This is a genomic window from Pseudescherichia sp., assembly GCF_032052675.1.
GTDB lineage: Bacteria > Pseudomonadota > Gammaproteobacteria > Enterobacterales > Enterobacteriaceae > Pseudescherichia.
The window spans coordinates 1-57,671 of sequence record NZ_DAMBWA010000007.1; the positions used below are offsets into that span (position 1 = coordinate 1).

Genomic DNA, 57,671 nt, shown 5'->3' on the forward strand with positions numbered 1-57,671 from the left:
ACCTGCGACCAATTGATTAAAAGTCAACTGCTCTACCAACTGAGCTAACGACCCACTATTTTACTGCTTTTAGCGCTGCTTCCAGGCTGTTTGATATCCCGTGGCAACGGCGGCATATATTACTGATTTATGAAGACGGCGCAACTAAAATTTCGAGCGAGATCACTTAACTGCTTATGATTCACCCGACAAGACCAGAAATAGAGCGATATCTGGTCATGCCGCATTCATTACATGGCACTGAGTTTTTTCTGTGCCTGTTTTGCACCATCGGTGCCGGGATATTTGCTTACAACCTGCTGATAAACCGCTTTGGCTTTAGCAGTATCCCCTTTCTCCTGCATGATCACCCCGACCTTGAACATCGCGTCCGGCGCCTTGGGTGATTTCGGATAGTTTTTGACGACGGAAGCAAAATAGAATGCCGCATCGTCTTTTTTACCCTTGTTGTAGTTCAACTGACCCAGCCAGTAGTTCGCATTGGGAACGTAGGTGGAGTCCGGGTAATTTTTAACAAAGCTACTGAACGCGGCGATAGCGTCGTCCTGGCGGGATTTATCCTGCACCAGCGCGATAGCAGCGTTGTAGTCAGTATTGGCATCGCCGCTCTGTACCGGCGTGCTGGGGGCAGCCGCTGCCCCTGCTGCGGGTGCAGGTGTCGCGGTGGCTGCTCCACCCTGATCGCCTGCCGCGGGCTGCGCTGCTGCCGCACCGCCGCTGCCAAGGCTATCAATCTGCAACAGGATCTGCTTCTGACGCTCAACAACCTGATTGAGCTGATACTGGCTCTCCTGAATCTGACCGCGCAGGGAGTCGATATCGGATTGGTTGTCAGAGAGCTGCTGCTGAAGCTGGGTTAAAAGCTGGCTGTGAGCGTTAGAGATGCGCTCAAGTTGGGTGACCCGGTCTTCAACCGAGCCTGAGCCGACACTACTGATTGGCGCTTGCGCAAAAGCGGCCCAGGGGGCCGCTATGCCAACCAGTAACGACAGACTCAACAGATGATGTCTGAAGTTACTGCTCATGCAATTCTCTTAGTAAACCAGTACGGCGCGACGGTTTTTAGCGTAAGCTGATTCGTCGTGGCCCAGTACTGCAGGTTTCTCTTTACCGTAAGAAACGATGGAGATCTGGTCAGCAGAAACGCCTTTACCCTGCAGGTACATTTTAACGGCGTTAGCACGACGTTCACCCAGGGAGATGTTGTACTCAGGAGTACCACGTTCGTCAGCGTGACCTTCTACGGTGACTTTGTAGGACGGGTTGCTACGCAGGAAGTTAGCGTGCGCATCCAGCATCGCAGCGAAGTCAGAACGGATATCGTACTTGTCCAGATCGAAGTAAACGATGTTGTTCTGCTGCAGCTGCTGCATCTGCAGGCGAGCCTGCTCTTCGGAAGAGGCGTTGCCGCTGCCGTTTGCGTCCATACCAGTGCCGGCACCCAACATGCCTTCGCCGCTCTGGTCGTTGCTTGCGTTCTTGTTAGAAGAACACGCTGCGATTGCCATAACAGGCAGAGCCAGCATCAGCCCTTTCAGCACTTTGTTCAGTTGCATTTCTTTGATTCCTTTAGTAATCAATTAATTATTATTACAGATACGGAGACCAGGCAGGGAATTTGACCTGTCCATCAGTCGCCGGAAGACGCGCTTTGAAACGCCCATCTGTAGAAACCAGATTCAGCACGGATCCCATCCCCTGAGAAGAGCTGTAGATTACCATAGTGCCGTTAGGTGCCAGACTTGGCGTTTCATCCAGGAACGTTGACGTCAAGACTTGTACGCCACCCGCTGCCAGATCTTGTTTGGCAATGTGCTGCTGCCCACCGTTGGAGCTGACCATTACCATAAATTTGCCGTCGCTGCTGACGTCAGCGTCCTGGTTCTGAGAACCTTCCCAGGAGATACGCTGCGGAGCACCGCCGTTAACGTTGACTTTATAAACCTGCGGACGACCTGCCTGGTCAGAGGTAAAGGCCAGGTTCTGGCTATCCGGGAACCAGGTCGGCTCGGTGTTATTGCTACGGCCGTCGGTCACCTGGCGGATCTGACCAGAGCCAATATCCATGACATAGAGGTTCAGGCTACCGGTTTTCGACAGGGCGAACGCGAGCTTAGTACCGTCCGGAGAGAAGGCCGGCGCACCGTTATGGCGCGGGAACGAAGCAACTTGACGCACGGCGCGGTTAGCCAGCGTCTGGATCACCAGCGCAGAACGGCCGCTCTCAAAGGTCACGTAGGCCAGTTTGCTGCCGTCCGGGGACCATGCCGGTGACATCAGCGGCTGCGGTGAACGGTGAACAACGAACTGGTTATAGCCATCGTAGTCAGAGACGCGCAGCTCGTACGGGAACTGGCCGCCGTTGGTCTGGACCACGTAAGCGATACGGGTACGGAACGCACCTTTAATACCGGTCAGCTTCTCAAAGACTTCATCACTGGCAGTATGGCCTGCATAACGCAGCCACTGCTTGTTTACCTTATAAGAGTTCTGAGCCAGTACGGTGCCCGGCGCGCCACCGGTATCTACCAGCTGGTAGGCCACGGTGTAGCTACCGTCCGGGTTAGGCGTAACCTGCCCTACCACTACGGCATCGATACCCAGCGCAGACCAGGCCGCTGGCTGCACTTCCTGAGCACTGCCTGGCTGCTGCGGCAGGCGAGAGCGATCCAGAGGATTAAACTTGCCGCTGTTGCGCAGGTCAGCACTGACGATGCCGCCGATATCTTCAGGCGCAGCGCCAGGCCCCGCCCACTGGAAAGGTACTACGCCAATCGGGCGCGCTGAGTCTACGCCCTGGGTAATCTCAATGCGCACTTCCGCGTGCAGCACTGCCGCCCAAAGCACCAAAAAACCAAACACTACACGTAATGCCTGCTTCATCTCATCTCCCTTATCCGGGCGGTAAACCCGCGATAATTTAGCAGAATGTTAACAAACTAAATATCCAAAATGACCACAGCCAGTGGAAACAGTAGTACCCTTTCCACCTTTACGTGGGGAAAGTGTAACCTAAGGTTTAAAGTCCAGTGGAGCATTTTTAAACACTTCGTAAACGGCCTGGCTCGGCGGTTTCGGGATTTTCGCCTGACGGGCTGCCGCTAATGCAGCCTGACAGAGCGCAGGATCGCCACCTTCGGACTGAATATCCAATAGCAAACCATCCGGGGCCAGTTTTATGCGCAGCGTACAGGTCTTACCCGCATATGACGACGCGTCATAAAACTTAGTTTCGATCGCTGATTTGATCATCCCGGCGTAGTTGCTGATATCCGCACCCGACGCGCCATTGTTTTTAGTACTACCACTTCCAGCCGGGGCTGCATTATTTCCTTTCGCGCCGCCACCGGTTTTCGGCGCATTCTTACCTGAACTCAGGTCACCGAAAAGGTCATCAACGTCTGACGCTGCGGCTTTCTCTGCGGCAGCAGCTTTCTTCGCCGCAGCCGCTTTAGCTGCTGCAGCTTTATCAGCAGCGGCTTTTTCAGCGGCAGCTTTCTTCTCAGCTGCGGCTTTTTCAGCTGCAGCGGCTTTCGCGGCAGCAGCCTTCTCGGCAGCAGCGGCAGCTTTCTCAGCGGCAGCCTTTTCAGCTGCGGCTTTCTTCTCAGCGGCGGCTTTTTCGGCGGCAGCGGCTTTCGCAGCGGCAGCCTTCTCGGCAGCGGCGGCCGCTTTTTCAGCTGCGGCTTTCTCTGCAGCCTGCTTAGCGGCATCGGCCTGGGCTTTCTTCTCTGCGTCCTGCTGCGCTTTCTTCGCCGCGTCGGCTTCGGCTTTCTTCTGCGCATCCGCCGCCGCTTTCTTCGCCGCGTCGGCCGCTACTTTGGCCTCGGCTTCAGCTTTGGCTTTCGCATCCGCTGCGGCTTTTTGTGCCGCCTCTTCTGCTGCCTTCGCCTGGGCATCGGCCTGCGCTTTCGCATCAGCCGCCGCTTTTGCCGCGGCCTCTTCAGCCTGCTTCTGTTTCTCCTGCGCCTGCTTCGCCGCCTCTTCAGCCTGCTTCTGCTGCTGGGCCTGCTCGCGGGCTTGCTCCTGTGCCTGCAAACGCTCTTTTTCCAGCTGCTTCAGGCGCTCCTGCTCGGCGGCCTGCTTTTCACGTAGCTCTTCCGCCTGCTGTTGCGCCTGCTTTTCACGCTGCTCTTCTGCACGCTTCGCGCTCGCCTGCTGCTGCTGCTGACGATTGTACTGCTGCACGACCGCGCCGGGATCAACCATCACGGCGTCAATGGCCGAGCCACCGCCGCCGCCTGCAGAGGCATCTATATGCTCATCAAACGAGCTCCAGATCAGTGCTGCAAACAGAATGACGTGCAGCACCGCTGAAATAATTATTGCCCGTTTAAGCTTGTCGTTTTGTTCGGTTGCCTTTGACACTCTCGGTTCCCAAAAACTGTCTGCCTGCTCAGCAGCGGATTAGATAGGCTGGGTCATTAAGCCAACCGACTTCACACCCGCGCTATGAAGCAGGTTCAGCGCTTTAATTATTTCATCGTAAGGCACTTCTTTCGCGCCACCGATTAAGAAGACCGTTTTCGGATTGGATTGCAGGCGACGTTGCGCTTCGGCAATCACCTGCTCCGGCGGTAGCTGATCCATACGATCTTTTTCCACTACCACGCTGTATTGACCCACGCCGGAAACCTCAATGATAACCGGCGGATCGTCGTTGGAGCTGACGGTTTGCGACTCGGTCGCATCCGGTAGATCCACCTCTACGCTCTGCGTGATAATCGGTGCCGTCGCCATAAAGATCAGCAGCAGCACCAGCAGGACGTCGAGCAACGGGACGATATTGATCTCGGACTTCAGCTCACGACGACCCCGACCGCGTGTTCTGGCCATGGCTTACCCCTTATTGCTCTCGGTGCTGGTAAACGCCTGACGATGCAGAATTGCAGTGAACTCTTCCATAAAGTTGTCGTAGCTCAGCTCAAGCTTATTAACACGCTGGTTCAGACGGTTATAGGCCATAACCGCAGGAATAGCGGCAAACAGACCGATGGCGGTAGCGATCAGCGCTTCCGCGATCCCCGGCGCAACCATCTGTAACGTCGCCTGCTTCACCGCGCCCAGCGCGATAAAGGCGTGCATGATCCCCCACACCGTACCAAACAGGCCGATATACGGGCTGATAGAGCCTACGGTTCCGAGGAACGGGATGTGCGTCTCCAGCGTCTCCAGCTCACGATTCATGGAGATACGCATCGCGCGGGATGCACCTTCCACGATCGCTTCCGGCGCATGGCTGTTTGCCCTGTGCAGGCGGGCAAACTCTTTAAATCCGCTGTAGAAGATCTGCTCTGAGCCAGCCAGATTTTCACGACGGCCCTGGCTCTCCTGATAGAGGCGGGAAAGTTCGATACCGGACCAGAATTTGTCCTCGAACCCTTCGGCTTCACGGGTTGCAGCGTTAAGAATACGCGTTCGCTGAATAATGATTGCCCAGGATGCGATAGAAAAACCAATCAAAATCAACATGATAAGTTTGACCAGAAGGCTTGCCTTCAGGAACAAATCAAGGATGTTCATGTCAGTCACTGCTTAAACTCCGCGACAATAGACTTGGGAAGCGCACGAGGCTTCATTAAGAGTGGATCAACGCAGACAATCAGTACCTCAGCTTCGTTCAGCACATTATTCTCTGCATTGACGATCCGCTGCGTGAAGACCAGAGAGGTTCCACGCATTGATGTAATTTCCGTTTGGACTTCGAGCATGTCGTCGAGTCTGGCGGGCGCAAAATACTCCAGCGTTATCTTGCGGACTACGAATGCTACACGCTCTGCCAACAAAACCTGCTGGCTAAAGTGGTGATGTCGCAGCATCTCCGTGCGTGCTCTTTCGTAAAAAGCGACGTAGCTGGCATGGTAAACCACACCACCGGCATCGGTGTCTTCATAGTAGACTCGAACCGGCCACTTAAATAACCTTGTATTCACTTTACATCCCGGTAATGCAATATAAGTAGAGCGTTCAAACGTTGCTACTATACGCGGGGGAAAGGTGGTTTGGAATGGGTTGAAGTAAACGCAGCGTAAAAATTTATGGGCTTGTGCAAGCCCATATCGTTAACGGACAGTTCTTATTCAAAAGAAGAAAAAGATAAGCCCTGCAGCAAGGACGATATCGGCAATAAGCGGGCAGAAAATGCCCTGCCAATGAACCGCTTTCGGTCGGAACCCTACCCCGTGGATCACGCCTGCGCAGACGGCCCACATAAGTAATAGCCCATGCCAGACGGTCAGGTCACTGGTCTTCGCCGCAAAGCGGCTGGGATCCCAAAACATACAGCCCGCCAGCACCAGCGCCATCAGCAGAGAAAGGGCCCTGAGCGGGCCCTTATCCATTACCGCATAGAGTTTTGCGATAATACTTTCCATCAGGCTTTTTCTTTACCTGCCTGGGTCGCTTCAACGTGTTCCAGCGCCAGGGCGGTAATCACGCCAAATGCACAGGCAAGAAGCGTTCCTAAAATCCATGCGAAATACCACATTGTATGCTCCTTACTTAGTACAGAGAGTGCGTGTTGCTTTCAATATGCTCTTTGGTAATGCGACCGAACATCTTCCAGTAACACCACGCGGAGTAGAGCAGAATAATCGGTACGAACACCGCAGCAACCCAGGTCATCAGGTTCAGCGTCATCTGGCTTGAGGTTGCATCCCACATGGTCAGACTGGCGTTCAGCACGGTGCTGGACGGCATGATGAACGGGAACATCGCAATACCCGCAGTCAGAATGATGCATGCCAGCGTCAGGGACGAGAAGAAGAACGCCCATGCCGATCTGTTCAAACGGCCTGCAACAAAGGTAAACAGCGGCAGTACAACGCCCAGCGCCGGGATTAACCACAGGAGCGGAGTGTTGTTGAAGTTCACCAGCCAGGCACCGGCCTCACGCACGACCTGCTTGGTCAGCGGGTTAGACGCAGCGTGATGATCGATGGCTGAGGTCACCACATAGCCGTCGATACCGAACATGACCCAAACGCCTGCCAGCGCGAAGCAAACCATCGTTACCAGCGCCGCCACCTGAGTCGTCACGCGGGAACGCACGTACACTTCGCCCGCCGTACGCATCTGCAGGTAAGTTGCACCCTGCGTCACGATCATCGCCACGCTCACTACCCCGGCCAGCAGACCAAACGGGTTCAGCAGCTGGAAGAAGTTGCCGGTATAGAAGAGGCGCATGTACTCGTCCATATGGAACGGTACGCCCTGCAGCAGGTTACCGAACGCCACGCCAATCACCAGCGGCGGTACGAAGCTGCCGATAAAGATGCCCCAGTCCCACATATTGCGCCAGCGCGGATCTTCAATCTTCGAGCGGTAGTCAAACCCGACCGGACGGAAGAACAGCGATGCCAGCACCAGGATCATCGCGACATAGAAGCCAGAGAAGGCAGCAGCGTAGACCATCGGCCAGGCAGCAAACAGCGCGCCGCCAGCGGTGATCAGCCACACCTGGTTACCGTCCCAGTGCGGAGCAATGGAGTTGATCATAATACGGCGTTCGGTGTCGTTACGCCCCAGGAAGCGGGTTAGCATCCCCACGCCCATGTCCCAGCCGTCGGTGACCGCAAAACCAATCAGCAGAATGCCAACCAGCAGCCACCAGATAAAACGTAATACTTCATAATCGATCATTTGACGACTCCTGTCTTAGCGTGCCGGCTGAGAAGCAACGGTGGACTGCCCATACTGCGTATCGGTGTCAACGTTGGCCTGCTCGTAGTGATAGCGACCCGTTTTCAGACTGCTCGGTCCGAGACGAGCAAACTTAAACATCAGGAAGACTTCCGCCACCATAAACAGGGTGTAGAGGCCGCAGATAAGGATCATAGAGAACAGCAGATCGCCCGTGGTTAGCGAAGAGTTAGCCACTGCGGTTGGCAGTACCTCACCAATCGCCCACGGCTGACGGCCATACTCGGCAACAAACCAGCCGGTTTCGATAGCGATCCACGGCAGCGGGATACCGTACAGCGCGGCGCGCAGCAGCCAGGATTTGCTGCCGATACGGTTACGGCAAACGGTCCAGAAGGAGATGGCGAAGATCAGCAGCATCAGCACGCCACAGGCAACCATGATACGGAACGCAAAGTAGAGCGGCGCGACGCGTGGAATAGAGTCCTGCGTAGCCTGCTTGATCTGGTCTTCGGTCGCATCGGTGACGTTAGGCGTATAGCGCTTCAGCAGCATGCCGTAGCCGAGGTCTTTCTTCATGCTGTTGAACTGGTCGCGTACGTTCTGGTCGGTGGAGCCGGCGCGCAGCTCTTCCAGCAGCTGGTAAGCCTTCATCCCGTTACGAATACGCTCTTCATGCTGCACCATCAGATCTTTCAGACCGATAACCGGTGTATCAACGGAGCGTGTGGCGATAATGCCCAGCGCATACGGGATCTGGATAGCGAAGTTGTTCTCCTGCTTGTCCTGATCCGGAATACCAAACAGGGTAAACGCCGCCGGTGCCGGCTGTGTCTCCCACTCGGCTTCAATCGCAGCCAGTTTGGTTTTCTGCACGTCACCCATCTCATAGCCAGACTCATCGCCCAGTACGATAACAGAGAGCACGGCGGCCATGCCGAAGCTGGCAGCGATAGCAAAGGAGCGCTTGGCGAACGCCATATCGCGGCCGCGCAGCAGATAGTAGGAGCTGATGCCAAGAATGAACATCGCGCCGCAGGTGTAGCCTGCCGCCACGGTGTGGACGAACTTCACCTGGGCAACGGGGTTAAGCACCAGCTCAGAGAAGCTCACCATCTCCATACGCATGGTTTCGAAGTTGAAATCCGACGCGATAGGGTTCTGCATCCAGCCGTTTGCCACGAGGATCCACAGAGCCGAGAGGTTAGAACCCAGCGCCACCAGCCAGGTCACCGCCATATGCTGCACTTTGCCCAGGCGATCCCAGCCAAAGAAGAACAGGCCAACGAAGGTGGACTCAAGGAAGAACGCCATCAGGCCTTCGATGGCCAGCGGTGCACCGAAGATATCGCCTACGTAGTGTGAGTAATAGGACCAGTTAGTCCCGAACTGGAACTCCATGGTCAGACCGGTGGCCACGCCCAGCGCAAAGTTGATACCAAACAACTTGCCCCAGAACTTGGTCATATCTTTATAGATCTGTTTGCCGGACAGAACGTAGACCGTTTCCATAATTGCCAACAGGAACGCCATACCGAGCGTTAAAGGAACAAAAAGGAAGTGGTACATCGCGGTTAAGGCAAACTGCAAGCGTGACAGTTCGACTATATCTAACATCATGACTCCTTGCGCATCGCATGAAGACTTCGAGAGCAAACCCCGTTAGAGAGGGTCTACACACATGCCCCAATACAAAATTATCTATTGCTTTTCACTGCTGCTGCCACGTAAAAAGAGCCAGCCGCAGCGAAAAGTTACAGACAGGTTAATAAAAAGCCCAAATTGATCTCGCGATATATTACGCCGCAAATCCCTTACAATAAATAGGATTTTAATAAACCTTTTTTACGTTTTTCGACGGGGATCAATTTATCGCCAGTTTACAACTTTTCGACCATTTTGATCAGCGACAATTTAACGATTTTTAGAAATTTTTTCCATGTTTTAAATATTGATCTAAATCAATTTTTACCTCATTTGTTAAGAATGTATCTTTGTCGCTCTCACGGTGACAAATATGTTAAAAATATGTTCCAATAAAAATTGGATCGTTAAAAGGTATGCCGTATAGCCGCAGACTCGTATCGGTAACTATGCCTTAATAACGTGCTTTGCACGTCCACTCCATTTTAAAGATAACTGACTCTTAAGTTTAATCAATATTTATCCCTTCCCAGAAAAATGTCTCCTACATACTTGGATGCCGCTCACGCTTTATCATTTATATTTATAAAAGTAATTATCAATTAAATATCAAACCACAATAGAAATAAAATATAACTCATTGTTTAATATGTATTTTTAAAGTAAATAGAGTTAAATCAATCTTTTATAGCAAGATCTTTTGAAAATAGATCAATTGCCTCTTGCCTCCCCTCCCCTCACACTTAGACCTATTCTATAGCCGTTGTAATTTTAATCCTGCCTGGCTTTCATCATAGCGACAAATTAATAGAGGATGCCCATGAAAAAATCAACGCTCGTTATTGGCGTAATTGGAGCCGACTGCCATGCCGTTGGCAACAAGGTTCTGGATCGCGTTTTTACTGCCTGCGACTTTCGGGTGATCAACCTGGGCGTAATGGTCAGTCAGGATGAGTACATTGACGCCGCTATCGAAACCGGGGCCGATGCGATTGTGGTCTCCTCTATTTACGGTCACGGCGATATTGACTGCCTGGGCTTACGTGAGCGCTGCATCGAGCGTGGGGTAGGAGAAATTTTACTTTATGTCGGCGGCAATTTGGTTGTCGGTAAACATGACTTTGCTGAAGTAGAAAGCACATTTAAAGCGATGGGCTTCGATCGCGTTTTTTCCCCAAGTCACGATCTGGCGGATGTTTGTCAATTAATTGCTAAAGATATTAACAATAAATTAACCAATTTCCGCTCACAGTCGGAAGAGGTTGTGTGATGCGTACGGTATCCGTCGATATTGGCTCGACCTGGACCAAGGCTGCGCTTTTTGAAGTTGCAGGTGATCATACCCTCAGGCTTCTTAACCAGGCCGTCACGCCAACTACTACTCATCATCTTGCCGAAGGTTTTTTCACCTGCCTGCATCATTTGCTGAATGTCTCAAATGCCAGGCCGCTGCTCAGGCGCGGCGACGTTACGCTGAAATACTCCTCCTCCGCGAAAGGCGGGCTGGCCGTCGCCGCTATGGGGTTGGTGCCCTCCATTACGCTTGAAGCCGCGAAGGTCACCGCCCATTCGGCAGGAGCAAAAATCGCCCACTATTATGCCTACAAGCTGACGCCGCAGGATATTCGTCAGCTTGAGGCTTCGCCACCCGATATCCTGCTGTTCGCCGGAGGAACCGATGGCGGAGAGACGCGCTATGGTCTGGACAACGCCCGGCTGCTCGCTGCGTCTGAACTGGACTGTGCCATTGTCTACGCTGGCAACCGCGACATTCAGTATGAGATCCAGCAGCTGCTGGCGCATAAACAGCTGACGGTGGTGGACAATATCCTCCCCGAGCTGGATTCGCCCAACCCGCTACCCGCTCGCCAGGCGATCTGCGACATCTTCCTTTCACACATCGTCAAAGGAAAAGGACTGGATGCCATCGTGGATGAAACTGGCGAGGCCCCCCTGCCTACGCCGTGGACGGTCTTTGAGCTGGTTAAGCTAATGAGCCAGCATGATGATGCCTGGCAGGCGTTCATGCTGATTGATATGGGAGGGGCAACCACCGATGTTTACTCCGCCTGCGCCAACACCCTCTCTCCGGATACCGTTCTCCACGGCCTGCCTGAACCCGGCGTAAAACGTACCGTTGAGGGTGACCTGGGGATGCGCGTCTCTGCGGCGGTAGTTGGCGAAAGCACCAGAGCGCTAATCGACACGCTTTTTGCCTCGCAGCCCGAGCAGCACGCTGCGTTTTACCGCTATCTCAACAAGCTCGTTGCCAACCCTGGATCCCTGCCTGCCTGCCCGCAAGAGCATCGTTTCGACGCCTTACTGGCCGGGCTATGCGTAGCCTATGCCAGCGAACGCCACGCTGGAACCAAAAAAGCGGTGGCCACCTGCGCTGGCACGGTTGACCTGCAAATCGGCCGTGACCTTACCCCGGTACGCAAAGTGGTGGGCTCCGGCGGTTGGCTATCCCGGGCCGCGTCGTTCGATATTCACCGCTGGCTTAAATATCGCGATCTCGATGCCCGTGGCAATCGGATCCTGCTGCCCACGCAGTTCGACTACTACCGGGATGAAAAAGGTCTGATTCCTCTGCTGGCCAATGCCGCCCGACTCTATCCCCAGGCGGCAGCGCTTGCCAGCATTCACTGTTTAACCCCAAACCCAAGGTAGCAACGAATGGAACTCAGCAATAAAAAGATAACCCATGATGATTTCATGTCTGAGCGGCACGGTGTTCTGGAAACATGGCCGACCGGGAAGGACGTTACCCATTTCGACGATGGCGTTAAGTACCAGCAGACCATCCCCGAGGCCAAAAACTTCGCTCGTGCGCTGCGTATGGCGGATGAACAGGGTATTACCCTCAGCCAGCCCCGCGCGGGCGTAGCGCTGCTGGATGAGCATATTGCCCTGCTTAAGGTGCTGGAGCAGGAGTGCGATCTGCTCCCCACGACCATAGACGCCTACACCCGCCTGAATCGCTACGAAGATGCTGCGGTAGGCATTCAAAAATCGCTCGAGGCGGGTACCTCAAAACTGAACGGGTTACCGGTAGTAAATCACGGCGTTGCCGCCTGCCGCCGCCTGACCGAATCCCTGCAGAAACCGCTTCAGGTCAGGCACGGAACGCCTGACGCACGCCTGCTGGCTGAGATCTCCATCGCCAGCGGCTTTACCAGCTACGAGGGGGGCGGGATCTCCTACAACATTCCCTACGCAAAACGGGTCACGCTCGAAAAATCCCTGCGCGACTGGCAGTACTGCGATCGCCTGATAGGCCTGTATGAAGAGCATGGCATCCGTATTAACCGCGAACCTTTCGGCCCCCTGACCGGCACGCTGATCCCGCCGTTTATGTCACATGCAGTAGCCATCATTGAAGGATTACTGGCGCTGGAACAGGGCGTGCGCTCTATTACGGTTGGCTATGGCCAGGTAGGCAGTCTGACCCAGGACGTGGCCGCCGTTAAGGCACTGCGCGAACTCGCCCATGACTATTTCCGCCAGCAGGGTTACGACGACTACGAGCTCAGCACCGTCTTCCATCAGTGGATGGGCGGCTTCCCGGAAGATGAATCAAAAGCGTTTTCCGTGATCGCCTGGGGAGCAGCCGTTGCCGGTATGGCGGGCGCAACCAAAGTCATTACCAAGAGCCCCCATGAAGCCTTCGGTATTCCTACCGCTGCCGCAAATGCCCAGGGGCTAAAGGCATCACGCCAGATGCTTAACATGGTTCGCGACCAGCCCTTCCCTGTCTGCCGTGCAGTCGATCTGGAGGTTGAGCTGATCAAGCGCGAGGTACGCGCCGTGCTGGATGCGGTGTTTGCCCTCGGTAACGGCGATATCGCCCGCGGTACGGTGCTGGCTTTTGAGGCCGGCGTACTGGATATCCCCTTTGCCCCGGCGGCCTGTAACGCAGGCAAGATGACCCCGGTGCGCGACAATACCGGCGCTATTCGCATCTTAGAAGCCGGTGCCGTCCCGCTCCCGGATGACATCCTGGGGATGCATCACGACTTTGTTGCCGAACGCGCCAGGGTTGAACGGCGCCCTGCCTCCTTCCAGATGGTTGTTGACGATATCAATGCCGTATCCCACAGCAAGTTAATAGGAAGACCAGAATGAAAATAAAACAGGTGCTATTTACCGCAGGTTACTCCTCCTTCTACTTTGACGATCAGCAGGCCATCAAGAACGGTGCGGGCCATGATGGCTTTATCTATACCGGCCAACCGGTGACGCCGGGCTTTACCTCAGTGCGCCAGGCCGGAGAGTGCGTTTGCGTGCAGCTGCTTCTGGAGAACGGCGCCGTTGCCGTAGGTGACTGTGCGGCGGTGCAGTACTCCGGGGCCGGTGGGCGCGATCCTCTCTTCCTGGCGGCAAACTTTATTCCGTGGCTTAACGATCATATTAAGCCGCTGCTGGAGGGCCGCGACGTGCAGGCTTTCCTGCCCAACGCCCGTTTTTTTGACAATCTGCGCATTGAGGGCAAACCGCTGCACACCGCGGTCCGCTATGGTCTCTCGCAGGCGCTACTGGATGCCGCCGCGCTGGCAACGGGCCGACTCAAAGCAGAGGTTATCGCCGATGAATGGCAGCTGCCGACGGTTGCCGAGCCAATCCCACTGTTTGGTCAGAGCGGAGACGATCGCTACATCGCCGTTGATAAAATGATCCTCAAGGGGGTTAACGTTCTGCCTCATGCGCTGATCAACAACGTGGAAGAGAAGTTAGGTTATGACGGCGAGAAGCTGCGTGACTATATCCGCTGGCTGGCAAACCGGGTGATGTCCCTGCGCACCAGCCCACGCTACCACCCTACCCTGCACATTGACGTCTACGGCACTATCGGCCTGATCTTCGATCAGGATCCGCAGCGCTGCGCCCGCTATATCGCCAGTCTCGAAAAAGAGACTCAGGGCCTGCCGCTCTATATTGAGGGGCCGGTTGACGCCGGTAACAAGGCCGATCAAATCCGTCTCCTGACGGCAATCACCCGCGAGCTGACGAAGCTCGGCTCTGGGGTGAAGATTGTTGCCGACGAGTGGTGCAACACCTATCAGGATATTGTCGACTTTACCGACGCGGGCAGCTGCCACATGGTGCAGATCAAGACGCCCGATTTAGGCAGCATCCACAACATTGTCGATGCGGTGCTCTACTGCAACCAGCACGGTATGGAGGCTTACCAGGGTGGAACCTGTAATGAGACAGAGGTGAGTGCCAGAACCTGTGTTCACGTTGCCCTCGCCGCGCGTCCCATGCGCATGCTAATCAAACCCGGCATGGGATTTGACGAGGGCCTTAACATCGTCTTTAACGAAATGCAGCGCACCCTTGCGCTCATTCAGGCGAGGGGGTGAGCGATGGCAAAAACGTTTAAGATCCTGTCGCCGACGGCAATCCTCGGCTACGGCTTTCCGGAAGAGAGCTTTTTAAGCGCGCTGGCTGAAAGCCCTGATTTGATCGCCGTAGATGCAGGCTCATCCGATCCTGGTCCGCACTATCTTGGCGCGGGCAAACCTTTTACCGATCGCGCCGGGGTCAAACGCGACCTGCGCTATATGATCTCAGCCGGGGTAAAACAGGGCATCCCGGTGGTAATCGGTACGGCAGGCGGCTCGGGTGCAGCTCCGCATCTCGCGTGGTGTCGTGAGATCGTGCTGGAGATCGCCCGTGAAGAGCAGCTCTCATTCACTCTGGCAACGATTCCCGCAGATGTCGACAAGCAGATCGTTCACCAGGCGCTGGATGCGGGCAACATTACCGCCCTCGACTTTGTGCCGCCGTTAACCCATCAGGATATTGATGACAGCACCGCAATTGTTGCACAGATGGGCGTGGAGCCTTTCCAGCGCGCACTGGCGGCCGGGGCACAGGTGGTATTAGGCGGACGCGCTTACGATCCTGCCTGTTTTGCGGCCCTGCCGATGATGCAGGGCTTTGACGAGGGGCTGGCGCTGCACTGCGGGAAGATCCTCGAGTGTGCCGCCATTGCCGCCACGCCGGGATCCGGCTCAGACTGTGCTATGGGGATCCTCGACGACCGGGGCTTCACCCTGAAAGTGTTTAACCCGAAACGGAAGTTTACCGAAACCTCTGCGGCGGCCCACACGCTGTATGAGAAGTCTGACCCCTATTTTCTCCCCGGACCGGGCGGCGTGCTGAATTTGCAGGCCTGCACTTTCAATGCGGTTAATGAGAGAGAGGTCTACGTCAGCGGCTCCCGCCACGAGACCACGCCCTACCGGTTAAAGCTGGAGGGTGCCCGGCTGGTGGGCTACCGCTGCCTGACCATCGCCGGCGTTCGCGATCCCATTATGATTGCCGGAATTGAAACCATCCTTGAGGAGGTGAAGTCCAGCGTCGTTAGCAATCTGAGCCTCAACGCGGAAGAGATCCACATTACTTTTCATCTCTACGGCAAAAACGGCGTGATGGGTGAGCATGAACCCGTACCGCAGGTTGGACACGAGCTGGGGATCGTTCTCGACGTTGTGGCGCCGGACCAGCCGCTCGCTAACAGCGTTTGCTCACTGGTGCGCTCAACGCTGCTGCACTACGGCTACGAAGGCCGGATTGCTACGGCGGGCAACCTTGCCTTCCCCTTCTCGCCCTCGGACGTTCAGTGCGGTGCGGTCTATGAATTCTCCATTTACCACCTTATTGAGGCGAGTGAGGCGCTGCAGTTCCCCTTCATTCTTGAACAGGTAACGCCCGAAGGAGTATTGGCATGAAACAGTCCATTCGTTCTTTAGCTTTAGTGATCCGGTCGAAAAATGCCGGGCCCTATGAGCTGGTGCTGGATATTCTCTTCAAACAGCAAAGCGACTATCTGGCGGTGAAAGCCTCCGGGCAGTTTACCGCCCAGCTGATTGCGCGCCTGTATAACCTTGACGAGACACACCTTCCCCGCATCGTCTGGTTCGATCCGGCCAATGCCGTCAAAACCATTTTACCGCGGGGTATCGTTTCAGGTAACAGAGGGGATAACGACGTCTATGGTGCACAACAGCATGCGCCGTTATTAGACATCATTTTTGATATTTAACCCAGATAACCCTTTACAGGGTACGTCGCTGCGTACCCTTATTCTAAAACTTGCTGGTCATAAGAAAGAATTGAAAACGTAACCTTTGCGCTACCAGCGCCTTAATCCGATGGAGTGAAAATGAAGTCGAAAAGCTTAACCACGATGATTATCGCGGGTCTTATTCTGGGTATTATTGCCGGATTTATGGTTAATAGGGTTGCCTCGCCAGAGACAGCCAAGGCCTATTCTCAGGATATATCCATTCTGACTGCGATATTTCTGCGCCTGATAAAAATGATTATCGCCCCGTTAATTATCTCTACGCTGGTCGTGGGGATTGCCAAAATGGGCGATGCCAAAACGCTGGGGCGAATTTTCTCCAAAACCCTGTCTCTTTTTATCTGTGCCTCGCTGATCTCCATTGCCTTAGGCCTGGTTATTGTTAATATTTTCCAGCCCGGTAGCGGAATTAATTTTGTTGCCCACGACGCGGCCAGCGTCGCTGCATTAAAGGCTGAGCCTTTTACTTTTAACGTTTTTATTTCACATGCCATTCCCACCAGTATCGTTGACGCTATGGCCCGCAACGAGGTTTTACAGATTGTTGTCTTCTCTATCTTCTTAGGCTGTGGGCTGGCAGCGATTGGCGATAAAGGTGAACCTATAGTGCATGTGCTGGACTCGCTGGTTGAGGTCATGCTCAAAATTACCGGCTACGTGATGCTCTTTGCCCCTTTTACAGTGTTTGCTGCGATCTCCGCCATGATTGCGGAGCGCGGGCTGGGCGTACTGGTCAGCGCCGGGATCTTCATGGGCGAATTTTATATGACGCTCGCATTGCTATGGGTCATCTTAATCGGTGCCTCTTTTGTCACTATTGGCCCCTGCATTCTCCGCTTAACCAAGAGGATCGCAGAGCCTGCCCTGCTGGCGTTTACCACCTCCAGTTCGGAAGCCGCTTTTCCCGGCACGCTGAAGGCACTGGAAACGTTTGGTGTCTCGCCGAAAATAGCCAGCTTCGTTCTGCCGATCGGCTACTCGTTTAACCTGGTAGGTTCAATGGCGTACTGCTCTTTCGCCACTATTTTTATCGCCCAGGCGTGCAATATTCAACTTGGTATGGGAGAGCAGATCACCATGCTGCTTATTCTCATGCTGACCTCTAAAGGTATGGCCGGCGTGCCGCGCGCCTCGCTGGTGGTTATTGCTGCCACCCTCAATCAGTTCACTATTCCGGAAGCCGGACTGATTTTATTGATGGGCGTCGATCCCTTCCTTGATATGGGTCGCTCTGCCACCAACGTAATGAGTAACGCAATGGGTGCAGCCCTTGTTAGCCGCTGGGAGGGAGAACACTTTGGCGAAGGCTGCCGTGGAAAAGCATCGCAGCTTGCGCGGTTATAATAAACAGATTAGCGAGAAATTATTATGATTAAACCTTTTATCTGGCAAGATCTTTTCCCGCATGGTAAAGACCTCACTGAATATTATCTGCTTAGCGACCAATATGTTTCGATTAACGAACACGATAACAGAACGCTAATTACCGTGGATCCAAAAGGATTAACGGCGCTGGCAAAGCAGGCGTTTTACGAGGCCTCTTTTTTCTTGCGCACCGCGCATATTAAGCAGGTTGCATCGATCCTTCACGATCGCGAGGCCAGCGAAAACGATCGTTACGTTGCCCTACAGCTGCTCCGGAATGCCGAGGTCTCGGCCAAGGGTATTCTGCCCAACTGTCAGGATACCGGTACTGCGACTATCGTCGCCGAGAAAGGGCAGTCAATCTGGACCTGCTGTAACGATGCCGAGGCGTTAAGCCAGGGGATCTACGAAACCTTTCAGGAACATAATCTACGCTACTCGCAAAACGCACCGCTGGATATGTATGTGGAGGTAAACACCGGCACAAACCTGCCCGCACAGATTGATATTGCGGCGACGCCGGGAGATGAATACAAATTTCTGTTTATTAACAAAGGTGGCGGCTCGGCTAACAAGGCGGCGCTGTTTCAGGAGAGTAAGTCCATCCTTGCCCCAGAAAAACTGGTTCCCTTTTTAGTAGCCAAAATGCAGGCGCTCGGCACCGCGGCCTGTCCGCCATACCATATTGCTTTTGTTATTGGCGGAACCTCCGCCGAGCAGTCGCTGAAGGTGGCCAAGCTGGCATCAACGACGTATTACGATACGCTGCCCACCAGCGGCAACGCGCTTGGCCGGGCGTTTCGCGATCTACAGCTTGAGGAGACGCTGCTTAACGCCAGCCGGGCGCTGGGCATCGGCGCGCAGTTTGGCGGTAAATATTTTGCCCATGATATCCGGGTCATCCGTCTGCCGCGGCACGGCGGCTCGTGTCCGATTGCTCTCGCCCTCTCCTGCTCCGCCGACCGTAACATCAAGGCTAAAATCAATCGTCACGGGATCTGGCTGGAGAAGCTGGAGCGCGACCCAGGACGGTTTATTCCTGAGAAGCTGCGTACGCCTGGCGACAGCACCGGGGTCAGAATCGATCTCAATCGGCCGCTGCGGGAGGTCATGCGCGAGCTAGCGTGTTATCCGGTGGGCACGCGTCTCTCTCTAAGCGGTCCGCTGGTTGTCGCCCGGGATATTGCCCATGCCAAACTCAAGGCCAGGCTTGATGCCGGTATAGCCCTGCCGGACTACATGAAGAACTATATTGTCTACTACGCTGGCCCCGCTAAAACGCCCAAGGGCGGCATTTCAGGATCGCTGGGGCCAACGACCGGTGGCCGGATGGACGGCTACGTAGAGGCGTTTCAGGCGGCGGGTGGAAGCCTGGTGATGCTGTCTAAAGGTAACCGTAGCCAGCAGGTGACCGACGCCTGCGCCAGGCACGGCGGGTTTAATCTTGGCAGCATCGGAGGCGCAGCAGCTCTGCTGGCGCAGGACTATGTGAGCAGCCTGCGTTGCCTGGAGTATCCCGAACTGGGCATGGAGGCGATATGGATGATGGAGGTAAAAGATATGCCTGCTTTTATCCTGGTGGATGATAAAGGCCATAACTTTTACCAACAGTTTGAGCAGGACCACTGCTGTCGCCTCTGTCCATCACAGAGCATTAAATAGCGCATGCCGCTCGGCCGCTGACTTTTTTAATAGCCAGTCGCGGAAGAGCGGCATTCCGCCAGATTCCACACCGTCGTCCCGCCAGGTCAGAATAAAGTGATTACCGGTGCGCATGGGCACGTCACAGGGGATCACCATGCTGCCGCTATCAAGATCGTGCTGAACGGAAAAACGTGGCAGCAATGCGACCCCCAGTCTGGAGTGGACGGCCGCAATCAGCATCGAGATAAGGTCGAAACGCGGGCCAAGCTTCACTCTGGGGCTGTTAATACCAGAGAGGGAGAACCACTCGGCCCAGCCCTCAATGCGCGTGCTCTGATGCAGCAGCGTAAAGTTATCCAGCAGCTGCCCCACCTTTATTTTCTTCCCGGTGTAACCAGGCAGCGTTCTGCTGCAAACCGGGAGCAGTTCCTCTTCAAACAGAGCGTCGACCCGCGCGAGGGGCGCACAGAAATCCTCTCGCATGATGGCTGCATCGTAATCGCGATTAAGAAAATCCCCTACGCTTGCCAGCGAGTTGATATTCACTACGACGTCGGGATAGCATTTATTAAATTCACCTAGCTTGGGAATAAGCCAGTGAGTACTTAGCGTGGGGTTAACGGCCAGTTCAACAACCCGTGACGTGGGTTGCCAGGTCATAATAGCATGGGTATCACGCTCAAGTTTATTTAACGTATCCTTTACCATGTCGAGATAATATTTCCCCGCTTCATTGAGGAAAATACGTTTTTTGGCATGGCTGAATAGCTCGACACTGAGAAAATCCTCTAGCGCCGCCATCTGGCGAAACACTGCGCTTTGGGTCAAGGCCAGCTCCTCTGCGGCACGGGTATAGCTTTCATGGCGCGCCACGGCTTCAAAGGTAATGAGTAACTCTGTTTTTGGTAACTTTCCTCGCATACTGCCTCCCTGCTTCATTTGGGCGATATCCTATCACTCCTTATTACGCCACCCGCATTCTCAGCAATCTTATTCGCTATATCGTGATCGCTATCGCCTATTTTCAGTGGCTTATTTATAAAAGGTATAATATTTACAAAAACATTTACTCAGACAATAAAAAAGGCCACCTTGCGGTGGCCAACCATGTCGATATTTTTATTTACTTAATAATAGATTTCAGCGCTTCACCAATGTCTGCCAGGCTACGCACGGTTTTCACCCCTGCGGCTTCCAGCGCGGCAAACTTCTCGTCTGCAGTGCCTTTACCACCGGCAATGATCGCCCCTGCGTGACCCATACGCTTGCCTTTTGGCGCGGTTACGCCGGCAATGTAGCCGACAACCGGCTTGGTCACATGATCTTTGATATAGGCAGCCGCTTCCTCTTCCGCGCTACCACCGATCTCACCGATCATTACGATCGCTTCGGTCTGCGGGTCGGATTCGAACAGCTTCAGGATATCGATAAAGTTAGAGCCTGGGATTGGGTCACCGCCGATACCCACGCAGGTGGACTGGCCAAAGCCGTAGTCGGTAGTCTGCTTAACCGCTTCATAGGTCAGCGTACCGGAGCGGGAGACGATGCCCACTTTCCCCGGCTGGTGAATATGACCCGGCATGATACCGATTTTGCACTCGCCAGGGGTGATCACACCCGGGCAGTTTGGACCAATCATCCGCACGCCAGCTTCATCCAGCTTCACTTTCACCGTCAGCATATCCAGAGTCGGAATACCTTCGGTAATGGTGATGATCAGCTTAATGCCTGCATCGATCGCTTCCAGAATGGAGTCTTTACAGAAAGGTGCCGGAACGTAGATCACGGTGGCGGTTGCGCCAGTCGCTTCAACGGCTTCACGCACGGTGTTGAATACCGGCAGGCCGAGGTGCGTGGTGCCGCCCTTGCCTGGGGTCACGCCGCCAACCATCTGGGTACCATAGGCGATAGCCTGTTCTGAGTGGAAGGTCCCCTGGCTACCGGTGAAGCCCTGGCAGATTACCTTTGTATTTTTGTCGATCAGAATGGACATTATTTCCCCTCCACTGCGGCAACAACCTGCTGTGCTGCGTCCGTCAGACTTTTCGCTGCGATAATGTTCAGGCCGCTGTCAGCCAGTTTTTGTGCGCCCAGTTCGGCATTGTTCCCTTCCAGACGAACTACAACCGGAACGTTAACACCTACTTCTTCCACCGCACCAATGATGCCGTCGGCAATCAGGTCGCAGCGCACGATACCGCCGAAAATGTTAACCAGTACGGCTTTCACTTTATCGTCGGAGAGAATGATTTTGAACGCTTCGGTTACGCGCTCTTTGGTTGCGCCGCCGCCCACGTCAAGGAAGTTAGCCGGTTCGCCGCCGTGCAGCTTAACGATGTCCATGGTGCCCATTGCCAGGCCCGCACCGTTAACCATGCAGCCGATGTTGCCGTCGAGGGCAACGTAGTTCAGCTCCCACTGTGCCGCCTGTGATTCACGGGCGTCTTCCTGAGAGTGGTCGCGCATCTGGCGCAGATCCGGCTGGCGGAACAGCGCGTTGCCGTCAGCGCCCAGCTTGCCGTCGAGGCAAATCAGATCGCCCTGCTTGGTGATCACCAGCGGGTTGATCTCGATCAGCGCCAGGTCGCGCTCAAGGAAGATGGTCGCCAAGCCCATAAAGATTTTGGTGAACTGCTGAACCTGCTTACCTTCCAGGCCCAGTTTAAATGCCAGCTCGCGTCCCTGGTACGGCATTGGGCCGGCCAGCGGATCGAGAGCCACTTTGTGGATCAGGTGCGGGGTCTCTTCCGCTACTTTTTCAATTTCCACGCCGCCTTCGGTAGAGGCCATGAACACCACGCGACGGGAGCTGCGGTCGACTACCGCGCCCAGGTAGAGCTCTTTATCGATATCGGTCGCGGCTTCTACCAGGATCTGGTTAACCGGCTGGCCGTTGGCATCCGTTTGGTAGGTCACTAGACGCTTGCCCAGCCAGTGCTCAGCAAACGCGCGGATCTCTTCTTTGCTGTTAACGACTTTAACGCCGCCCGCTTTACCGCGGCCACCGGCGTGTACCTGGCACTTGACTACCCACGGGCCGCTGCCGATTTTAGAAGCGGCTTCTTCTGCTTCGCGTGGCGTATTGCAGGCATAGCCTACCGGCGCGGGTAAACCGTAGCGGGCAAAAAGCTGTTTTGCCTGGTATTCATGTAAGTTCATCTGTTCCGTCCATTTTTCAGGTAATCGTCAGGTCATGCATTTATAGGCCCGGCGACCAACGCGCCGCCGGGCAAGAGTCCGATAACTACACGTCCAGCAGCAGACGGGTCGGATCTTCCAGCAGCTCTTTGATGGCGACCAGGAAGCCTACCGATTCACGGCCATCAATCAGACGGTGATCGTAAGAGAGCGCCAGGTACATCATCGGCAGAATTTCTACTTTGCCATCGACCGCCATCGGGCGATCTTTGATCGCGTGCATACCGAGAATAGCGCTCTGCGGCGGGTTGATGATCGGCGTGGACATCAGCGAACCGAAGACGCCGCCGTTGGTGATGGTGAAGTTACCACCGGTCAGATCTTCAACGGTCAGCTTGCCGTCACGGCCTTTCACCGCCAGCTCTTTGATTCGCTTCTCGATGTCGGCCATACCCAGCGTATCCACGTCACGCAGCACCGGGGTCACCAGGCCACGCGGCGTAGAGACCGCCATGCTGACGTCGAAATAGTTGTGGTAAACCACATCGTCGCCATCAATAGAGGCGTTAACTTCCGGGTAGCGTTTCAGCGCTTCAACCACGGCTTTCACATAGAAAGACATAAAGCCCAGACGGATACCGTGACGCTTCTCGAAGGCGTCGCCGTACTGCTTGCGCAGATCCATGATGGGCTTCATGTTCACTTCGTTGAAGGTGGTCAGCATCGCGGTGGAGTTTTTTGCCTCCAGCAGACGCTCGGCCACGCGCTTGCGCAGACGGGTCATCGGCACACGTTTCTCTGAACGGTTGCCCGCTACAGGCGTAACGGCAGGCGCGGCAGCGGCAGCAGCCGGAGCTTTCGCCTCTGTTGCCGTTGAAGACTTCGCCAGGTGCTTCTCTACGTCTTCACGCGTCAGACGGCCGCCGACGCCGGTGCCTTTAATCGCGTTGGCATCGAGGGTGTGCTCTGCCAGCAGACGACGGATCGCCGGGCTTAACGCCTCGTTGTTCTGCTCTTCAAGAGATGCCTGCTGACGCTGAGCCGGCGTCGACTCTTTGCTTTCAGATTTCGCGCTGCTCTCTTTACCGTTGCTGTTGCCTTCACGCAGGCGGCCAAGGATCTGGCGTGAGGTCACCGTGGTGCCCTCATCTTCCAGCACGGCATCCAGGATGCCGTCCGCTGACGCCGGTACTTCCAGTACCACTTTATCAGTTTCGATCTCTACCAGTACTTCATCACGTTGGACGCTATCGCCCGGTTTTTTATGCCAGGTGGCCACGGTCGCATCGGCTACGGACTCAGGCAGGTCGGGAACAAGAATATCTACGCTACTCATTATTTATCCTTTAATTAATCGACGTTCAGCGCGTCGTTAACCAGATCTTGCTGCTGCTTCTGGTGAACGGACATATAGCCCACCGCCGGAGAGGCAGAGGCCGGGCGACCTGCGTAACGCAGAGCGGACCCAAACGGAATCACTTCACGGAAATGATGCTGGCTACAGTACCATGCGCCCTGGTTCAGCGGCTCTTCCTGGCACCAGACAAAATCATGTACGTGGGCATAAGGTTTTAACGCTTCCTGCACCGACTGGTGCGGGAACGGATACAGCTGTTCAATACGCACGATGGCGACGTCTTTCTGGTCGTTCTTACGGCGCTGCTCAAGCAGATCGTAATAAACCTTACCAGAACAGAGGACAACGCGCTTAACCCCTTGCGGATCAAGATCGTCGATCTCACCGATGGCTGGCATAAAGGTGCCGTTTGCCAGCTCGTCGAGGGTCGATACCGCCAGCGGGTGACGCAGCAGGGACTTCGGCGACATCACCACCAGCGGGCGACGCATACCGCGCAGCGCCTGACGGCGGATCATGTGGTAAACCTGCGCCGGGGTAGACGGCACGCAGACCTGCATGTTCTGCTCGGCGCAGAGTTGCAGGTAGCGCTCCAGACGGGCGGAGGAGTGCTCTGGACCCTGACCTTCGTAGCCGTGCGGCAGCAGCATCACCAGACCGCACATACGGCCCCACTTCTGCTCGCCGGAGGAGATGAACTGGTCGATCACCACCTGCGCACCGTTGGCGAAGTCACCAAACTGCGCTTCCCAGATGGTCAGGGTGCGCGGCTCGGCGGTGGCATAGCCATACTCGAAAGCCAGCACTGCCTCTTCAGAGAGCACGGAGTCCCAGACGCGGAAGGTACCCTGTGAATTGTGGACGTGGTGCAGCGGCGTATAGGTGGAGCCGTTAGCCTGGTTATGGATCACCGCGTGACGGTGGAAGAAGGTGCCACGGCCGCTGTCTTCCCCGGACAGACGCACCGCAATCCCTTCGTCTACCAGCGTAGCGTAGGCCAGGTTTTCCGCGCCGCCCCAGTCAAAGAGCTTCTCGCCTGCGGCCATTGCCTGACGGTCACCGTAGATTTTCGCGACGCGGGACTGCATTTCGATAGCGTCTGGTACGGTACTGATACGCTTCGCCAGCTCCTGAACGCGCTTCATCTCTACTTTGTTCGGGTAGCTCTCGTCCCACTCGTGGTTCAGGTACGGCGACCAGGTAAAGGAGTGCATGTTCATTGGACGCCACTCTTTTACCACGCACTCACCGGCGTCGAGCATATCGCGGTAGACGTTGACCATCTCGGTGGCATCTTCCAGCGTTGCGACCTTCTCCTGCTCCAGACGGTCGGCGTAGATTTTACGCGGCGTCGGGTGCTTCTTGATCTTCTGGTACATCAGCGGCTGGGTTGCGCTCGGCTCGTCGGCTTCGTTGTGGCCGTGACGGCGGTAGCACACCAGGTCAATAAAGACGTCGCGTTTAAAGGTGTTACGAAAATCCAGTGCGAGGCGGGTCACGAATGCTACCGCTTCCGGATCGTCAGCGTTAACGTGGAAAATCGGCGCCTGGACCATTTTACCGATATCGGTACAGTACGGCGTGGAGCGCGCATCGAGCGGATTGGAGGTGGTGAAGCCCACCTGGTTGTTGATAACGATGCGCACCGTGCCGCCCACTTCGTAGCCGCGGGCTTTGGACATGTTCAGCGTTTCCTGCACCACGCCCTGGCCGGTTACCGCCGCGTCACCGTGAATGGTGATCGGCAGGACTTTGTTGCTGCTCGGCTCGTCGAGGCGATCGAGACGCGCACGCACGGAGCCCATCACTACCGGGCTGACAATCTCCAGGTGCGACGGGTTAAACGCCAGCGCCAGGTGAACCAAACCGCCCTCGGTTTCGATATCGGACGAGAAGCCCATGTGGTACTTCACGTCGCCGGTGCCAAGGTGCTCTTTATGCTTGCCCGCAAACTCGTCGAACAGATCCTGGGTCTTCTTACCCAGCACGTTGATCAGCACGTTGAGACGACCACGGTGCGCCATACCCAGCACCACTTCACGCGTGCCGCTCTTGCCGGCGTGGCGGATCATCTCTTTCAGCATCGGGACCAGCGCGTCGCCGCCCTCCAGCGAGAAGCGTTTCGCCCCAGGGAACTTGGCTCCCAGATAGCGCTCCATCCCCTCCGCCGCCGTCAGCTCGCTGAGGAAGCGTTTTTTCTCTTCAGGCGAGAAGGCCGCGCGGCCCGCCACGGACTCAATCCGCTGCTGGATCCAGCGCTTCTCTTCGGTGCTGGTGATATGCATATACTCAGCGCCGATAGAGCCGCAGTAGGTCTGCTTCAGCGCCGCGATCAGCTCACCCAACGGCATGGTGTCTTTGCCAAAAGCAAAGGAGCCGATGTTAAAGCTCTCTTGCAGATCCGCTTCGGTGAGATCGTGATAAGCCGGGTCGAGATCGGCAACGCGATCCTGTTTCCACAGCCCCAGCGGATCGAGGTTCGCCTGCTGGTGACCGCGGAAGCGGTAGGCGTTGATGAGCTGCAGGACTTTTACCTGCTTAATGTTGGTGTCAGGGTCGGAGAGCGAGGAGGTGTAACGTGAGGCATCCTTCGCCAGACGACGAAAATAATCACGTGTTTTGGAATGAAATTGATCCGGTTTAACGCCGGTGCCAGGCAGCTCCTGGAACATGGAACGCCAGTTTGCGTCTACCGAATCAGGATCGGTTAAGAAGTCTTCATAGAGCTGTTCTATCCAGCTCTGGTTAGACCCAGAGAGGTAAGAAGAGTCCAGCCAGGCTTTCATTGCGCCGTTCTGCATCGTGATCCCTTAAGCATTTGTATGCTTACTTCGCCGTGGATAACTACAACGTACACCGTATAGCGCACGTACCGGGGTTCACAAGCGAGCTCTCTGGCCCGCGAAGGAACCTTTAAAAACTGTCTGTCAGGCAGTTTTTAAAGATCTCCTGCAAGTAACTTGCCTGCTGGTGCAACACCAACAGGCAAGACGACTTACTTACGCACTGCGCTGTAAAAGCATCGACTTAATATGGCCGATGGCGCGCGTTGGGTTCAGCCCCTTCGGACACACGCTGACGCAGTTCATGATGCTATGACAGCGGAATACGCTGAAAGCATCGCTCAGCCCGTCGAGACGGCTCTCGGTTTCGGTATCACGGCTGTCGATCAGGAAGCGATACGCTGCCAGCAGACCGGCTGGGCCGATAAACTTGTCCGGGTTCCACCAGAATGACGGACAGGAGGTGGAACAGCAGGCGCAAAGAATGCACTCATAGAGCCCATCGAGCTTTTCACGCTGCTCGGGAGCCTGTAAGTGCTCGCGAGCGGGTGGATTTTGCCCATTATTCAACAAGTAAGGCTTAATCTTCTCATATTGTGCATAGAATTGCCCCATGTCTACCACCAGATCGCGTACAACCGGCAAGCCAGGCAGAGGACGGATGACAATTTTCTTCGTGCCGTTGCCCAACGCCGAGATCGGCGTGATGCAGGCCAGGCCGTTTTTGCCGTTCATGTTCAGGCCGTCGGAGCCGCAGACCCCTTCACGGCAGGAGCGACGGAACGCCAGGGTCGGATCCTTCTCTTTCAGCTGGATCAACGCATCCAGCAGCATCATATCCCGACCCTCTTCCCCTTCCAGGGTGTAGTCCTGCATACGCGGAGCGTCGTCGACATCCGGGTTATAACGATAGATTGAAAATTCGATTTTCATTTTCCGGTCTCCGCTTAGTAAGTACGAATCTTCGGCGGGAACGCCGGACGCAGTTTTGGCTCCATGTTCACGCTGCGACGCGTCATGGATTCCGTTTCAGGCAGATACAGAGAGTGGCAGAGCCAGTTTTCGTCGTCGCGCTCCGGGAAGTCGAAGCGGCTATGCGCCCCACGGCTCTCGGTACGGAAGTTCGCCGACACCGCCGTCGCAAAGGCGGTCTCCATCAGGTTATCCAGCTCCAGGCACTCGACGCGCTGGGTGTTGAACTCGCTCGAGGTATCATCCAGGCGGGCGTTTTTCAGGCGCTCGCGGATGGCCTTCAGCTGCTCCAGACCCTTCGCCATCGCGTCGCCTTCGCGGAATACCGAGAAGTTGTGCTGCATGCACTCCTGCAATGCTTTGCGGATCGCCACCGGATCTTCACCATCGCGGTTGTTGTTCCAGCGGTTCAGGCGCGCCAGCGAGGCATCAATTTCGTCGTCGGTGGCATCACGCAGCGCGCCCTGCTCGGCGATGGACTCCTGCAGATGCAGACCTACCGCACGACCGAAGACCACCAGGTCGAGCAGCGAGTTACCGCCGAGGCGGTTGGCACCGTGTACCGATACGCAGGCGATCTCGCCTACCGCAAACAGGCCCGGGATCACTACGTCTTCGCCCTGGGCGTTGACGGTCAGCGCCTGGCCGGTCACTTTGGTTGGAATACCGCCCATCATATAGTGGCAGGTCGGGATGACCGGGATCGGCTCTTTCACCGGATCGACGTGGGCAAAGGTACGGGAGAGCTCAAGGATGCCCGGCAGACGGGATTCAAGAACCTCTTTACCGAGGTGGTCAAGCTTCAGCTTGGCATGCGGGCCCCACGGACCGTCGCAGCCGCGGCCTTCGCGGATTTCGATCATGATAGAGCGCGCTACTACATCACGGCCCGCCAGGTCTTTGGCGTTCGGTGCATAACGCTCCATAAAGCGTTCGCCGTGTTTGTTCAGCAGGTAGCCGCCTTCACCGCGGCAACCTTCGGTGACCAGAACGCCCGCACCGGCGATACCGGTTGGGTGGAACTGCCACATCTCCATATCCTGCACCGGCACGCCCGCGCGCAGCGCCATACCGACACCGTCACCGGTGTTGATGTGGGCGTTGGTGGTGGACTGGTAGATACGGCCCGCGCCGCCGGTGGCCAGCACCGTGGCACGCGCTTTGAAGTAGACCACTTCTCCGGTTTCGATGCACAGGGCGGTACAGCCCACTACTGCGCCATCGGCGTTTTTCACCAGATCCAGCGCATACCACTCAGAGAAAATGGTGGTCTTGTTTTTCAGGTTCTGCTGGTACAGGGTGTGCAGCAGAGCGTGACCGGTACGGTCCGCCGCCGCCGCGGTGCGTGCCGCCTGCTCGCCGCCGAAATCTTTCGACTGGCCGCCAAACGGACGCTGATAAATGGTGCCATTCTCCAGACGGGAGAACGGCAGGCCCATATGATCCAGCTCCAGAATCGCTTCCGGGCCGGTTTTACACATATACTCAATGGCGTCCTGGTCACCGATATAGTCGGAACCTTTCACCGTGTCATACATGTGCCATTCCCAGTTATCTTCATGGGTATTGCCCAGCGCTACGGTGATACCGCCCTGCGCAGAGACCGTATGGGAACGGGTTGGGAAAACTTTAGAGAGCAGCGCACAGCTCTGGCCGCTTTGGGAAATTTGCAGCGCCGCGCGCATACCTGCGCCACCGGCACCAATTACAACCGCATCAAATTCTCTGACTGGCAGTTTCATTACACACCCCACACCACAACGAATCCATAAATAACGTATACCAGCAGCGCAACCACGGTGAGCAGCTGTAACCCAAGGCGCAGCGCCGTGGATTTAACGTAGTCAGTAAACACCTGCCACATGCCAATCCAGGTGTGGATCAACGTGGAAACGAGCGCCAGCAGGGTAAAGACTTTGGTAAAGGCGGAGGAGAAAAAGCCCGTCCAGGCTTCATAGGTAACATCGCCAGTGATAGCGAAAAACCCGACCATATAGATAATGTACAGCGTCAGAACGATTGCGGTAGCGCGGACCAGAATGAAGTCATGTACGCCGTTGCGTCCTAATGCGGAGGCGTTGCTTACCATACGAGGACTCCTGCGAGAATTGAAAGCACGACAGTGATAGCAATAGCAATATAGGCAGAACGTTGACCTGCGGCGAAGGTCTCTTCCAGATAGCCGACATCCATCAGCATGTGGCGAATACCGCCCACGGCGTGATAGGCCAGCGCGGTAAGAATGCCCCACATGATGAACTTAACGAAGAAGCTATCCATGATGGCAGAGGCGTGCTGGAAGCCCTCTTCTGAGGAGAGCGACAGGCCCAGCAGCCACAGCAAAATGCCGATCGCCACGAAGGTGATGACGCCGGACACGCGGTGGAGGATGGACGCTATAGCCGTAACAGGGAACCGGATCGTCGTGAGATCCAGATTGACAGGTCTTTGTTTCTTAGCATTTTTTATCATGAATAACGCCCACATGCTGTTCTTATAGTTTCCTTCCTCCGGTCTGCAGGCGGGTCAGACAGCGTCCATTTGTATAACTGCTCGTCATGCAAAATTTCATGCTTTCGTAGGCTAAACGACGCATTACAACGCTGGTGGCTCGGGACGGCAGGGTATTCCGGAGACCTGGCGGCAGTATAGGATGTTCACAAAATCATTACAATTAACCCACATACACTTTGTCGGGTTTTATGCTGAACAGTGAGCTCCATCACGATACCAACATATTTTTAATTTTTAACCATGAGATTTGACAAAACTTAAACATTATTGTTACAAACGTCAGCGGAAAAGTCATATAATTCGTAAAAGTTATGGGGTCTCTCTTTCACCTGAGAATTAGTTATGTAACAGTGAGAAGGATTGACCGACGTTATCAGGACAGTTATTAGTGATATACAGGTTTGACAAATTCGGACTGTAAAAAAGCTGATTTGCTGATTTTTCACGGTATTTTAATGTTTGCCTGCTAGCGCTCATCGCTCTGTACCCTGCTTACTCCGCTCAACAGAGACACGCGCCAAATAACAAACTGGTAACATTGATTTTCTGTATGAATGCAAATCCGGCTTCTTCCCAACAGTCTTAAGCATAAGGCGCTAAGGAGACCGTAAATGGCTGATAAGAAAGCTACCCTCACCTACAATGGTGGCGATGCTATTGAACTGGATGTGCTACAGGGCACGCTCGGTCAGGACGTTATTGATGTCCGTACGCTTGGCTCAAAAGGGGTATTCACTTTTGACCCAGGTTTCACCTCTACCGCATCCTGCGAATCCAAAATCACCTTTATCGACGGTGACGAAGGCATTCTGCTCCATCGCGGTTTCCCGATTGACCAGCTGGCTACCGACTCAAACTACCTGGAAGTGTGCTACATCCTGTTGAAGGGTGAGAAGCCGACCCAGGCCGAGTTTGATGAGTTCAAAACCATCGTCACGCGTCACACCATGATCCACGAGCAGATCACCCGTCTGTTCCACGGCTTCCGTCGCGACTCCCACCCGATGGCGGTGCTGTGCGGCGTGACCGGCGCGCTGGCGGCGTTTTACCACGACTCGCTGGACGTGAACAATCCACGCCACCGCGAAATTGCCGCGTTCCGCCTGCTGTCCAAAATGCCCACCGTAGCAGCAATGTGTTACAAGTATTCAATCGGACAGCCTTTTGTTTATCCGCGCAACGACCTCTCCTACGCGGGCAACTTCCTGAACATGATGTTCTCTACCCCGTGCGAGAAGTATGAGGTTAACCCGGTGCTGGAACGCGCTATGGACCGCATCCTGATCCTGCATGCCGATCACGAGCAGAACGCCTCTACCTCTACGGTACGTACCGCTGGCTCGTCGGGTGCTAACCCGTTTGCCTGTATCGCGGCCGGTATTGCCTCCCTGTGGGGACCGGCGCACGGCGGCGCGAACGAAGCAGCGCTGAAGATGCTGGAAGAGATCAGCACCGTTGAGCACATTCCGGAATTCGTGCGTCGCGCCAAAGATAAAAATGACTCTTTCCGCCTGATGGGCTTTGGTCATCGTGTTTATAAAAACTATGACCCACGCGCCACCGTGATGCGTGAAACCTGTCATGAAGTGCTGAAAGAGCTGGGCACCAAAGACGATCTGCTGCAGGTAGCGATGGAGCTTGAGCACATTGCGCTCAACGACCCGTACTTCATCGAGAAGAAACTCTATCCGAACGTCGACTTCTACTCCGGTATCATCCTGAAAGCGATGGGTATTCCATCATCGATGTTTACCGTTATCTTCGCGATGGCGCGTACCGTCGGCTGGATCGCCCACTGGAACGAAATGCACGACGACGGCATCAAAATCGCCCGTCCGCGCCAGCTCTACACCGGCTACGAACAGCGCGATTTCAAATCCGATCTGCAGAACCATTAATCTGCTCTTCTGCTCTGCCCGGCGGCGCTATGCTTGCCGGGCTTTTTATTTTTGGCACCCCGGGCACCAATAAAACGGCCGCGATGACAGGGTCGTCTTCTCGATCGTTCCCCCACAGCGACTGCACGCCTTTCCTGCCCGATGAAACACGTTAAAGCGAAACAGCGCCCCATGATGGCGTTTCTCATTGACCTTGCCGCGCGTGCGGTAGGAGAGACGCGGCACGTCTAATAGCGCGCTGGCTAATACATCCAGCTGCGTCTCGCTGAGGTCAGCGGCGCGATGCCCAGGCGCAAGCTCGGTTGCCCAAAGAATTTCGACTCGCAGATAGTTACCCAGCCCGGCTAAAAAAGCCTGATCCAGCAGCAGACCCGAAAACTGACGGCGGCGAAAACGGGGTGAGATAAGCCGCTCGCGAACCGTCCCGGCATCCAGGTCGGGATCGAGCACGTCCGGCCCCACGCGCTGTAAAAACGGGTGGGCAGCAAGCTGCTCTGGGGTCAGCATCTCAATATCTGAGGCGCTGTAGAGCAGGATGGCTTTATCGGCGGCGGCCAGCTTGACCCGCAGGATGCGCGTCGTTTGCGGCTCTTCACCGGCCTTCACGACCCGCCAGACGCCGTAGAGCTGATTATGGCTATAGAGGGTCATGCCGCCGGAGAAGTGAGTCAGCAGCGCTTTACCGCGCGTTTCGATACGCTCTACGTGCTGCCCGGCAAGCTCCGCCTCCCAGGGCTTCAGGTGTTCATAGGCAAACCAGGCTTCGGTCAGCGGTTTGCCCTGAATGGCTTTCTCAAGGCTGTCCGCCGCCCGGCGGATCTCGGGGCCTTCCGGCATAGCTTCTCCTTACGCAATTAACTGGCGGTAACGGCAATATTGCTGGCGGCAAAAGCCTCGCGCAGCCGCTGGGCGAAGGCCAGCGCATGCTCGCCGTCGCCGTGCAGGCATACCGTCTGGGCATTCACCCTCGCCCACTGCCCCTGAATGCTTTTTACCCGCCCACCCTGTACCATCTCTAACGTCTGGGTTAGCGCCTGCGCTTCGTCGGTAATTAACGCTTCTGGCTGGGAGCGCGGCACCAGCGAGCCGTCGCTCATATATCCCCGGTCAGCAAAGACCTCTTCCCGGGTTGGCAAACCCGCGCGCTCCCCGGCGCGGATCAGCTCGCTGCCCGCCAGCCCGACCAGAATCAACGCGGGATCGCAGGCGTGCACCGCCCGGGCAATCGCATCAGCGAGCGCCGGATCCTTCGCCGCCTGGTTGTAGAGCATGCCGTGTGGCTTAACATGCCGCATCATCCCGCCTTCAGCGCGCACGATTGCTGCCAGCGCGCCTACCTGATAGAGCGTTTGGGCATAGACGGTCTCTGGCGGCAGGTCCATCGCCGTACGGCCAAAGTTCTGCCGATCGGGAAAGCTGGGATGTGCGCCCACCGCCACGCCGTTTTTTAGCGCCTCGCGCACGCAGGCCAGCATGGTTTGCGCATCGCCTGCGTGAAAACCACAGGCGATGTTGGCCGAGGAGACCAGCTGTAGCAGGGCGCTGTCGCTGGCGCTTCCCTCGCCGAGATCGGCGTTAAGATCAACCTTGAGCACGCAACCCCCGCGCTAGCTGGTCCAGAAACAGCCGCTGCTCGCGGCGGGCCCGGAGCGCATCTTCCAGGGTGCAAGGGACAAGATGGATAGGATCGCCAAGACGAATCTGTCCCAGATGATACATATCCGCCTCGATAATGCAGGCGATGCGCGGATAGCCGCCGGTGGTCTGGGCGTCATTCATCAGCACGATAGGCTGGCCGTTATGCGGCACCTGTATCACGCCGGGAACCAGACCGTGGGAGAGCAGCTCCCGCTCTTCACGCCGCTTGAGCTGCGGCCCCTGAAGACGGTAGCCCATCCGGTTACTCTGCGGGCTAAGCTGCCACGGCAGCCGCCACAGTGCCTCCTGCGAGGCGGTATCAAACGTCTGGTACTCTGGCCCTGGCAGGGCGCGAATGCGGTTGCCCCACAGAAGCTGTTTCACCCCCTGCGGGCCGGTAAAACGGCGCTCGCAGGCGCGGATCGGCAGCTTATCGCCATCCTGCAACAGTCGCCCCGCAAAGCCGCCGATGCCGACCTTCAGGTCGGTGCTGTAAGATCCCATCACCTCGGGTACGTCAAAACCGCCTGCTACCGCCAGGTAGCTGCGCATTCCATGCCGGGGACGCTTGAGCACCAGCCGCTGTCCGGCACGGGCCTGATGCCGCCATCCGGTCCACACCGCCTTGCCATCCAGCGTCGCATCGCAGCCTGCGCCGGTGAGGGCAAACCAGCTGTCATGGGCAAACTCAAATTCGCACTGGCCGAGCGCCATCTCCAGCGCCGCATCGTCAGGCGCATTGCCGACCAGCGCATTGGCTATCTCCAGCGCCGGCGCATCCAGCGCGCCGCAGTAGCTAATGCCGGACTGGCGCAGCCCCTTGCGTTTGCCGCCCTGTACCGAGGTGTACATCCCGGCGCGAATAACCGTCAGCATACGCCCTCCTTCTGTGGGACAAAGCGCACCCGATCGCCGGGGCGCAAAAGCACAGGATCGCTGTTATCAGGATTGAACAGCGCCAGCGACGTATGGCCGATAAGCTGCCAGCCTCCCGGCGTCGCCAGCGGGTAGATCCCGGTCTGCTCTCCGCCAATACCTACCGATCCGGCGGGTACGGAGAGACGTGGCTCCGCCCGGCGCGGGGTATGCAGCCTTTCCGGCAGCCCGCCCAGATAGGGAAAGCCCGGCTGGAAGCCGAGGAACCAGACTACATAATCAACGGAGGCATGCAGCTCAACCACCTGCTTTTCGCTGAGGTTACTGTGCTCTGCTACCACGGCCAGATCTGGCCCCGCCGCGCCGCCGTAGACCACCGGGATCTCAATAAAGCGCGACTCTGGCTCCAGGGCCTCGCTCTCCTCCCACCAGCGCTGTAGCCGCTCAATGGCGTCCAGCGCCCTCTCCTGCGGATCCGCCAGCACAACGGTTACGTTGTTCATGCCGGGGATCACATCGACAACATTGGGCAATTCAACCACCCGCTGAGCCAGTCGCCAGATGCGCTTCTGGCTGGCCAGGGTTACCGGAGGCTCAAGCTCCAGCACCACAGCGGTCTCACCTAACAGATAACAACGTGCTCGCTGCACTTCGTCCCCCTTGCCTCATGCTGGATTGGGAATATCGATAAATGTGACGTCTAAATCTGTATTTTCGGTCAGCCACTCGCTGAGGGCGCGGATACCACCGCGCTCGGTGGCGTGATGCCCCGCGGCATAGAAGTGCAGCCCCTGCTCCCGGGCGCTATGGATGGTCTGCTCGGAGACCTCGCCGGTGATAAAAGCATCCACGCCGAAACGCGCGGCGCTGTCGATAAAGCCCTGACCGCCACCGGTGCACCACGCCACGCGGCGGACTTCCGCCGGACCGGTATCGCCGCTCCACAGCGGCCGACGGCCAAGGCGGGCCTCGATCCACGACGCCAGCTCCAGGCCAGGGACCGGCATCGCCAACTCGCCCCAGGGAACCAGCGGCTCAATTTCGCCTTTCACGGTGATGCCTAACAGCGCTGCCAGCTGAACGTTATTACCCAGCTCAGGATGGGCGTCCAGCGGCAGATGCCAGCCGTAGAGGTTGATATCGTTGGCGAGCAGAGCCTTAAGGCGGTTGCGCTTCATACCGCGAATAACCGGAGACTCGCCTTTCCAGAAATAGCCGTGATGGACGATGATGGCGTCAGCCTGCTGGCGAATTGCCTCATCAATCAGCGCCTGGCTGGCGGTCACGCCGGTAATAATTTTTCGTACGTCCTCACGCCCCTCGACCTGCAGGCCATTAGGTGCATAGTCACTGAAGGTCGCGCTGTTAAGCTTGTCATTAATCAGGCGTTCCAGTTCGATGTTGTTCATCATCCCTCTCTACGATTTTCTTGCGGCTTCATACGCGGCCAGCGTGGCCGTGCGGGCCTGTTTATGATCGACCACCGGGCGGGGATAGTCCAGCGTCACGCCCCGCTTATCCGCCCATCCCCAGGGATCGTGCAGCGACGCCGCTGGTACCGCTGCAAGCTCGGGCAGCCACTGACGGATGAATTCGCCATGCTTATCAAATTTTTCGCCCTGGGTGGTGGGGTTAAAGATGCGAAAATAGGGCGCGGCATCGGTACCCGTTGACGCCGCCCACTGCCAGCCACCGTTGTTGGCGGCCAGATCGCCATCGATAAGCTGAGAGATAAAATAGCGCTCTCCGATGCGCCAGTCGATCAGTAAGTCTTTCACCAGGAAGCTGGCGCTAATCATTCGCAGACGGTTATGCATCCAGCCGGTATTATTCATCTGCCGCATCGCCGCATCAACAATAGGGTAGCCGGTGCGCCCCGTCTGCCAGGCCTGCAGATGCGCCGGGTCACGTTGCCACTGGACGCGTTCGGTCCAGGGGATAAAGGGACGATGCTTACAGAGATCGGGATACCAGGTCATCAGATGGCGATAGAAGTCGCGCCAGATAAGCTCATTCAGCCAGACCGCGCCTGCACCGCCGTTCAGGGCCTCGGGCTGCTCCGCCAGCAGCCGGTGCAGGCACTGGCGCGGAGAGAGCACCCCCAGCGCCAGGCAGGCCGAAAGCCGACTGGTCGCATCAAGCGCAGGAAAATCGCGCCGAGTTTCATACTCACCAACTTCGTTGCGGCAAAACTCACGCAGCCGTTCAACCGCCGCCTGCTCCGTTGCCGGAAAGAGGCCAGGATCGAACTCCTGCTGCGGATAGTTGAGCGTCAGCGGCTCCAGCGTGTCGCTTAGCGCCCCGCCCTCACGCACGGCGGGCGCAGGCACGCACTCGGGCAGATCCTCCCTGAGCCGACGTAGAAAAGCGTTTTTATACGGGGTAAAGACTCTATACATCTGCCGATCGCCGGTCATCACGCTGCCGGGGGCAAGCATGACGCTGTCATCCAGCCCCTGGCAAGTGACCTCCGGTAAGGCCTGCTCAACGGCAGCATCGCGCTGACGTTCGTTGATCTCGTACTGATAGTTGTAAAAAAGGTGCGTAACACGGTGCTCTTCACAAACTCTCTTTACCGCCGCTACGCTGGCGTCAAAATCATCCACCTCAACGAACAGCAGCGGGATCCCCTTTTCCGCCAGCCCTTGCTGAAGACTACGCAGGTGGGACTGCATAAACGCCGCCTGCCGCGCCGCCATATCGTGCTTTTCCCACTGTTTCGGCGTAGAGATAAAGAGCGCCAGCACCTTTGCGTGGCGATTGCGGCAGGCGGCAGCGAGGGCAAGGTTATCCTTCACGCGAAGATCCGCGCGAAACCAGACCAGATGGGTGGTCATACAGCTCCTGAATTAGTGTCCGTAACGAAGGCGCAGCGTCTCGGGCCACGGGTCAAAGTAGCGCTGCCCGGCGAGATAGGCATCGGGGAATTCAGCCATGTAGTGCTTGAGCAACGTCACCGGGGCAAGCAGCGGCTGAGTCCCCTGCCGATAGCGCTCAATAAGCGACGACAGCTCCTCGCGCTGACGGGTATTAAGCTGCTTACGGAAGTAGCCCTGAACATGCATCAGCACGTTGGTATGGTTGCGTCGGGTGGCCTGATGAGAGAGCAGATCCATCAGCCGCTGGCGATACTCAACAAACCACTCGTCGAGAGATCCCCACTCGTGAATGGCTGCCACGAATCGCCCCAGCTCGCGGTACTTGGGCTGAGAGTGGGCCAGCAGCAGCAGTTTGTAGCGGCTGTGGTAGGCGATCAACTCCCCGCGCGTCAGCCCACGCTCGCGCACGCCGTTAAGCTCGTGCAGAGCGTAGATACGCTCGACAAAGTTTTCGCGGATCAACGGATCGTGCAGACGACCATCCTCTTCCACGGGCAGCCAGGGATAGGTTTGCATTAATATTTCGGTATAGATCCCGCGCCCGGCCTTGCGGTTGTTTTTGCCGTCGGCATCGTACACGCGCACCCGCTCCATGCCGCAGCTGGGTGATTTGGCGCAGACGATATAGCCGCAGAGATGTTCAAACTGGCTGATACGCTTGTGCGCATAGCTCTGCATTGGCTGAGTGAGATCGCCCTCGCGTCCGTCGCTAAAGCGCAGTGCTGAATCTCCTTCAGCGGTTTTAACCAGCCGCAGCGCCGGACGGGGAACCGGCAGGCCAATGGCCATCTCCGGGCAGACCGGCTCAAAACGTACCAACGGCGACAGCTCCTCAACGGCAAAGGCCAGTCGCTTGTGCCCGCCGTCAAAACGCACGGTTTCCCCTAACAGACAGGCACTGATGCCAACAGGGATTTTTTCACTCATAGCGGCTCCTTATAGACTCTCCGTAAGTGTAGCATCGTTGTCGTTTCTGGAAACGCGCGAAACGCCTTATAGCGCTACGCTTATCAGGCCTACAGGCCTTAAGGTTTTTCACATTCCACGCATAAAAAAACCGCCCCGAAGGGCGGTTTGCTTAGCTGCTGTGTGGGCTTTGCCCTTTTAATAGAAATCGCAGGCGACTTTTTCGGCCTGATCCATCCATACCGGCTTATCACTGGTTTTTGCCCAGACGCGGTGCAGATAGCTGTAGAAACGGGCGCGATCTTTCCAGAACAGCATAAACGGCAGCGCCGCTACGCCTGCCACCACGGCAAAAACGCGCCGGGCAACGATCACATGCACTGGATAATCATGATATAGAGACATACGTTTTTCCCCCTTTTTACCCCGCTATCCTTCACGAGGCTGGCGTGTCGGTAATGCTCACCGAAATAATCAATTTACTTTACTGGTTAAAATAGTACCGCTTTGTCTGTAATTTTACTACTCATCCGACCACTATTTTTTCACCGTTGCCGAAATATTTACTCTTCTGCTGTAGGAAAGTTACAAAATAGTTAAATTAATACTAAACATTAGTTAAATTGTGCCTTTGTGATTTTTATACTTTTTTTACACCCGCCTCGCCAATTTTTGCAAAATCTTTGCGCCGAAAATCCTACCTTCACTGCACATCCTAAGAACACCACGGAGGTGGAGTGTGAGTGCAGGCGTGATAACCGGTGTGGTACTGGTTTTCCTGTTGTTGGGCTATCTGGTTTATGCCCTGATTAACGCGGAGGCCTTCTGATGGCGGCACAGGCGTTTTTACTGATTGCCAGCTTTTTACTGGTGCTGTTTCTGCTGGCGCGTCCGCTAGGGACGCTGCTGGCATGGCTGATTGCGGATAGATCCCTGCCGGGCACCGCCACGCTTGAGCGTGGCATCTGGCGCATAACCGGCATTCAGCCGAAGGAGATGACGTGGCGTCACTATTTACTGGCGATCCTCGCTATCAACCTGCTTGGCGTGCTGGTTCTGTTTCTGATCCTGACGTTCCAGGCGCAGCTGCCGTTTAACCCGCAGCAGCTGCCTGGGCTGTCGTGGCATCTGGCGCTGAATACCGCCGTGAGCTTTGTGGCGAATACCAACTGGCAATCCTACAGCGGCGAGAGCACGCTGAGCTACTTCAGCCAGATGGCCGGCCTGACGGTGCAGAACTTTCTCTCTGCTGCCAGCGGCATGGCGGTGATCTTCGCCCTGATCCGCGCCTTTTCCCGCAAAAGCGTCAACACGCTGGGCAACGCCTGGGTTGATATCACCCGAATTACCCTGTGGGTGCTGCTGCCCCTCTCTCTGCTGCTGGCGCTGATTTTTATCCAGCAGGGGGCGCTACAAAACCTCAACGTCTACCAGCCCTACACCTCGCTGGAGGGCGTCAAGGGTCTACTGCCGATGGGTCCAGTCGCCTCCCAGGAGGCGATCAAGATGCTGGGGACCAACGGCGGCGGCTTCTTTAACGCCAACTCCGCGCATCCTTTTGAGAACCCGACGGCGCTGACCAACTTCGTGCAGATGCTGGCCATTTTTCTTATTCCCACGGCGCTCTGCTTCGCCTTCGGTGATGCGGTAGGCGACCGTCGTCAGGGTCACGCCATTCTCTGGGCGATGTCGATTATTTTTGTCATCTGTGCCGGGCTGGTGATGTGGGCCGAGCTAAACGGCAACCCGCACCTGCTGGCGCTGGGAGCGGACAGCACCGCCAACATGGAGGGGAAAGAGAGCCGCTTTGGCATCCTCGCCAGCAGCCTCTTTGCGGTAGTAACCACCGCGGCCTCCTGCGGCGCGGTCAATGCGATGCACGACTCCTTTACCGCGCTGGGGGGCATGGTGCCGCTGTGGCTGATGCAGATTGGCGAGGTGGTCTTCGGCGGGGTCGGCTCCGGCCTCTACGGCATGCTGCTCTTTGTGCTGCTGGCGGTCTTTATCGCCGGGCTGATGATTGGCCGTACGCCGGAGTATCTGGGGAAAAAGATCGACGTGCGAGAGATGAAGATGACCGCGCTGGCGATCCTCGTCACCCCTGCGCTGGTGCTGCTCGGCACGGCGGTGGCAATGATGACCGACGCCGGACGTGCGGGCATGCTTAACCCTGGGGCGCATGGCTTTAGCGAAGTGCTCTACGCCGTCTCGTCCGCCGCCAACAACAACGGCAGCGCCTTTGCCGGTCTCAGCGCCAACACGCCGTTCTGGAACTGTCTGCTGGCATTCTGCATGTTTGTTGGCCGCTTCGGCGTGATCGTTCCGGTGATGGCCATCGCCGGGTCGCTGGTGATGAAAAAGAGCCAGCCCGTCAGCCCCGGTACCCTGCCCACCCACGGCGCGCTGTTTGTTGGCCTGCTGATCGGCACCGTGCTGCTCGTGGGCGCCCTGACCTTTATCCCCGCGCTGGCCTTAGGCCCAATCGCGGAACACCTTTCCTTACGCTAAGCCTGGCGGGAGCCTTTATGAGTCGTAAGCAACTTGCCCTGTTCGAACCCGCGCTGGTTCGCGAGGCACTATTAGCCTCTTTTGTAAAACTCAGCCCACGGGTGCAGTGGCGCAACCCGGTGATGTTTATCGTCTGGATCGGCAGCCTGCTCACTACCCTGCTGGCAATCGCGATGGCCGCAGGCTATCTCAGCGGCAGCGCAGCCTTTACCGGCGCGATTAGCCTCTGGCTGTGGTTTACCGTGCTGTTTGCCAACGTCGCCGAAGCGCTGGCCGAGGGGCGCAGCAAAGCCCAGGCCAGCAGCCTGAAGGGCGTCAATAAAACCGCCTTCGCCCGCAAACTGCGCGCGCCGCAGTATGGCGCGCCTACCGATCGCGTCCCCGCGGCCGACCTGCGCCGGGGGGACGTGGTGCTCGTCGAAGCGGGAGATATTATCCCTTGCGACGGTGAGGCCATTGAGGGGGGCGCTTCGGTGGATGAGAGCGCTATTACCGGCGAGTCCGCCCCGGTGATCCGTGAATCCGGGGGCGACTTTGCCTCGGTGACCGGCGGGACGCGCATTCTTTCTGACTGGCTGGTGATCCGCTGCAGCGTTAACCCCGGCGAGACCTTCCTTGACCGGATGATCGCTATGGTCGAGGGGGCGCAGCGGCGAAAAACGCCCAACGAGATCGCGCTGACTATTCTGCTGGTGGCCCTGACGATCGTCTTCCTGCTGGCTACCGCTACCCTGTGGCCCTTCTCCGCCTGGGGCGGGACGGCGGTGAGCGTCACCGTGCTGGTCGCGCTGCTGGTGTGCCTGATCCCTACGACCATCGGGGGTCTGCTCTCCGCCATCGGCGTCGCCGGGATGAGCAGGATGCTCGGGGCGAACGTTATCGCTACCAGCGGCCGGGCGGTCGAGGCGGCGGGTGATATCGACGTGCTGCTGCTGGATAAAACCGGGACCATCACCCTTGGCAACCGCCAGGCTGCCGAGTTTTTACCGGCTAAGGGTGTGGATGAGCGTACGCTGGCCGATGCGGCGCAGCTGGCGTCGCTGGCGGATGAGACCCCGGAGGGGCGCAGCATCGTGGTGCTGGCGAAGCAGCGCTTTAACCTGCGTGAACGCGATGTTCAAAGTCTGAACGCTACCTTTGTCCCCTTCACCGCCCAGACGCGGATGAGCGGCATCAACATTCAGGATCGGCAGATCCGTAAGGGCTCGGTGGATGCCCTGCGCCGTCACATTGCCGCTAACGGCGGTGAGTTTCCCGCCGAGGTCGACGCGCAGGTGGAACAGGTGGCGAGCCGGGGGGCGACGCCGCTGGTGGTCGCCGAGGGCAACCGGGTGCTGGGGGTGATCCCCCTGAAAGATGTGGTCAAGGGCGGGATCAAGGCCCGCTTCGCCCAGCTGCGCAAGATGGGCATCAAAACGGTGATGATCACCGGCGATAACCGCCTGACCGCTGCCGCCATTGCCGCCGAGGCGGGGGTGGATGACTTCCTGGCCGAAGCGACGCCGGAAGCCAAGCTGGCGCTGATCCGCCAGTACCAGGCCGAAGGTCGGCTGGTGGCGATGACCGGCGACGGTACCAACGATGCCCCGGCGCTGGCCCAGGCCGACGTGGCGGTGGCGATGAACTCCGGTACCCAGGCGGCCAAGGAGGCGGGTAACATGGTGGATCTCGACTCCAACCCCACCAAGCTGATCGAGGTAGTCCATATCGGCAAACAGATGCTGATGACCCGCGGCTCGCTGACCACCTTCAGCATCGCCAACGACGTGGCGAAGTACTTCGCCATTATTCCTGCTGCGTTTGCGGTAACCTACCCGCCGCTTAACGCCCTGAATATTATGCACCTTCATTCACCCAGCTCGGCGATCCTGAGCGCGGTGATCTTCAATGCGCTGATCATTATCGTTCTGATCCCGCTGGCCTTAAGGGGGGTGAGCTATACGCCACTCTCAGCCCAGGCGATGCTGCGCCGTAATCTGTGGATCTACGGTCTGGGCGGGCTGATCGTGCCCTTTATCGGCATCAAAGCGATCGATCTGCTGTTAACGCTTTTCGGCCTGGTCTAAGGGGATCACACCATGACGTCACTTCGTTCCGCGTTTCTTCTTCTGCTGCTGTTAACGCTTATTACCGGCGGGCTCTATCCGCTGGTCACTACCCTGCTCGGCCAGGGGCTGTTTCCGGCGCAGGCCAACGGCTCGCTGATCCTGGAGGATAACCAGATCCGCGGCTCGCGCCTGATAGGCCAGAACTTTAGCGCGCCGGGCTACTTCCACGGCCGCCCCTCCGCCACTGGCGATGCGCCTTACAATCCGCAGGCGTCGGGAGGCAGCAACCTGGCCGGCAGTAATCCGGCGCTTGATGAGGCGATCACCGCCCGCGTCGCGGCGTTGCGCGCCGCCAACCCACAGGCTAACCCGCGCGTACCGGTTGAGCTGGTCACCGCCTCCGCCAGCGGGCTGGATTACGGCCTGTCGCCGCAGGCCGCGGCCTGGCAGATCCCACGCGTAGCGGCAGCGCGTGGCCTGTCGACGGCGCAGGTTGCGCAGCTGGTCGCCAAACACACCCATACCCCGCTGCTGAGCTTTACCGGCGAGCCGGGAGTGAATATTGTGGAGCTAAACCTCGCCCTTGATGCGTATAAGGACACACCTAAATGACCGACGAGCCGTTGCGTCCCGATCCCGATCGCCTGCTGGAGCAGGCCAGCAGCACGCATCGCGGCAAGCTGAAGATCTTTTTCGGGGCCTGCGCGGGGGTGGGCAAAACCTTCGCCATGCTCGCCGAAGCGCAGCGGCTGCGGGCGCAGGGGCTGGATATCGTGGCGGGCGTGGTTGAGACCCACGGCCGCCAGGAGACGGCGGCGATGCTGGAAAACCTGGCGATCCTGCCGCTAAACGTCACTAACCATCGGGGACGGCGTCTGGCAGAGTTCGACCTCGATGGGGCGCTGGCCCGGCGTCCGGCGCTGATCCTGATGGACGAGCTGGCCCATACTAACGCCCCCGGCTCCCGTCACCCAAAGCGCTGGCAGGATGTCGACGAGCTGCTGGAGGCGGGCATTGACGTCTTCACCACCCTCAACGTGCAGCATCTGGAGAGCCTGAACGATGTGGTAAGCGGCGTGACCGGGATCCAGGTGCGGGAGACCGTGCCGGATCCCTTTTTTGACGCTGCCGATGACGTCGTGCTGGTTGACCTGCCCCCGGACGATCTCCGCCAGCGCCTGCACGAGGGCAAGGTCTATATGGGCGGCCAGGCCGAGCGGGCCATCGAACACTTTTTCCGCAAGGGTAACCTGATTGCCCTGCGCGAGCTGGCCCTGCGGCGCACCGCCGACCGCGTTGACTCCCAGATGCGCGCCTGGCGCGATAATCAAGGCATGGAGAAGGTCTGGCATACCCGCGATGCCATTCTGCTCTGTATCGGCCACGGCCAGGGCAATGAGAAGCTGGTGCGTACCGCCGCCCGGCTGGCGGCGAAGCTGGGCAGCGTCTGGCATGCGGTCTACGTTGAGACGCCCACCCTGCATAAGCTGCCTGCCCAGCGGCGGCGGGCCATTCTGAGCGCTCTGCGGCTGGCGCAGTCGCTGGGGGCAGAGACCGCGACCCTTGCCGATCCGGCGGAGGAGCGGGCCGTGCTGCGCTACGCCCGGGAGCATAACCTGGGTAAAATCGTCATTGGCCGCCAGGGTCAGCGCCGCTGGTGGCATGCCCCCTCTTTCGCCGAGCGCCTTGCGCGCCATGCGCCCGATCTCGATCTGCTCGTCGTCGCCCTTGACGAGAGCGCATCCCCGTTAACTCCCCGCGCCGCCGATTCCCGTCCGCTGACGGAGAAGTGGCGAGTGCAGATCACCGGTGGCCTGGTGGCGATCGCGCTCTGCGCCCTGATCACCTTTATTGCCAGCCAGTGGCTTATCGCCTTCGACGCCGCCAACCTGGTAATGCTCTATTTGCTGGGGGTGGTGATCGTTGCCCTGCTCTACGGACGGTGGCCATCGGTGCTGGCTACCGTCATTAATGTCATCAGCTTCGATCTCTTTTTTATTGCCCCGCGCGGCACGCTGGCGGTCTCCGACGTCCAGTATTTGCTGACCTTTGGCGTGATGCTGACGGTGGGGCTGGTGATCGGCAACCTGACCGCAGGGGTACGCTATCAGGCCCGCATCGCCCGCTACCGCGAGCAGCGGACCCGCCACCTGTATGAGATGTCGAAAGCGCTGGCGGTCGGCCGTAGCGAGCAGGATATCGCCCTCACCGGCGAGAGGTTTATCCAGTCGACCTTTCATGCCCGCAGCCAGATCCTGCTTCCGGACGAGAGCGGTAAGCTACGAGCGATAACGCCTGCGCAGAGCCTGACGCCGTGGGATGAAGCCATCGCCCAGTGGAGCCTGAGCAAAGGCCTGCCCGCCGGAGCCGGTACCGATACCCTCCCCGGCGTGCCCTATCTGATCCTGCCCCTGAAAAACGGCGATAAGACCCGGGGAGTCGTTATCGTCGAGCCGGCCAGCCTGCGCCAGCTGATGATCCCCGAGCAGCAGCGGCTGCTGGAGACCTTTGCCCTGCTGGTGGCCAGCGCGCTGGAGCGGCTGGCATTAACCACCAGCGAGCAGCATGCGAGGCTCACCAGCGAGCGGGAGAGCATTCGCCACTCGCTGCTCGCGGCGCTGTCGCACGATCTGCGTACTCCGCTGACCGTACTGTTTGGTCAGGCGGAGATATTAACGCTCGATCTGGCCAGCGACGGATCAAAACATGCTCCGCAGGCCAGCGAGATCCGCCAGCAGGTGCTGAGTATGACCCGGCTGGTGAATAACCTTCTCGATATGGCGCGCATCCAGTCCGGCGGCTTCAGCCTGAAGCTGGAGTGGCTCACCCTGGAGGAGATCGTCGGCAGCGCTCTGCAGGCGCTGGATCCCATCAGCGGTGGGCGGCCGGTTCAGCTGGCCCTGCCCGACCCGCTGATGCTGGTGCGGGTCGACGGCCCGCTGTTTGAGCGCGTGCTGGTCAACCTGCTGGAGAATGCGATGAAATACGCCGGGCCTGCGGCAACAATCGGCATTAACGCCTGGCGGGATGAGACCCAGCTTCGTCTGGAGGTGTGGGACAGCGGGCCGGGGATCCCGGCAGGGCAAGAGCAGGAGATCTTTGCCAAATTCGCCCGGGGTAATAAAGAGTCCTCTATTCCAGGCGTTGGGCTGGGGCTGGCTATCTGTGACGCCATTGTGGAGGTGCACGGCGGCACAATTAGCGTCGTAAACCGACCCGAGGGCGGCGCCAGCTTTCGTGTTACACTTCCGCAAACAGCGCCGCCAGGGCTTGATGAGTTTACCGGAGAAGCGTGATCAACATTTTAATCGTAGAGGATGAGCAGGCTATTGTTCGCTTTGTGCGCGCCGCGCTGGAGGCGGATGGCCTGCGGGTACACGAGGCGCAGACGATGCAGCGCGGTCTGCTGGAAGCGGCGACGCGCAAACCCGATGCGATTATCCTCGACCTCGGCCTGCCCGACGGCGATGGCCTCGATTTTATTCGCGATCTGCGCCAGTGGAGCCAGACGCCGATCATCGTGCTCTCTGCGCGCGCCGAGGAGCAGGATAAAATCGCCGCTCTCGATGCCGGGGCGGATGACTATCTCAGCAAGCCGTTTGGCATTGGTGAGCTTCAGGCGCGCCTGCGGGTGGCGCTACGCCGTCACGGCAGCGGCAGCCAGAGCGATCCGCTGATAACCTTCTCCGATGTGCGCGTTGACCTGGCCGCGAGGCGCATTCAGCGTGGCGAGGAGGAGATCCATCTGACGCCCATCGAGTTTCGCCTGCTGGCGGTGCTGATAGGCCATCACGGTAAGGTGCTCACCCAGCGACAGCTGCTGCGCGAGGTGTGGGGCCCTAATGCGGTGGAACACAGCCACTACCTGCGCATCTATATGGGCCATCTGCGTCAGAAACTGGAAAATGACCCGGCCCGCCCGCGCCACTTTATTACGGAAACCGGAATTGGCTATCGCTTTATGCTGTAAATATATCTCTTTTTTAATTTAATATTTAATTCCACGGGCTAATTCCACCCTTTTAAATAAGTAATTAATACAGCCAAATATCACTCATTCCTGCTATTTTTATTGATCAACCTCACGGTGAAAATTAAATCCATCGATAAAATAGCCCCGGACATCGGTTAGCTTCGGGCTATATCCCACCCTGTAAAATCAATTGCTTATAAGAATTGAGGGGCGATTATTACCTAAAATAAGGACGTATTATGCAACGCTTGAAAATAGCGGCCAGCCGGGCCTGCCACGCATTCATCTCCACCCGCCGTGATATTATCGATCTGCACGACAGCAACTTTATAGACGTTGCCGCCGCCGTGCTCTCTATTAATGACATCCATAAAGGGATGGTGGAAAAGATTGAGGAGACCGGATTCAATATTCCTATTTTCGTTATGACTCACGAGGCCGAGTTTGTTCCGGCAACCTATTTGCCCGATATTTACGGCGTCTTTCAGTATGGTAACGCCAACCGGGAATATTATAGCCGTCAGCTTGAGGCCGCCGCGCTAAAATATGAGCGTGGGCTACGCCCGCCCTTTTTCAGCGCCCTGACGGACTATGTGAAGCAGGGCAACAGCGCCTTTGACTGCCCGGGTCACCAGGGCGGGCAATTTTTCCGCCGTCATCCGGCCGGCAATCAGTTTGTGGATTTCTTTGGCGAAGCGCTATTCCGGGCGGATCTCTGCAACGCTGACGTAGCGATGGGCGATCTGCTGATCCACGAAGGCGCACCCTGCCTGGCCCAGCAGCATGCGGCAAAGGTATTTAACGCCGATAAGACCTACTTCGTTCTCAACGGCACCTCGTCAGCCAATAAAGTCGTCCTTAACGCCCTGCTGGCCCCAGGGGATCTGGTGCTGTTCGACCGCAACAACCACAAGTCTAACCACCACGGGGCGCTGCTGCAGGCGGGCGCCACGCCGGTCTATCTGGAGACGGCGCGTAACCCCTACGGCTTTATCGGCGGCATTGATGCCCACTGCTTTGAAGAGCCGTACCTGCGTGAACTTGTGGCAGAGGTCTCGCCTGAACATGCAGAGCGTCAGCGTCCGTTCCGTCTGGCAGTGATCCAGCTCGGCACCTATGACGGCACCATCTACAATGCTCGCCAGGTGGTGGAGAGCATTGGCCATCTCTGCGACTACATCCTTTTTGACTCCGCCTGGGTGGGCTACGAACAGTTTATCCCGATGATGGCCGACTGCTCGCCGCTTCTGCTGGATCTCAACGAGAACGATCCCGGCATTCTGGTGACCCAGTCGGTGCACAAGCAGCAGGCAGGCTTCTCCCAGACCTCACAAATCCATAAAAAAGATAGCCATATCAAGGGGCAGCGGCGCTACGTTCCGCACAAACGCCTGAACAACGCCTTTATGATGCACGCCTCCACCAGCCCCTTCTATCCGCTCTTTGCCGCCCTGGACGTTAACGCGCGCATGCACGAGGGTGAGAGCGGGAAACGGATGTGGATGCGCTGCGTTGAGCAGGGCGTCGAGGCCCGTAAGATGATCCTCGATCAGTGCCGGTTTATCCGTCCGTTTGTTCCGACGACCGTAGACGACCGCCCGTGGGCCTCTTATAAAACCGCCGAGATCGCCCGCGATCTGCGCTTCTTCCACTTCGTACCCGGCGAGAACTGGCACGCCTTTGAGGGGTATGCCCCGCATCAGTACTTTATCGATCCCTGCAAGCTGCTGCTGACCACGCCGGGCATTGATGCCACCACCGGTGAATATGAGGCGTTTGGCGTCCCGGCGACCATCCTCGCCAACTATCTACGCGAAAACGGCGTGGTGCCGGAGAAGTGCGATCTTAACTCTATCCTCTTCCTGCTAACGCCAGCGGAGGAGATGGGCAAGCTGCAGCAGCTGGTGGCCCGGCTAGCGCAGTTTGAGGCGCTGCTGGTCAGCGATGCGCCGCTGCAGGAGGTGCTGCCCTCGATCTACCATCAGCACCCTGAGCGCTATGCCGGTTACACCCTGCGTCAGCTCTGCCAGGAGATGCACGACCTCTATGCGCGCAACAACGTTAAACAGCTGCAGAAAGAGATGTTCCGTAAAGCCTGCCTACCGCCGGTGCGCATGTCGCCTCAGGAGGCTAACTACGCCTTTATCCGCGGCGAGAGCGAGCTGGTGCTGCTGAGCGAGGCCGAGGGCCGCATTGCCGCCGAGGGCGCGCTGCCCTATCCGCCGGGCGTACTGTGCGTCGTACCGGGTGAGGTCTGGGGGGGTTCCGTACTGCGCTACTTTACCGCGCTTGAGGAGGGGATCAATCTGCTGCCGGGCTTCGCGCCGGAGCTACAGGGGGTCTACATTCAGGAGCACGAGGGGCGTAAGTCGGTGTGGTGTAACGTGATCAAAGAGTAAACATTACCCGGAAAGAATAACGCCCGGCGGCGCGATGCCGCCGGGCGCTTAGCAGCATCAGGCGTTTTTCAGCACTTCGCTTACGATCTCTACCGCTTCTTTCTCAATCAGCTTACGGTGCTCTTCACCGAGGAAGCTTTCGCAGTAAATCTTGTAGGCATCTTCCGTACCTGACGGACGTGCGGCAAACCAGCCGTTGTCGGTCATCACCTTCAGCCCGCCGATAGAGGCGCCGTTACCTGGTGCAGCGGTCAGACGAGCGGTGATCGGATCGCCAGCCAGCTGGCTCGCGCTGACCATTTCCGGCGACAGCTTCGACAGCGCCGCTTTTTGCGCTGAGGTCGCCCCAGCCTGCAGACGGTTGTAGCTCGGCGCGCCAAAGCGCTCGGCCAGCTCATCGTAGTGCTGCTGCGGGTTTTTGCCGGTGACGGCGGTGATTTCCGCGGCCAGCAGGCACATGATAATGCCGTCTTTATCGGTGGACCACGGGGTGCCGTCAAAGCGCAGGAACGAGGCCCCGGCGCTCTCTTCGCCGCCGAAACCGAAGCTGCCGTCGTGCAGGCCATCAACAAACCACTTGAAGCCAACCGGCACTTCTACCAGCTTGCGGCCCAGATCGTTGACCACGCGGTCAATCATCGCCGAGGAGACCAGGGTTTTACCGACTGCCACCTCTTTGCCCCACTGCGGACGATGCTGGAACAGGTAGTTAATCGCTACCGCCAGGTAGTGGTTCGGATTCATCAGCCCTGCCGGGGTAACGATGCCGTGACGGTCATAGTCGGGATCGTTGGCAAAGGCCAGATCGAACTTATCGCGCAGCGCCAGCAGGCCCGCCATCGCACACTCGGAGGAGCAGTCCATACGGATCGCGCCATCTTTATCGAGATGCATAAAGCGGAAGGTCTGATCGACCTGATCGTTAACGATAGTCAGATCCAGCTTGTAGTACTCGGCAATGCGCTTCCAGTACTCAATACCGGAGCCGCCCAGCGGGTCGACGCCCAGCTTCAGGCCCGCTTTCTGGATCGCGGCCATGTCGACGATCTCAGCCAGACCTTCAATAAAGGGCTGTACCAGATCCTTTTCGGTCACACGGCCCGAGGTCATGGCTTCATCAAGGGAGATGCGCTTAACGCCTTCCAGACCGGCTGCCAGCAGGGCGTTGGCACGATCTTCGACGACCTTGGTCACGTTGGTGTCGGCCGGGCCACCGTTAGGCGGGTTGTATTTGATGCCGCCATCTTCCGGCGGGTTGTGCGAAGGGGTAATGACGATACCGTCAGCCTGAGCGCCACCCTGCTTGTTGTGCTCGAGGATAGCATTCGACACCGCAGGGGTTGGCGTGAAGCCGTTGTTCTCCTGCACGATGATATCGACGCCGTTGGCGGCCAGCACTTCCAGCACGGAGATAAACGCCGGCTCGGAGAGCGCGTGGGTATCCTTACCGACATAGCACGGCCCGGTAATGCCGTTTTTAGCGCGCTCTTCGGCAATCGCCTGCGCAATGGCCAGAATGTGCGGTTCATTGAAGCTATGGCGTACCGAACTGCCGCGATGGCCGGAGGTGCCGAATTTTACCGCATGTTCGCTGTTGCCCGTTTCCGGCTTCAGCACGTAGTACTGCGCGGTAAGCTGAGCGACATTAATCAGATCGCCCTGTTGTGCAGGCTGTCCTGCGCGTTCATGATTTGCCATTGCCTGATCCTTCTTATGCAAGGGTTAGATTGTGCCGCAAACCTTGTCAATCAGCTCCACCGGGAACTGCATCGACTGCATGATATGCTCCACCATGCTGCGTTTGCGGTCCGTATTCGTATTCGTGATCACCCAGTATGGCGTATTCGCCAGGTGCTTAGGTTTGGTCTGTGCCCCGTTTTGCAGCAGCGTCTGCTCACTGCCCGCAAAGTAGACGCGGGTACGGCCATGCAGGGACTCCGTCGCCTCGGCAAACGCTTTCTCATCCAATGAATAGAGTGTAGACAGCACCAGCATGAAGCGGTTAACCGCTTTGCGCTGTTCTGCATATTCGTCAGAGAGCAGCAGTTCGCGCATGGCACGGACTTTGTCTTTTACAGGATTAACCGGCTTCACTTCGGCCGGGACGTTGACAATGGCGGCCTCTTTCGGGGCGGTGGCCGCTGGCCTGCTGCCGTTGGCGGTAAACTTCAGCATCCGGCGTAAAATCTCGGATGCGCTCTCGCCGATGTGTTTGGTATGGCTAGCAATATAGCTGTAAAGCTCATCATCAACTTCGATCGTTTTCATTTTAATCCAGTGGAGTATCTTATCTGAATACAAGCTGTTGGGATTATAGGCGAAATCTCAACAACGGTTAACGTCAGGCAAAAGTCGGTTCGCGTCGACCCCTTGCAGCCAGGCGGTAGAATGGTCAACATAATACCCTAACCCGACAGAGCGAAAAAAAGAACTTTGCCATGAAATTGAATACCCGAGCGCAATCTGCACAACATCCGCACAACAATTCTCCCGTTGTCCTGGTTCACGGCCTGTTTGGCAGCCTGGACAACCTCGGCGTGCTGGCGCGCGATCTGGTAAACGATCACGATATCATCCAGGTGGATATGCGCAACCACGGTCTCTCTCCCCGCTCGCCGGAGATGAACTACCCGGCGATGGCGCAGGATCTGCTGGATACCCTCGACGCGCAGGGCCTCGAAAAGGCCACCTTTATCGGCCACTCTATGGGCGGCAAGGCGGTAATGGCGCTTACCGCGCTTGCCCCAGAACGGATCGATCGGCTGGTTGCTATTGATATTGCCCCGGTTGACTATCAGGTACGTCGTCATGACGAGATTTTTGCCGCTATCAAGGCGGTGACGGCTGCAGGGGCCACCAGCCGCCAGCAGGCCGCTGCGCTGATGCGTCAGACCCTGCATGAAGAGGGCGTTATTCAGTTTCTTCTGAAATCGTTCATTGACGGTGAGTGGCGCTTCAACGTGCCGGTTCTGTGGGACCGCTATGAAGAGATTATTGGCTGGCAGACCGTACCGGCCTGGGATCGCCCGGCGCTGTTTGTCCGCGGTGGCCAGTCGCCCTACGTCACCGAGGCACATCGCGATGCGCTGCTGGCCCAGTTCCCGCAGGCACGGGCGCATGTGATTGCCGGAGCCGGTCACTGGGTGCATGCTGAAAAGCCCGAGGCGGTGCTGCGGGCGATCCGCCGCTATCTGGCAAACGATGCGGGCTGATTAAAAACCCGGCGACCGGACGCGGCAGGGCTTACGGTCGTTGGCGTCCCTGCTCTGCTGATGTATGATGGCGCGCTAATCGCACAGGGTTACCCTGGCAGCCTGTTTTCCCCGACGTCACCCTAAATCATGGCAAAAGAACAAACGGACCGTACGACACTAGATCTGTTCGCGAACGAGCGTCGCCCGGGACGACCGAAAACGAATCCGCTTTCGCGTGACGAACAGCTACGCATCAACAAGCGCAACCAGCTTAAACGCGATAAAGTTCGCGGACTTAAGCGCGTCGAGCTGAAGATGAACGCTGACGCCGTTGAGGCGCTCAATGCGCTGGCCGATGCCCGGCAGATGAGCCGCAGCGAGCTGATCGAAGAGCTGCTGCTCACCCAGCTCCAGGCCCTGCATCGCCAGGGCGACGTCTGAAAATCTCGTCAAATCACACTTTCATGTAGCACAGAGTGCAGTCCGAACGATTACGAATTTCGCGTATGGCTCTGTTCTGCTATTATTGCCCTTATCCGTGGGCTGTGCTCCACCACCATATTATTAAGTTTCAAGAGGTTATTTTACTCATGGCAATTACAGGCATTTTTTTCGGTAGCGACACCGGTAACACCGAAAATATCGCGAAGATGATCCAGAAGCAGCTTGGTAAAGAGATTGCCGACGTGCATGACATTGCCAAGAGCAGCAAAGAAGATCTGGAAGGCTATGATATCCTGCTGCTGGGCATCCCGACCTGGTACTATGGTGAAGCGCAGTGCGACTGGGACGACTTCTTCCCAACCCTGGAAGAGGTGGATTTCAACGGTAAGCTGGTGGCGCTGTTCGGCTGCGGCGATCAGGAGGACTATGCAGAGTACTTCTGTGATGCACTCGGCACCATTCGTGATATCATTGAACCCAACGGTGCAACTATCGTAGGTCACTGGCCAACCGCGGGTTATCATTTTGAAGCGTCTAAAGGCCTGGCCGATGACGACCACTTCGTCGGACTTGCTATTGACGAAGATCGTCAGCCGGAGCTGACCGCCGAGCGCGTTGAGAAGTGGGTCAAGCAGATCTCTGAAGAGCTACACCTGGACGAGATCGTTAACGCCTGATGTTAACGGCGTGGCCTTCGTGCTGCGCCGCTATTGATAGATAAAAGCAATAGAAATAATTGCTACAATTTTTTAACTTTCGCGTACATACCTGTACAATATCCCCTGGTCAAACGGGTCGCGCAACGATTGTTTGTTGGCGAGGCCACGTTTTATACGCATACTTTACTTGAGGACTTGTAGTTTTCATTTAGAAGTGGCAATTCTATAATGAGACGCATTTACTCAAGGTCATTCTCATTAACTTCCGCCTCGGAAGTGGATCGATTAGCAACAGGACAGACTCCGCATGACTGACAATAACACCGCATTAAAGAAGGCCGGCTTGAAAGTCACGCTTCCTCGTTTAAAAATTCTGGAAGTGCTTCAGGGACCGGATAACCATCATGTCAGTGCGGAAGACTTATACAAGCGACTGATCGATATGGGCGAGGAAATTGGTCTGGCTACCGTGTATCGCGTGCTCAACCAGTTTGATGATGCCGGGATCGTGACCCGTCATAACTTTGAAGGCGGCAAATCCGTTTTCGAACTGACTCAGCAGCATCACCACGATCATCTGATCTGCCTCGACTGTGGCAAAGTGATCGAATTTAGCGATGACTCTATCGAAGCTCGCCAGCGTGAAATCGCCACTAAGCATGGCATCCGCCTGACGAACCACAGCCTCTATCTCTATGGTCACTGTGCCGAAGGCGACTGCCGTGAAAATGAACACGCGCATGAAACGACGCCGCGTAAGCTGTGATTGAAACGGTAACAAAAAACGGGCCACCTTAGGGTGGCCCTTTTTTATGGGAAGAGCGAGACCGTAGGCCGGGCAAACGCAGTGCCGCCCGGCATTGCAGCGTCAACATAATAACGCCCGGTGGCGCTTCGCTTACGCGGGCCTACAAACCCACACTGTGCCCAACGGGCGAAAAAGCATCTCCCGTTACCAGCAAACAAACCCGCCATCGACCAGCAGATCTACACCGGTGCAGAACGATGAGGCATCCGCGGCAAGAAAAATCGCCGGGCCCGCCATCTCTTCAACCTTTGCCATACGCTGCATCGGCGTCTGGCTCTCAAACGATTTTGTCTGATGCACCATCTCTGGACGGGTGTTCATTGGCGTCGCCGTGTAGCCTGGGCTAATCGTGTTGACGCGGATATTTTTCTCCGCCCACTCCATCGCCAGGCTTTTGCTTAAGTGGATCACCCCCGCCTTAGAGCAGTTGTAGTGAGCCTGCTCCAGACCCCGGTTAACAATCACCCCTGACATAGAGGCGATATTAATGATCGAGCCACCGCCGCTCTCCAGCATCAGCTCCGCCTCGGCTTTGCAGCTGTTCCAGACGCCGGTGAGGTTGATATCGATCACCCGCTGCCACTGATCGGGCTCCATCTCCAGCGCCGGATTGGCGTTGGCAATCCCGGCGGCGTTGAGCGCCACATCAAGGCGGCCAAACTGCGTCTTCACTTCAGCGATGGCAGCGCGCAGATGGGCGATATCGCGTACGTCGCCGGTATAAGCAAAGGCGCTGCCGCCCATCTCCTGAATAGTGCTCACGGTGTCCGCCAGGCCACCGTCCTCACGCAGATCGAAGCAGGCCACCTTCGCCCCCGCGCTGGCAAAACCGTAAGCAATCATTTGACCAATACCGCTGCCTGCCCCGGTAACAAACGCGACGCGATCGCTTAAATCAAACAGTCTTTGGGAAAAATATTTATCCATGATTTCACTCCAAAATGTGTTACGACATGATCAAGCCGCCATCCACGTTGATGGTTTGTCCTGTAATGTAGGCCGCGTCCTCGGACGCCAGAAATGCCACCAGCCCGGCAACGTCGGCAGGTTTGCCCGCCCGCTTAAGGGGGATCCCCTGCACCCATTCATCCATGAGTTCGCCTTTTTTATACTGCTTCTCTGGCGTACTCAGGATCTCGCCCCAGACACGGTCGTTGTAGTCCCACATATTGGTCTCGATGATCCCTGGGCAGAACGCGTTAACCGTAATGTTGTGCTGGGCCAGCTCAAGGGCGAGGCTTTGGGTAATGCCAATCACACCCATTTTGCTGGCGGCGTAGTGCGGGGTGTAGATAAAGCCAACGCGCCCCTGCCCGGAGGAGGTGTTAATCAGACGTCCGCTCTGCTGTTTGACCATATACTTTGCGGCTTCGCGGCAGCATAGCCATACGCCGGTGGTATTCACGTTGAGGACGTTATCGAACTCCTGACGCGTCATTTTATCGAAGCGGTCGATAGTGATAATGCCGGCGTTTTGGATAGAGACATCAATAGTGCCAAAGGTATGATGCGCGAGCCTGTAAAGCTCGGTGACCTGCTCTTCATTGGTGACATCGGCAACGAAGGAGATGATATTTTCATGGTACTCCTCTCTCAGTCGCTCTGCGGTCTCTGTGACCTCTTCTGAGTGATCCGATAGCACCAAATTCGCCCCCGCATCAGCAAATTTTCTGGCGATACCCTCACCGATGCCTTTGGCGGCCCCGGTAATGACGACCGTTTTATTTTCGAATACATAGCCCATACTTCCCTCCTCGCCCGCTATTCAGAATTTGTGTAGGGTTCTTTCGACGGCTTGTTGCCACTCCCGCCAGCGTTTTTGTAAACGGCCATGACGCTCCATGTTGGGGCGAAATTCGCTATGCGGGTAAAGGTACGGTTTCAGCTCATCGAGTGAGAGTTGCCCCACGGCTTTGCGCGCTAAGAGTGCCGCCCCGATAGCTGACAGTTCAGGCACGTCGCTGCGCATAACCGGGCAACCCAGCAGGTCTGACTGATACTGCATCAGCCAGTCATTTTTAGTCGGACCGCCATCCACCATTAACGCGGTCAGCGTAAAATCGTTGTGCTGCCGCATGGCGGTAACCACATCGGCGATCTGGTAGGTGATGGCCTCCAACGCCGCCCGGATGAGGTGCGCGCGTTTTACGCCACGGCTCAGGCCGCAGATCACCCCACGGGCATTTTCATCCCACCAGGGCGCACCGAGTCCCGTCAGCGCCGGAACAAAATAGACGCCAAGCGTTGATTCAACCGAAGCCGGGAGTGAGTTCAGCTCAGCCGCCAGCTCGGCCTCGGGCAGTTCGCTCAGGCCCGTGCTGTCCGCCATCCACGCCACGCCGTCACCGGTATGGGGGATGTTCCCCTCCAGGCCGTAGATCAGCTGCTCGCCATCATGCCAGGCAAGGGTGGTTGCCAGAGCTTGGATGTTGCACTGGGCTGAGGTGACCGGGGCCATCACCGATGAGCCCGTGCCGTAGGTCGCCTTGACGCAGCCCGCCTCCCCTAGCGCGTGGCCGAACAAGGCGGCGTGCGAGTCGCCCACCATCGACATAATCGGGATGCCGTCAGGAATGCCCGCTACGTTTTTGGTGTAGCCGAAAAGGCCGCTGGAGGGTTTAATCTCCGGCAGCGCGGCCGCCGGGATCTGGAAGATATCCAGCATCTCCGGGCTCCAGCGTCCGCTTTGCAGATCGAGGAGCTGGGTACGGGCGGCGTTAGAGTAGTCGCAGTAGAAGCTTTCGCCAGCGGTCAGGTTCCAGAGCAGCCAGCTGTCGATGGTACCAAGGCAAATGTCACCGTTGGCCGCCAGCGCCTGGCCGTTTGGCGCCGACTCGATGAGCCAGCGCATCTTGGATCCGGAGAAGAGCGGCGCGACTGGCAGACCGGTGACGGCTTTAATCGTCTGCTCTTTATTATCGCGACGCAGCGCATCGCAAAAATCCGCCGTGCGCGAGCATTGCCAGCTGATAGCCGCGTGCAGCGGCGTGCCGTTGCTGCGGTACCAGCCTATCGCCGTCTCGCGCTGGTTGCTGATGGCCAGCGCCACTACGTTTTCAGCCCCTACCGCGGCAACTGCTTGCGCGATGACCTTCACGGAGGCCTCCACCAGCGCGGTGCCTGACTGTTCCACCCACCCCTCGCGAGGCGTCTGGATAGATAGCGGCTGGTTAAATTTAACGATTACCTTGCCCGCTGCGTCCAGGGCCACGGCCTTGGCGTTGGTCGTACCCTCGTCGAGGGCAATAATAATATTTTTGTGCGAAGACATAGGTTTCTCCGGAAAGGTGAAC

General features: G+C 57.1%; 53 protein-coding genes. 20 read left to right on the top strand and 33 right to left on the bottom strand.

All coding sequences use genetic code 11. The annotated features are described in order from the left end of the window. Window positions 1–230: 230 nt before the first annotated feature. The 11 genes from cpoB to cydA all read right to left on the bottom strand — a co-directional run bounded on the left by cpoB (window position 231) and on the right by cydA (window position 9,255). Window positions 231–1,025: a cell division protein CpoB gene (gene cpoB / locus RTX96_RS10925; RefSeq protein WP_103819800.1), complete on the bottom strand. Its 795-nt coding sequence runs from the start codon at window positions 1,023–1,025 to the stop codon at window positions 231–233. Window positions 1,026–1,034: 9 nt separating this feature from the next. Next, window positions 1,035–1,556: a peptidoglycan-associated lipoprotein Pal gene (gene pal / locus RTX96_RS10930; protein ID WP_103819801.1), complete on the bottom strand. Its 522-nt coding sequence runs from the start codon at window positions 1,554–1,556 to the stop codon at window positions 1,035–1,037. A gap of 34 nt (window positions 1,557–1,590) precedes the next feature. Then, complete coding sequence (gene tolB / locus RTX96_RS10935) at window positions 1,591–2,883, bottom strand: Tol-Pal system beta propeller repeat protein TolB (protein WP_103819802.1); 1,293 nt, start codon at window positions 2,881–2,883, stop codon at window positions 1,591–1,593. A 129-nt stretch (window positions 2,884–3,012) separates the two neighbouring features. Then, window positions 3,013–4,365 carry a cell envelope integrity protein TolA gene (gene tolA / locus RTX96_RS10940; protein WP_103819803.1) on the bottom strand — a complete coding sequence of 451 codons (1,353 nt, stop codon included), beginning with the start codon at window positions 4,363–4,365 and terminating at the stop codon, window positions 3,013–3,015. A 39-nt stretch (window positions 4,366–4,404) separates the two neighbouring features. After that, window positions 4,405–4,833, bottom strand: a complete 429-nt coding sequence (tolR, locus tag RTX96_RS10945; protein ID WP_103819804.1) for a colicin uptake protein TolR — start codon at window positions 4,831–4,833, stop codon at window positions 4,405–4,407. A 3-nt stretch (window positions 4,834–4,836) separates the two neighbouring features. Then, window positions 4,837–5,529, bottom strand: a complete 693-nt coding sequence (gene tolQ / locus RTX96_RS10950) for a Tol-Pal system protein TolQ (RefSeq protein ID WP_103819805.1) — start codon at window positions 5,527–5,529, stop codon at window positions 4,837–4,839. Continuing rightward, the gene (gene ybgC, locus RTX96_RS10955; RefSeq protein ID WP_103819806.1) at window positions 5,526–5,930 is read right to left on the bottom strand and encodes a tol-pal system-associated acyl-CoA thioesterase; all 405 of its coding nucleotides are present in this window, start codon (window positions 5,928–5,930) and stop codon (window positions 5,526–5,528) included. The genes tolQ and ybgC overlap by 4 nt, the downstream gene beginning before the upstream one ends. 147 nt (window positions 5,931–6,077) lie before the next feature. Continuing rightward, on the bottom strand, window positions 6,078–6,371 hold the full coding sequence (ybgE, locus tag RTX96_RS10960) for a cyd operon protein YbgE (protein WP_103819807.1): 294 nt from the start codon (window positions 6,369–6,371) through the stop codon (window positions 6,078–6,080). Beyond that, window positions 6,371–6,484: a cytochrome bd-I oxidase subunit CydX gene (gene cydX / locus RTX96_RS10965; RefSeq protein ID WP_103819808.1), complete on the bottom strand. Its 114-nt coding sequence runs from the start codon at window positions 6,482–6,484 to the stop codon at window positions 6,371–6,373. Before cydX ends, ybgE begins: the two co-directional genes overlap by 1 nt. 14 nt (window positions 6,485–6,498) lie before the next feature. Then, complete coding sequence (cydB, locus tag RTX96_RS10970; RefSeq protein WP_103819809.1) at window positions 6,499–7,638, bottom strand: cytochrome d ubiquinol oxidase subunit II; 1,140 nt, start codon at window positions 7,636–7,638, stop codon at window positions 6,499–6,501. 15 nt (window positions 7,639–7,653) lie between these two features. After that, complete coding sequence (cydA, locus tag RTX96_RS10975) at window positions 7,654–9,255, bottom strand: cytochrome ubiquinol oxidase subunit I (protein WP_103819810.1); 1,602 nt, start codon at window positions 9,253–9,255, stop codon at window positions 7,654–7,656. 847 nt (window positions 9,256–10,102) lie between these two features. Between cydA and glmS the strand changes: the two genes are divergently transcribed. From glmS to RTX96_RS11015, 8 genes are all read left to right on the top strand, one after another. Then, on the top strand, window positions 10,103–10,552 hold the full coding sequence (gene glmS, locus RTX96_RS10980; RefSeq protein ID WP_312268914.1) for a methylaspartate mutase subunit S: 450 nt from the start codon (window positions 10,103–10,105) through the stop codon (window positions 10,550–10,552). Beyond that, window positions 10,552–11,952 carry a methylaspartate mutase accessory protein GlmL gene (gene glmL, locus RTX96_RS10985; protein ID WP_312670971.1) on the top strand — a complete coding sequence of 467 codons (1,401 nt, stop codon included), beginning with the start codon at window positions 10,552–10,554 and terminating at the stop codon, window positions 11,950–11,952. Before glmS ends, glmL begins: the two co-directional genes overlap by 1 nt. A 6-nt stretch (window positions 11,953–11,958) precedes the next feature. Next, window positions 11,959–13,407, top strand: coding sequence for a methylaspartate mutase subunit E (locus RTX96_RS10990; RefSeq protein WP_312670972.1), 1,449 nt, complete (start codon window positions 11,959–11,961; stop codon window positions 13,405–13,407). Beyond that, complete coding sequence (locus RTX96_RS10995; RefSeq protein ID WP_312670974.1) at window positions 13,404–14,645, top strand: methylaspartate ammonia-lyase; 1,242 nt, start codon at window positions 13,404–13,406, stop codon at window positions 14,643–14,645. Before RTX96_RS10990 ends, RTX96_RS10995 begins: the two co-directional genes overlap by 4 nt. 3 nt (window positions 14,646–14,648) lie before the next feature. Further along, the gene (locus RTX96_RS11000) at window positions 14,649–16,019 is read left to right on the top strand and encodes an acyclic terpene utilization AtuA family protein (protein WP_103819815.1); all 1,371 of its coding nucleotides are present in this window, start codon (window positions 14,649–14,651) and stop codon (window positions 16,017–16,019) included. Further along, the gene (locus RTX96_RS11005) at window positions 16,016–16,333 is read left to right on the top strand and encodes a DUF4387 domain-containing protein (RefSeq protein ID WP_103819816.1); all 318 of its coding nucleotides are present in this window, start codon (window positions 16,016–16,018) and stop codon (window positions 16,331–16,333) included. Before RTX96_RS11000 ends, RTX96_RS11005 begins: the two co-directional genes overlap by 4 nt. Before the next feature lie 120 nt (window positions 16,334–16,453). Continuing rightward, window positions 16,454–17,719: a dicarboxylate/amino acid:cation symporter gene (locus RTX96_RS11010; RefSeq protein ID WP_103819817.1), complete on the top strand. Its 1,266-nt coding sequence runs from the start codon at window positions 16,454–16,456 to the stop codon at window positions 17,717–17,719. A 24-nt stretch (window positions 17,720–17,743) separates the two neighbouring features. Beyond that, complete coding sequence (locus tag RTX96_RS11015) at window positions 17,744–19,402, top strand: fumarate hydratase (protein WP_312670975.1); 1,659 nt, start codon at window positions 17,744–17,746, stop codon at window positions 19,400–19,402. Here the strand turns inward: RTX96_RS11015 and RTX96_RS11020 are convergent. The 9 genes from RTX96_RS11020 to sdhC all read right to left on the bottom strand — a co-directional run bounded on the left by RTX96_RS11020 (window position 19,385) and on the right by sdhC (window position 30,121). Beyond that, window positions 19,385–20,305: a LysR substrate-binding domain-containing protein gene (locus RTX96_RS11020; protein WP_103819819.1), complete on the bottom strand. Its 921-nt coding sequence runs from the start codon at window positions 20,303–20,305 to the stop codon at window positions 19,385–19,387. The two genes, RTX96_RS11015 and RTX96_RS11020, sit on opposite strands and share 18 nt — an antisense overlap. A 202-nt stretch (window positions 20,306–20,507) precedes the next feature. Further along, the gene (sucD, locus tag RTX96_RS11025) at window positions 20,508–21,377 is read right to left on the bottom strand and encodes a succinate--CoA ligase subunit alpha (protein ID WP_042392146.1); all 870 of its coding nucleotides are present in this window, start codon (window positions 21,375–21,377) and stop codon (window positions 20,508–20,510) included. Then, window positions 21,377–22,543 carry an ADP-forming succinate--CoA ligase subunit beta gene (gene sucC, locus RTX96_RS11030; RefSeq protein WP_103819820.1) on the bottom strand — a complete coding sequence of 389 codons (1,167 nt, stop codon included), beginning with the start codon at window positions 22,541–22,543 and terminating at the stop codon, window positions 21,377–21,379. Before sucC ends, sucD begins: the two co-directional genes overlap by 1 nt. A gap of 85 nt (window positions 22,544–22,628) precedes the next feature. Continuing rightward, window positions 22,629–23,858 (bottom strand): 2-oxoglutarate dehydrogenase complex dihydrolipoyllysine-residue succinyltransferase, encoded by a 1,230-nt coding sequence (odhB, locus tag RTX96_RS11035; protein WP_103819821.1) that lies wholly within the window; start codon window positions 23,856–23,858, stop codon window positions 22,629–22,631. Between the two features lie 14 nt (window positions 23,859–23,872). Beyond that, window positions 23,873–26,680: a 2-oxoglutarate dehydrogenase E1 component gene (sucA, locus tag RTX96_RS11040; protein ID WP_103819822.1), complete on the bottom strand. Its 2,808-nt coding sequence runs from the start codon at window positions 26,678–26,680 to the stop codon at window positions 23,873–23,875. 198 nt (window positions 26,681–26,878) lie between these two features. Then, window positions 26,879–27,595 (bottom strand): succinate dehydrogenase iron-sulfur subunit SdhB, encoded by a 717-nt coding sequence (gene sdhB / locus RTX96_RS11045; protein ID WP_103819823.1) that lies wholly within the window; start codon window positions 27,593–27,595, stop codon window positions 26,879–26,881. 14 nt (window positions 27,596–27,609) lie between these two features. After that, window positions 27,610–29,376 (bottom strand): succinate dehydrogenase flavoprotein subunit, encoded by a 1,767-nt coding sequence (sdhA, locus tag RTX96_RS11050; protein WP_103819824.1) that lies wholly within the window; start codon window positions 29,374–29,376, stop codon window positions 27,610–27,612. Next, window positions 29,376–29,723 (bottom strand): succinate dehydrogenase membrane anchor subunit, encoded by a 348-nt coding sequence (gene sdhD, locus RTX96_RS11055; RefSeq protein ID WP_042392134.1) that lies wholly within the window; start codon window positions 29,721–29,723, stop codon window positions 29,376–29,378. The genes sdhA and sdhD overlap by 1 nt, the downstream gene beginning before the upstream one ends. Further along, the gene (sdhC, locus tag RTX96_RS11060) at window positions 29,717–30,121 is read right to left on the bottom strand and encodes a succinate dehydrogenase cytochrome b556 subunit (protein ID WP_103819825.1); all 405 of its coding nucleotides are present in this window, start codon (window positions 30,119–30,121) and stop codon (window positions 29,717–29,719) included. Before sdhC ends, sdhD begins: the two co-directional genes overlap by 7 nt. A 638-nt stretch (window positions 30,122–30,759) precedes the next feature. Here sdhC and RTX96_RS11065 point away from each other — a divergent pair. Further along, complete coding sequence (locus RTX96_RS11065; protein WP_103819826.1) at window positions 30,760–32,046, top strand: citrate synthase; 1,287 nt, start codon at window positions 30,760–30,762, stop codon at window positions 32,044–32,046. A 45-nt stretch (window positions 32,047–32,091) separates the two neighbouring features. Here the strand turns inward: RTX96_RS11065 and nei are convergent, their stop codons facing one another. The 8 genes from nei to RTX96_RS11105 all read right to left on the bottom strand — a co-directional run bounded on the left by nei (window position 32,092) and on the right by RTX96_RS11105 (window position 38,750). After that, window positions 32,092–32,883, bottom strand: a complete 792-nt coding sequence (nei, locus tag RTX96_RS11070; protein WP_312670976.1) for an endonuclease VIII — start codon at window positions 32,881–32,883, stop codon at window positions 32,092–32,094. A 17-nt stretch (window positions 32,884–32,900) separates the two neighbouring features. Beyond that, window positions 32,901–33,641, bottom strand: coding sequence for a 5-oxoprolinase subunit PxpA (pxpA, locus tag RTX96_RS11075; protein WP_312670977.1), 741 nt, complete (start codon window positions 33,639–33,641; stop codon window positions 32,901–32,903). Continuing rightward, window positions 33,628–34,560, bottom strand: coding sequence for a 5-oxoprolinase subunit PxpC (gene pxpC, locus RTX96_RS11080; RefSeq protein WP_312670978.1), 933 nt, complete (start codon window positions 34,558–34,560; stop codon window positions 33,628–33,630). The genes pxpA and pxpC overlap by 14 nt, the downstream gene beginning before the upstream one ends. Then, a complete protein-coding gene (gene pxpB / locus RTX96_RS11085) occupies window positions 34,554–35,210 on the bottom strand; it encodes a 5-oxoprolinase subunit PxpB (RefSeq protein ID WP_103819830.1) in 657 nt (218 codons plus the stop codon). The genes pxpC and pxpB overlap by 7 nt, the downstream gene beginning before the upstream one ends. Window positions 35,211–35,225: 15 nt before the next feature. Continuing rightward, the gene (locus RTX96_RS11090) at window positions 35,226–35,969 is read right to left on the bottom strand and encodes a type 2 GTP cyclohydrolase I (RefSeq protein ID WP_312670979.1); all 744 of its coding nucleotides are present in this window, start codon (window positions 35,967–35,969) and stop codon (window positions 35,226–35,228) included. 9 nt (window positions 35,970–35,978) lie between these two features. After that, window positions 35,979–37,397, bottom strand: coding sequence for a deoxyribodipyrimidine photo-lyase (phrB, locus tag RTX96_RS11095; RefSeq protein WP_312670980.1), 1,419 nt, complete (start codon window positions 37,395–37,397; stop codon window positions 35,979–35,981). A gap of 12 nt (window positions 37,398–37,409) precedes the next feature. Continuing rightward, window positions 37,410–38,366: a YbgA family protein gene (locus RTX96_RS11100; RefSeq protein WP_103819832.1), complete on the bottom strand. Its 957-nt coding sequence runs from the start codon at window positions 38,364–38,366 to the stop codon at window positions 37,410–37,412. A gap of 177 nt (window positions 38,367–38,543) precedes the next feature. Continuing rightward, the gene (locus RTX96_RS11105; RefSeq protein WP_042392118.1) at window positions 38,544–38,750 is read right to left on the bottom strand and encodes a DUF2517 family protein; all 207 of its coding nucleotides are present in this window, start codon (window positions 38,748–38,750) and stop codon (window positions 38,544–38,546) included. Window positions 38,751–39,084: 334 nt separating this feature from the next. Between RTX96_RS11105 and kdpF the strand changes: the two genes are divergently transcribed. From kdpF to speF, 7 genes are all read left to right on the top strand, one after another. Next, window positions 39,085–39,174, top strand: a complete 90-nt coding sequence (kdpF, locus tag RTX96_RS11110; protein ID WP_042392117.1) for a K(+)-transporting ATPase subunit F — start codon at window positions 39,085–39,087, stop codon at window positions 39,172–39,174. Continuing rightward, window positions 39,174–40,853, top strand: coding sequence for a potassium-transporting ATPase subunit KdpA (gene kdpA / locus RTX96_RS11115; RefSeq protein ID WP_312670981.1), 1,680 nt, complete (start codon window positions 39,174–39,176; stop codon window positions 40,851–40,853). The genes kdpF and kdpA overlap by 1 nt, the downstream gene beginning before the upstream one ends. Window positions 40,854–40,870: 17 nt before the next feature. Further along, window positions 40,871–42,919 carry a potassium-transporting ATPase subunit KdpB gene (kdpB, locus tag RTX96_RS11120; protein WP_103819834.1) on the top strand — a complete coding sequence of 683 codons (2,049 nt, stop codon included), beginning with the start codon at window positions 40,871–40,873 and terminating at the stop codon, window positions 42,917–42,919. 12 nt (window positions 42,920–42,931) lie between these two features. Then, window positions 42,932–43,513, top strand: a complete 582-nt coding sequence (gene kdpC / locus RTX96_RS11125) for a potassium-transporting ATPase subunit KdpC (RefSeq protein ID WP_312670982.1) — start codon at window positions 42,932–42,934, stop codon at window positions 43,511–43,513. After that, window positions 43,510–46,197, top strand: coding sequence for a two-component system sensor histidine kinase KdpD (gene kdpD / locus RTX96_RS11130; protein WP_312670983.1), 2,688 nt, complete (start codon window positions 43,510–43,512; stop codon window positions 46,195–46,197). Before kdpC ends, kdpD begins: the two co-directional genes overlap by 4 nt. After that, complete coding sequence (gene kdpE, locus RTX96_RS11135) at window positions 46,194–46,871, top strand: two-component system response regulator KdpE (RefSeq protein ID WP_312268893.1); 678 nt, start codon at window positions 46,194–46,196, stop codon at window positions 46,869–46,871. Before kdpD ends, kdpE begins: the two co-directional genes overlap by 4 nt. A 242-nt stretch (window positions 46,872–47,113) precedes the next feature. Beyond that, window positions 47,114–49,273, top strand: a complete 2,160-nt coding sequence (gene speF / locus RTX96_RS11140) for an ornithine decarboxylase SpeF (RefSeq protein ID WP_312670984.1) — start codon at window positions 47,114–47,116, stop codon at window positions 49,271–49,273. A 57-nt stretch (window positions 49,274–49,330) separates the two neighbouring features. On the opposite strand, the gene pgm is transcribed toward speF, so the two are convergent. Both pgm and seqA read right to left on the bottom strand, forming a co-directional pair. Then, window positions 49,331–50,971, bottom strand: a complete 1,641-nt coding sequence (gene pgm / locus RTX96_RS11145; RefSeq protein ID WP_103819838.1) for a phosphoglucomutase (alpha-D-glucose-1,6-bisphosphate-dependent) — start codon at window positions 50,969–50,971, stop codon at window positions 49,331–49,333. Between the two features lie 24 nt (window positions 50,972–50,995). After that, complete coding sequence (seqA, locus tag RTX96_RS11150) at window positions 50,996–51,541, bottom strand: replication initiation negative regulator SeqA (RefSeq protein WP_103819839.1); 546 nt, start codon at window positions 51,539–51,541, stop codon at window positions 50,996–50,998. A gap of 170 nt (window positions 51,542–51,711) precedes the next feature. On the opposite strand from seqA, the gene ybfF reads away from it, so the two are divergent. The 4 genes from ybfF (at window position 51,712) to fur (ending at window position 54,336) form a co-directional block, all read left to right on the top strand. Then, a complete protein-coding gene (gene ybfF, locus RTX96_RS11155) occupies window positions 51,712–52,485 on the top strand; it encodes an esterase (RefSeq protein ID WP_312670985.1) in 774 nt (257 codons plus the stop codon). A gap of 129 nt (window positions 52,486–52,614) precedes the next feature. After that, complete coding sequence (gene ybfE / locus RTX96_RS11160; RefSeq protein WP_103819841.1) at window positions 52,615–52,908, top strand: LexA regulated protein; 294 nt, start codon at window positions 52,615–52,617, stop codon at window positions 52,906–52,908. Between the two features lie 149 nt (window positions 52,909–53,057). Beyond that, a complete protein-coding gene (fldA, locus tag RTX96_RS11165) occupies window positions 53,058–53,588 on the top strand; it encodes a flavodoxin FldA (RefSeq protein ID WP_181016609.1) in 531 nt (176 codons plus the stop codon). Between the two features lie 289 nt (window positions 53,589–53,877). Then, a complete protein-coding gene (gene fur, locus RTX96_RS11170) occupies window positions 53,878–54,336 on the top strand; it encodes a ferric iron uptake transcriptional regulator (RefSeq protein ID WP_042392094.1) in 459 nt (152 codons plus the stop codon). Window positions 54,337–54,522: 186 nt separating this feature from the next. Here fur and RTX96_RS11175 read toward each other — a convergent pair whose 3' ends face one another. Genes RTX96_RS11175 through RTX96_RS11185 form a run of 3 tightly spaced genes read right to left on the bottom strand, consistent with a single transcriptional unit; the run spans window position 54,523 to window position 57,649 of the window. After that, window positions 54,523–55,305, bottom strand: coding sequence for an SDR family oxidoreductase (locus RTX96_RS11175; RefSeq protein ID WP_409418563.1), 783 nt, complete (start codon window positions 55,303–55,305; stop codon window positions 54,523–54,525). Between the two features lie 19 nt (window positions 55,306–55,324). Beyond that, window positions 55,325–56,122 (bottom strand): SDR family oxidoreductase, encoded by a 798-nt coding sequence (locus tag RTX96_RS11180; protein WP_103819844.1) that lies wholly within the window; start codon window positions 56,120–56,122, stop codon window positions 55,325–55,327. 21 nt (window positions 56,123–56,143) lie between these two features. Then, entirely contained in the window at window positions 56,144–57,649 is a 1,506-nt protein-coding gene (locus tag RTX96_RS11185; RefSeq protein WP_312670986.1) for an FGGY-family carbohydrate kinase, read from the bottom strand. Window positions 57,650–57,671 lie beyond the last annotated feature (22 nt).

Excerpts from the sequence above, each read along its gene's own strand:
- RTX96_RS11090 (WP_312670979.1), bottom strand. The coding sequence starts at position 35,969 with ATGAACAACATCGAACTGGAACGCCTGATTAATGACAAGCTTAACAGC.
- kdpB (WP_103819834.1), top strand. The coding sequence starts at position 40,871 with ATGAGTCGTAAGCAACTTGCCCTGTTCGAACCCGCGCTGGTTCGCGAG.
- pgm (WP_103819838.1), bottom strand. The coding sequence starts at position 50,971 with ATGGCAAATCATGAACGCGCAGGACAGCCTGCACAACAGGGCGATCTG.
- cydA (WP_103819810.1), bottom strand. The coding sequence starts at position 9,255 with ATGTTAGATATAGTCGAACTGTCACGCTTGCAGTTTGCCTTAACCGCG.
- RTX96_RS11180 (WP_103819844.1), bottom strand. The coding sequence starts at position 56,122 with ATGGGCTATGTATTCGAAAATAAAACGGTCGTCATTACCGGGGCCGCC.
- sucD (WP_042392146.1), bottom strand. The coding sequence starts at position 21,377 with ATGTCCATTCTGATCGACAAAAATACAAAGGTAATCTGCCAGGGCTTC.
- RTX96_RS11015 (WP_312670975.1), top strand. The coding sequence starts at position 17,744 with ATGATTAAACCTTTTATCTGGCAAGATCTTTTCCCGCATGGTAAAGAC.
- sucC (WP_103819820.1), bottom strand. The coding sequence starts at position 22,543 with ATGAACTTACATGAATACCAGGCAAAACAGCTTTTTGCCCGCTACGGT.
- RTX96_RS11020 (WP_103819819.1), bottom strand. The coding sequence starts at position 20,305 with ATGCGAGGAAAGTTACCAAAAACAGAGTTACTCATTACCTTTGAAGCC.
- glmL (WP_312670971.1), top strand. The coding sequence starts at position 10,552 with ATGCGTACGGTATCCGTCGATATTGGCTCGACCTGGACCAAGGCTGCG.
- pal (WP_103819801.1), bottom strand. The coding sequence starts at position 1,556 with ATGCAACTGAACAAAGTGCTGAAAGGGCTGATGCTGGCTCTGCCTGTT.
- phrB (WP_312670980.1), bottom strand. The coding sequence starts at position 37,397 with ATGACCACCCATCTGGTCTGGTTTCGCGCGGATCTTCGCGTGAAGGAT.
- RTX96_RS11010 (WP_103819817.1), top strand. The coding sequence starts at position 16,454 with ATGAAGTCGAAAAGCTTAACCACGATGATTATCGCGGGTCTTATTCTG.
- sdhC (WP_103819825.1), bottom strand. The coding sequence starts at position 30,121 with ATGTGGGCGTTATTCATGATAAAAAATGCTAAGAAACAAAGACCTGTC.
- speF (WP_312670984.1), top strand. The coding sequence starts at position 47,114 with ATGCAACGCTTGAAAATAGCGGCCAGCCGGGCCTGCCACGCATTCATC.
- kdpA (WP_312670981.1), top strand. The coding sequence starts at position 39,174 with ATGGCGGCACAGGCGTTTTTACTGATTGCCAGCTTTTTACTGGTGCTG.
- odhB (WP_103819821.1), bottom strand. The coding sequence starts at position 23,858 with ATGAGTAGCGTAGATATTCTTGTTCCCGACCTGCCTGAGTCCGTAGCC.
- nei (WP_312670976.1), bottom strand. The coding sequence starts at position 32,883 with ATGCCGGAAGGCCCCGAGATCCGCCGGGCGGCGGACAGCCTTGAGAAA.
- tolR (WP_103819804.1), bottom strand. The coding sequence starts at position 4,833 with ATGGCCAGAACACGCGGTCGGGGTCGTCGTGAGCTGAAGTCCGAGATC.
- RTX96_RS11100 (WP_103819832.1), bottom strand. The coding sequence starts at position 38,366 with ATGAGTGAAAAAATCCCTGTTGGCATCAGTGCCTGTCTGTTAGGGGAA.
- ybgE (WP_103819807.1), bottom strand. The coding sequence starts at position 6,371 with ATGGAAAGTATTATCGCAAAACTCTATGCGGTAATGGATAAGGGCCCG.
- sdhB (WP_103819823.1), bottom strand. The coding sequence starts at position 27,595 with ATGAAAATCGAATTTTCAATCTATCGTTATAACCCGGATGTCGACGAC.
- RTX96_RS11000 (WP_103819815.1), top strand. The coding sequence starts at position 14,649 with ATGGCAAAAACGTTTAAGATCCTGTCGCCGACGGCAATCCTCGGCTAC.
- sdhA (WP_103819824.1), bottom strand. The coding sequence starts at position 29,376 with ATGAAACTGCCAGTCAGAGAATTTGATGCGGTTGTAATTGGTGCCGGT.
- RTX96_RS11065 (WP_103819826.1), top strand. The coding sequence starts at position 30,760 with ATGGCTGATAAGAAAGCTACCCTCACCTACAATGGTGGCGATGCTATT.
- sucA (WP_103819822.1), bottom strand. The coding sequence starts at position 26,680 with ATGCAGAACGGCGCAATGAAAGCCTGGCTGGACTCTTCTTACCTCTCT.
- kdpD (WP_312670983.1), top strand. The coding sequence starts at position 43,510 with ATGACCGACGAGCCGTTGCGTCCCGATCCCGATCGCCTGCTGGAGCAG.
- fldA (WP_181016609.1), top strand. The coding sequence starts at position 53,058 with ATGGCAATTACAGGCATTTTTTTCGGTAGCGACACCGGTAACACCGAA.
- cydX (WP_103819808.1), bottom strand. The coding sequence starts at position 6,484 with ATGTGGTATTTCGCATGGATTTTAGGAACGCTTCTTGCCTGTGCATTT.
- fur (WP_042392094.1), top strand. The coding sequence starts at position 53,878 with ATGACTGACAATAACACCGCATTAAAGAAGGCCGGCTTGAAAGTCACG.
- RTX96_RS10990 (WP_312670972.1), top strand. The coding sequence starts at position 11,959 with ATGGAACTCAGCAATAAAAAGATAACCCATGATGATTTCATGTCTGAG.
- RTX96_RS11185 (WP_312670986.1), bottom strand. The coding sequence starts at position 57,649 with ATGTCTTCGCACAAAAATATTATTATTGCCCTCGACGAGGGTACGACC.
- ybfF (WP_312670985.1), top strand. The coding sequence starts at position 51,712 with ATGAAATTGAATACCCGAGCGCAATCTGCACAACATCCGCACAACAAT.
- cydB (WP_103819809.1), bottom strand. The coding sequence starts at position 7,638 with ATGATCGATTATGAAGTATTACGTTTTATCTGGTGGCTGCTGGTTGGC.
- ybfE (WP_103819841.1), top strand. The coding sequence starts at position 52,615 with ATGGCAAAAGAACAAACGGACCGTACGACACTAGATCTGTTCGCGAAC.
- tolB (WP_103819802.1), bottom strand. The coding sequence starts at position 2,883 with ATGAAGCAGGCATTACGTGTAGTGTTTGGTTTTTTGGTGCTTTGGGCG.
- glmS (WP_312268914.1), top strand. The coding sequence starts at position 10,103 with ATGAAAAAATCAACGCTCGTTATTGGCGTAATTGGAGCCGACTGCCAT.
- RTX96_RS11105 (WP_042392118.1), bottom strand. The coding sequence starts at position 38,750 with ATGTCTCTATATCATGATTATCCAGTGCATGTGATCGTTGCCCGGCGC.
- RTX96_RS10995 (WP_312670974.1), top strand. The coding sequence starts at position 13,404 with ATGAAAATAAAACAGGTGCTATTTACCGCAGGTTACTCCTCCTTCTAC.
- RTX96_RS11175 (WP_409418563.1), bottom strand. The coding sequence starts at position 55,305 with ATGGATAAATATTTTTCCCAAAGACTGTTTGATTTAAGCGATCGCGTC.
- pxpC (WP_312670978.1), bottom strand. The coding sequence starts at position 34,560 with ATGCTGACGGTTATTCGCGCCGGGATGTACACCTCGGTACAGGGCGGC.
- cpoB (WP_103819800.1), bottom strand. The coding sequence starts at position 1,025 with ATGAGCAGTAACTTCAGACATCATCTGTTGAGTCTGTCGTTACTGGTT.
- RTX96_RS11005 (WP_103819816.1), top strand. The coding sequence starts at position 16,016 with ATGAAACAGTCCATTCGTTCTTTAGCTTTAGTGATCCGGTCGAAAAAT.
- kdpC (WP_312670982.1), top strand. The coding sequence starts at position 42,932 with ATGACGTCACTTCGTTCCGCGTTTCTTCTTCTGCTGCTGTTAACGCTT.
- sdhD (WP_042392134.1), bottom strand. The coding sequence starts at position 29,723 with ATGGTAAGCAACGCCTCCGCATTAGGACGCAACGGCGTACATGACTTC.
- seqA (WP_103819839.1), bottom strand. The coding sequence starts at position 51,541 with ATGAAAACGATCGAAGTTGATGATGAGCTTTACAGCTATATTGCTAGC.